Origin of the sequence: Pedococcus cremeus (genome assembly GCF_900111375.1) — a bacterium.
Lineage (GTDB): Bacteria > Actinomycetota > Actinomycetes > Actinomycetales > Dermatophilaceae > Pedococcus_A > Pedococcus_A cremeus.
Map to the genome: position 1 here is coordinate 568,326 of NZ_FOHB01000001.1, position 54,785 is coordinate 623,110.

Genomic DNA, 54,785 nt, shown 5'->3' on the forward strand with positions numbered 1-54,785 from the left:
AGGCGGTGGCGGCACCGGATACCGTCCCGGCCGCGACTCAACCTTCCGGACGACGGCGCCGTTGAGGTGGGTGGCGCCATGACAACGGGTGCCGGACGAGGGGGAGGCATGAGCAGGCAACGGGATCTCGACGAGGAGTTCGCCGAGTTCGCCCGGGGCGCGGCACCACGGCTGCTGAAAGCCGCGTGGCTGATCTGTGGCGACCCCCACCAGGCCGAGGACCTCGTGCAGTCGGTGATGGTCAAGGTCTACCTGAAGTGGTCGCGACTGCGGGAGGGCAGCCCGTTGGCGTACGCCCGCCGGTGCCTGGTCACCACCCACATCGACACCCACCGTCGCACTGGCCGCGAGACCGCGGTTGCCGAGACCCCCGAGCTCGGCAGCTGGGACCGCAGCTGGGACGACACCGATGAGGTGGTGCGGCTGCTCGCCACGCTGCCCCTGAGGGAGCGGCAGGTCGTCGTCATGCGCCACTACGCGGGCCTCCCCGAGGCCCATGTCGCCGAGCTGCTCGGGATCAGCGTCGGCACCGTCAAGAGCAGCGCCTCGCGCGGCCTCACCAGGCTGCGCCAGGCACTCCACCCGACCGTCGACGTCCCTGAGGACGCCAGGTCGGCCGAGGTCCGGGAGGGCAACCATGTCTGACACGCACGAGCTCGACGAGCTGCTGCAGCGGGCCACCGCCCCGCACATGCACTTCGACCCAGCTGCCGCCATCGCCACCGGCCGGCGAGTGCGCCGCCGGCGCAGGATCGCGACGGCCGGCGGGGCGCTGGCCGCCGTCACCGCCGTCGGCATCGCGGTCACCGCTGCCGTACCGGGTTCGGCCCCCCTGCTGCCGGCGGGACCGTCCAAGACGTCGACCGCCTCACCGAAGCCGACCGGGTCAGCCGGCCCGTCGGCCACCCAGCGCTGCTTCCCCTCCGACGCCGAGCGCGGCACCGCATGGGCCGGCGGGAGCGCCAAGGGCAGCCAGCGTGGCGGCAAGGTCGTCGTGGAGGCGACCGTGCGTGAGGGCTGCGGTGAGGACGTCGTCGGAGTGGGTGACCTGGGCGGCGACGCCCAGGTCACGGTCATGTTCAAGGCAGCGCCGACGTCCGCTCAGTGGGTGGTGGCGGATGCTGCGGTGCTGTTCCTGCCTAAGGGCCAGCGTCCGTGCGGGTACTCCTTCGGCACCGACCTGCCTGCGCCCACCACGCTTCCTCAGGCCAACGGCTGGGACCTCGTCATCCAGCCGGTGCCGAGCAAGCTGCTCAGGAAGGCTGCCGCGACGGGCACCGTCGACCTCTGCGAAGGCTCGACCCCGGTCACTCGGGGGCTGAAGCAGATCGGCTGGAACGGGCCGGGAACGCAGTGGTACGAGGACCACAAGCGCAACGCCGCGACCCAGGGCTCGGGCACGGCGACGACCGGCTGCGATCTCGACACCCTGGTCGGTTCCACCGTGCCCGGCGCGGTGCAGTGGGTCGACGAGACGCTGACCATTCCCGGCGCCGGACGCCTCACGGTCGACGCCCAGACGCACCCCGGCTGCACCGGTGACGGGCACACGAGCTCGTGGGACCCGACGCAGCGCGCCGCCCGCCTCGAGGTGGACGTGCCGGCCGTGCCGACCAAGGGTTTCTGGGACACGGTCTGGATGGGCGGCGACGCCCCCACCGGTGTCTTCCTCGTCCCGCCGGGTCAGTCGCTGTGCGACATCGACTTCTCGCGCTCGGGGCTGAAGGCAACGCCGAAGCTGTCTGCACCACAACGGGTCTCGCTGCGCGATGGGTGGACCCTGGTCGCGCAGCCGCTGCCCCGGGTGGACAACATGCAGACGCTCAGTGCGAGCTTCTGCACCGGCAAGGAGGTCACGACGACCGGAGTGACCCCCTCCTCCTGACGTCGACGGTGTCGGCTACGACGTCGACGGCGCCCGGTCCCCCGGCCAGTTCTTGTCCGGCTGGGGGGCCGGGCGTCCGGGCTGCTCGCCGCCGCGAGCGTCGAGATAGCTCTGCTTCGGCACCATGACCTTGCGCCGGAAGATGCAGACGACCTTGCCGTCCTGGTTGTAGCCGACGGTCTCGACGTGGACGACGCCCCGGTCGTCCTTGCTCGTCGACTCCCGCTTGTCGAGCACGGTCGTCTCGCCGTAGATGGTGTCGCCGTGGAAGGTCGGGGCGACGTGGCGCAGTGACTCGACCTCGAGGTTGGCGATGGCCTTGCCGGACACGTCCGGGACGCTCATGCCGAGCAGCAGCGAGTAGACGTAGTTCCCGACGACCACGTTCTTCCCGAACTGCGTGGCCTCCTCGGCGTAGTGGGAGTCGAGGTGCAGCGGGTGGTGGTTCATGGTGATGAGGCAGAAGAGGTGGTCGTCGTACTCCGTGACCGTCTTCCCGGGCCAGTGCTTGTAGACCGCACCGACCTCGAACTCCTCGTACGTACGCCCGAACTGCATTCCGACTCCTTTGTGCGGGACCGCTCACCCAAGCGGGGTGGCTAGTGCGGCTGGCTGGGCCCATCCTGCCGACTGGCCCCGCGGAGCGGCACCCGCACCGGCCGTGCGCTCCCTCACACTGGCGCGCAGGCGGCCTCTCCCAGCGAGGGTGAGGCGACGTCACCGGCTGCGCCCACGCGGCATGCGGCTCGTGCGAACATGGGCCCGTGACCAGCGAAGAGCAGAAGCAGGCAGAGAACCGGGCCCGTCCCACCACCGACGAGTTCCGCGCCTTCGTGGCGGAGGACTGGGCTCCGCGACAGCCGGGCGCCACCGCCCTGTCCGAGGCCGCGCCGTATGCCGCCGAGCGCCGGGCCCGCGTCAGCGAGGCCTTCCCGGGCGAACGGCTCATCGTGCCCGCCGGCGGGCTGAAGGTGCGCAGCAACGACACCGACTACGTCTTCCGGCCGCACAGCGCGTTCGCCCACCTCACCGGCCTGGGCGGCGACCGCGAGCCCGACGCCGTGCTGGTCCTCGAGCCGCGCGACGCCGAGCACGGCGGCGGCCACGAGGCGGTCCTGTACTTCCGTCCGCTCGCCGGCCGCGACTCCGACGAGTTCTTCGCCGACACCCGCTACGGCGAGTTCTGGGTCGGCGCCCGTCCGACCGTCGAGGACGTCGAGACCGAGCTCGGGCTGACCGCCCGCCACATCGGCGAGTTCGCCGACGCCGCAGCCAAGGACGCCGGTGAGGTCACCGTGCGCCTGGTCCGCGACGCCGACCGCGACCTGACCCGCCAGCTCGACGCGGCCCGCACCACCGAGGGCGCCGAGGCCGCGACGCTGGAGGAGGCCGACGACGAGCTCGCGCAGTTCCTCTCCACGCTGCGCCTGACCAAGGACGAGTGGGAGGTCGGCGAGATGCGCAAGGCCGTCGCTGCCACCCACGTCGGCTTCGAGGCGGTCATCGCCGACCTGCCCGAGGCCGTCGCCCGCGGCCGCGGTGAGCGCTGGGTCGAGGGCATCTTCGGGCTGCACGCCCGCCACCAGGGCAACGGCGTCGGCTATGACTCGATCTGCGCGGCCGGCGACCACGCCACGACGCTGCACTGGATCAAGAACACCGGCGACCTCAAGGACGGCGACCTCATCCTGCTCGACGCGGGTGTCGAGGTCGACTCGCTCTTCACCGCCGACATCACCCGCACGCTTCCGGCGAACGGCACCTTCTCCGACGCCCAGCGCGAGATCTACGACGCCGTGTATGCCGCGCAGGAGGCCGGCATGGCGGCGGTCAAGCCGGGCAACAAGTTCTCCGACGTGCACGCCGCCGCCATCCGGGTCATCGCCGAGTACCTCCACCGGTGGGGCCTGCTGCCCGAGGGCGTCGACGTCGAGGGCACCCTCGACAAGGACCACGGCCAGTACCACCGCCGCTGGATGGTGCACGGCACCTCGCACCACCTCGGCATCGACGTGCACGACTGCGCGCTCGCCACCCGTGAGCAGTACATGGACGCCGAGCTGCGGCCCGGCATGATCCTCACCGTGGAGCCCGGGCTCTACTTCAAGGCCGACGACCTGAAGGCCCCGGAGCGGTTCCGCGGCATCGGGGTGCGCATCGAGGACGACGTGCTCGTCACCGATGACGGCTTCGACAACCTCTCGGCCGCGATGCCGCGCACCTCCACCGACGTCGAGGCGTGGATCGCCCGCATCTGGAACCGCTGACCGTTACGCCGAGGTGGACCTCAGCCCCGCTCACGCACGGCGTGCCGCGGGGCTGAGGTTCACCTCCGCGAAGGGACAGGGCGAAGGGAAATCCTGAGGCTCAGCGGCGCTGGACCACGTCGAGCAGCAGCGCGTGCTCGACCCCGGCCGCCTCGCCACCTCCGCCGAGCACCATCTGGATGATGTCGCGAGGCGCGGGGAAGTCGGGCCCGAGCGCGGCGTTGTACTCCCGGTGCGCCTCCAGCGAGGCGACCGCGGCCTCGAAGTGACCCGCCAGGTCGACGTAGTGCGTCGGCTGCGGTGAGCCGGCGAAGCCCACGAGCTTGACCCCCGCCCACGGCTCGAACCCCTCGGCGGAGAGCTCGGGGAAGATCCACCGGTTGCCGGCATCGGCGCAGGCGTCGAGCGTCGCCAGCCCCACCGCGCGGTGGTCGGCCTGGTTGGGCGCCCCACCGCCGAAGCGGTCGTGGTAGTCGCCGGTGACGACCAGCTCCGGCCGGCGCCGGCGGATCTCCCGCGCGATGTCCCTGCGCAGGCCCAAGCCGTACTCGACGTGGCCGTCGCGGTAGTCCGCGAAGTCGACCTCGGTCACCCCGACCGTGGCCGCGCCGTCACGCTCCTCCTGCTCGCGCAGCGGCCCCGCCGTCGCCGGCTGCATCGTGTCGATGCCGGCCTCCCCGCGGGTCAGGAGGAAGTAGGTCACTGTCTTCCCGGCCTTGGTCCAGCGGTCCACCGCTGCCGACGTGCCGTACTCGAGGTCGTCCGGGTGGGCGACCACGCACAGGACCCGCGTGAAGTCGTCGGGGAGCTCGTCGAGCTCAGGTCGCTCGGTCATCCATCCACGGTATGCCGCGGGGCCGGCCGCACGGGCCGGTTCGGTCAGCCCGAGGTCAGCCAGATGAGCAGGCTGGGTACGCCAGTCCCGATGAAGCCCACGAGGGCACAGAGAGCTGCGATCGAGCGCCACGCGACGCGTTGGTCGCGTACGAGGCCGACCGTTCCCGTCACCATGCCAGCCAGGCACAGCAACACCCACGTGACCCCGGGCAGTGGCCCCAGATCTCCGCGCCAGAGGCCAACTGACACGGCCACGGCGATGAGCAGCGCAGCGGATGGCCAGACACTTGGGCACCCTTGGGGAGCCCCAGCCGAAGGCGGACGACCCGATGACAGCAGGCCAGTGTCCGGCACGGCAGCCTCCGAGAGCATGAGAGGGGCACTTCGTCGTGCCCATCGTGGTCCAGTCCGAGCGGTTCGGTGTCGGCTTCTCGGTAATCCAGTACGTGGACGCCAGCGCATCTCCCCCACCCGTCGGATTACAGCGGTACGACGGCTGACCAGGCGCCATGAGTGCCGGGTGCCAATGACAACTACTTCCAGCGGAAATGGACGAATATCCGACCGAAGTTGTCCGAGTCCTTCTCGACTCGGTGGTAGAGCGCCTTGATGTCTTTGCGATCGAGGAAGCGCAGGACACGTTTCTTCAGCTGCCCCGAGCCCTTGCCGGGGATGATTTCGACCAGCGGAGCCTTCTTGGCCACGGCTTCGTCGATGATGGCGCGAAGAGCACGCTCGATCTCATCCCCGCGGTTGTAGATGTCGTGCAGATCGAGCTTCAGCTTCACCAGGTCAGCCTGCGGCACGGTCACGAAGGATGCAGGGTGAATCGAGGAGGAGCAGGAATCTGCTGTGCGATGCGAATCGCGGTGTGGCAGGCCCAAGCGTTGTGTCTGTGACCGTCATGGGGCTGGCAAGCATCGCCGCAAGGTGGGTCTCTGTCTGCGGCACGCAGCGGACACCTATCCGTGCTCACGACCGGGTAGGACCTCACCGCGCAAGAAGGCTTCGTAGGCGCCACGGGCTTCATCGTCGAGGGTTGGCTGCACGTTGCTGTACCGGGTGTCGCGCCGATCGCGATGCGGGCCCGAAAGCCAGTACTCCTCATCGGTCTCGACGTCGAAGAAGTTGGCGTCGAACATGCCGCTGGCGCGCCGCAGAGTCTTGCCGTGCCACCGTGCGGACTTCCATGTTCGGTTGAAGCGCACGACGCTGATCCAGGCGGGGCCCTGGTCAATGTCGTGTCCGGTCTTCAGCTGGACGAACATCACGCGATCAGGCATGAGCCCAAGACTGACTGATGGTCCACGGCGACGAGGAGCATTTCCTCACCAACACGATCACTCCGTCCGCGGCATGTGCGGTCGTGCCCTCACGGCATGGTCGTTGTGCCAGCGTTGCGGGCTGAACCGGGGATAGGGTCCGCGTGCATGGACATGCTGAGGGGGAAACAGATCGCGGAGGCCAACCTGCCTGACTGGCGCAAGCTGGCCCAGGGACTGCATGCGCGTTACCTGGTCGACGACTTCGGCGCCGCCGTGCGGTTCGTCGCCGCGGTGGGCGAGGCGGGCGACGCGCTGGGACACCACCCGCGCGTTTCGATCGGCAAGGGGTACGTCGACCTCGAGCTGGTCACCGACGACGCCATCTACCGCGACGACGACGGCGCCGAACACGTCGTCGAATGGGTGACCCAGCAGGACGTCGACCTCGCGCGACGGATCACTGAGATCGCCGCCGACCACAAGGTCGACGCCGACCCCTCCTCGGTCAGCGAGATCGAGCTCGGCCTCGACACGGCACGCTCCGCGACCATCGCACCCGTGTGGGCCGCACTGCTGACCGGGAGCGCCGAGTCCCAGGGCCGGGGGACCGCCAGCGACGAGATCCGGGACGCCACGGGACGGGTACCGAACCTGTGGTTCGCGGACGCCGACGAGGGCGGCGCATCCGGTCCGCGGTTCCACATCGAGGTCTACGTGGCTCCCGAGGTGGCCGGGCAACGGATCGCCGCCGCCGTCGCCGCAGGTGGGACCGTCGTCGATGACAGCGACGCGCCCTCGCTCACCGTGATCGCCGACCAGGACGGCAACAAGGGGGTCGTCTGCGTCGACATGTCCGCTGCGACGCAATGAATCGCCGAGTCCGTCATGAGAGGCCGTCTGGGTCGTAGGCAACTCGGCGGCGAGATGACGCACACACGAACCGCGGCATGAGCGGACATCGTTCGGGGGTTCTGTCTGCTCATTGCCTTCGAGCCCCAGCAGCCGTAGCCACACGTCGAACGGGGCGTCAGGGTCTGGTTCTGACGGACGGTGTTGATGCCCCCGTGCCCGGAGCAGACTTGCCTCTCGGAAGCGTCGGCATCCCGCCCGGCCCTCCCGGACGTCCCGAAGGAGACTCGCCGTGCCGAAGATGGTCATCACACACGCAGTCGTCGACATCGACCGCTGGCTCCAGGGCAAGGCCGAGCGGGCGGAGATCATCAGCAAGTACGCCACGAACGTGACGGACCACGTGGCAGCGGATGGCAGCAACCACGTCGCCATCACCGCCGACATCCACGACATGGAGGGCTTGCAGGAGCTGATGGCCTCGCCCTCGGCCGAAGACAGCGCCGCAGAGGAGCGCCACGGCGTCATCCAGCCCATAACGGCCTACATCGAGAAGTAGGTCCGGGAGGCCGGCCTTCGGTTCGTCCCAGGGCGCCGCATTGCGGCGGATCTGGAGCAGGCCCTCGTGGCCATCAAGACCCTGAACGGAGCCGCCACGAGCTCACCGACAGGGGCGTACACACCTGTCACGGTGGCCTGCTCGACGGCGGCCGCCTGTGCTTACGACTCTCCGCGGGCGCGGCGAGTTCCGAGCCTCCGCGGGCGTCCCCTAGGTTGGGGGACCGCTAAGGGGGTCAGCGTCGCCGTCGAGCTCGTCGCGGGCAGCGCGCGCCCCTGACCGATGTCGTTGATCGCTCGGACGGTGGGAGACCATGCCCACGACGGGGCGCACAGGGGGGTCTGAATGGTTAACGTCCTGCTGGCCGGCGGGATCTCGATGGTGTTGTCCTTGCTCGGGACGCCACTGTTCGTGCGGTTCCTGGTGCGACGCGGCTACGGCCAGTTCATCCGGGACGACCTCACCCAGCACCACTACAAGCGGGGAAAGCCCACCATGGGTGGCGCCGTCATCATCGGTGCCGCTCTCGCCGGCTACTTCGGCTCGCACCTGGCCCTGATGGCGGTGAGCGCCAGTGGCACTGTTGCGGTGGTGCCTGGCCGGGTCACCCTGAGCGCCCTCCTGGTTCTGCTCCTGCTGGTCGGGATGGGGCTCGTCGGTTTCCTGGACGACTACATCAAGGTCTCGAGGGCGCGCAGCTTGGGGCTCACCTCCAAGCAGAAGCTCATCGGCCAGACCCTGGTGACGGTGGTCTTTGCTGTGCCCGCGCTGCTGGCGGTCGACGCGAACGGGCGTGCACCGGCATCGGCGGCCATCTCGATCGTCAGGGACACGGCCATCGACCTCGCTGCCGCCGGTCCGGTCCTCGGTGTCCTCTTGTTCGTCCTGTGGGCGAACCTTCTGGTCGCAGGGGCATCGAACGGCGTCAACATTTCCGACGGCTTGGATGGCCTCGCCACCGGTGCGTCGGTGATGGTTCTCGGTGCGTACACCGGAATCAGCCTGTGGCAGTACAACCAGAGCTGCGCAGCGGCGCCTGGGTCCGGCTGCTACGAGGTGCGCGACGCGCTCGACCTGGCCGTCGTCGCCTGCGCCATAGCGGGCGCCTGCTTCGGGTTCCTGTGGTGGAACGCCTCCCCTGCGAGCATCATCATGGGCGACACCGGATCGCTCTCCCTCGGCGCCGCCTTGGCAGGCATGGCGATCCTGACTCGCACCGAGCTGCTGCTGGCCGTGCTTGGTGGTCTCTTCGTCCTGATCACCCTGTCCGTGGTCATCCAGGTCGCCAGCTTCAAGCTGACCGGTAGGCGAGTCTTCAGGATGGCGCCGCTGCACCACCACTTCGAGCTCGTTGGATGGGACGAGATCACCATCGTCATCCGGTTCTGGCTCATCGCCGGGATCAGCGCCATCGCCGGGCTGGGTCTCTTCTACGCCGAGTGGGTCACCGAGTTCTGACGACACGGTGTGCCCGGCGCGCAGCCGTCAAGGGCGACACCTGTCAACCGTCGGCTCACCTCAGTCGGCGGCGGAGCCTGCGCGGTCAGACGTCAGCCGGCGGCTGGTGCGGGGGCTGCGACGACGAGGGCTGCTGCGACGACGAGGGCTGCGGTGAGGTCGGCGGCTGGGGCATCTCGCCCGCAGGAGAGGCCGACGGTGCGGTGGTCTGCGCCCTCTGCGCAGCGGCAGCAGCCGCAGCGGCATCCGCCTCCCGGGCGGCCCTGACCTCGGCCTGCGCCGCCGCCATCGGGTCCATCTCGGTGAGCAGCTCGCGCGCCCGCTGCACGTGCCGGTGCTCGACGAGCACCTCGTACTGGGTCGCGACCACCTGCGTGACGCTGGTGAAGTCGCGCTGGCCACCGGTGAACTGGTAGCCGATGAGCGCCCACATGAGCCCGAAGCCCGCGCCGAAGAGCACGGTGACCAGGACGGTGCCGAGGCCCGAGGCCTGGGGGTCGAACAGCGCGAAGATGAGGCCCACGAAGAGTCCGAGCCACATGCCCGAGAGGATGCCGCCGGCCGCGACACGGCCGCGGGTCAGGCGACCGGTGACCCGCTCGAGCTGCTTGAGGTCGGTGCCGACGATCAGCACGTTCTGCACCGGGAACTCGTGGTCCGAGAGGTAGTCGACCGCCTTCTGCGCGTCCTCGTAGCGGTCGTACCGGCCCACGCTCATCGGGTACTCCAGCGTCAGGCTGGCCCGGGACCGTGACAGGGCATTCGGCTGCGTGCTCATGCCCTCAGTGTGTCAAAGCACGCTGGATGTTTCCTGCATGCCGCGACCAACATCACTTAGCACTGCGGCGCGTCTGTCTGCGCCGAGGAAGTGGGCCAGGCGGCGTGCTGAGCCACATCAGCCCCTGAGCTTGTAGTCCTCGAGGAGCCGGCGGCCGATGATCATCCGCTGGATGTCGGCGGTCCCCTCGCCGATCAGCAGCATCGGAGCCTCCCGGTAGAGCCGCTCGATCTCGTACTCCTTGGAGTACCCGTAGCCGCCATGGATCCGGAACGAGTCCTCGACGACCTGCGAGCAGTATTCGGACGCAAGGTATTTCGCCATACCGGCCTCGAGGTCGTTGCGCTCCCCCGAGTCCTTCTTGCGGGCGGCCTTCACCATCATCTCGTGGGCCGCCTCCACCTTCACGGCCATGTCGGCGAGGCGGAACAGCACGGCCTGGTGCTCGGCGATCTTCTTGCCGAACGTCTCGCGCTGCTGGGCGTACGAGACACCGAGCTCGAACGCCCGGCGGGCCACGCCACAGCCGCGGGCGGCGACGTTGACGCGGCCGACCTCGACCCCGTCCATCATCTGGTAGAAGCCCTTGCCCGGCTCACCGCCGAGGATCTGCGCCGACGTCGTCCGGTGGCCCTCGAAGACCAGCTCGGTGGTGTCGACGCCCTTGTAGCCCATCTTGTCGATCTTGCCCGGCACCGTGACGCCCTGGGCGGTCTCGCCGAAGCCCTCGGTCTTGTCGATGAGGAAGGTGGTCATGTTCTTGTAGACCGAGTCGGCGCCGGTGTCGGTCTTGACCAGCACCGCGACGAGGTTCGCCGAGCCGCCGTTGGTGAGCCACATCTTCTGGCCGTTGATGGTCCAGTTGTCGCTGTCGCCGTCGCGGACGGCCTTGGTCTTGATGGCCGACACGTCCGAGCCGCACCCGGGCTCGGACATCGAGAACGCGCCGCGGATCTCACCGGTGGCCATCTTCGGCAGGTAGTGCTGCTTCTGCTCGTCCGTGCCGTGCTGGAGGATCATGTAGGCCACGATGAAGTGGGTGTTGATGATGCCGCTGACCGACATCCAGCCGCGCGCGATCTCCTCCACGCACAGCGCATAGGTCAGCAGCGACTCCCCCAGGCCGCCGTACTCCTCGGGGATCATCAGGCCGAAGATCCCCATCTCCTTCATGCCCTCGACGATCTGCGTCGGGTACTCGTCCTTGTGCTCCAGCTCGGTGGCCACCGGGATGATCTGCTCGTCGACGAACTCCCGCACCAGCTTGATCAGCTCGTGCTGCTCCTCGGTCAGGCCTTCGGTCTGCTGCAGTCGGGACATGCGCGTTCGCCACCTTGCGTCGCGTGGATAAGGACCTGCCGCGAGTATGCCGAGTGGTCACCACAGCCGACAGCGCTGGGCCGTGTGAGTCCCACCACCCCGGTCGTTTATCGGGTCACCCGATAAACGACCGCTTCACCCGACGTGCCACGCCGGGTTGAGTGCACCTTTATCGGGTGACCCGACAAAGGTGCAGGGCGGAAAACGGGTGGCGGTGCGGCGCCGAGCCCTGCCACGCTGGGACCCAGCCGCACGGCATACCTGCTGTGCACCGACTCCATCTCGGACACCGGTCCGATTCGGAAGAAGGGAGGCGTGACATGTCCACGACTGTCTCGGGCCTCACCCGCGCCCACACCCTTCTCACCATGGAGTTCCGTCTTGCACGCATTCTCGGAGGACGCACAGTTCTCGTTCGACAGCCTTCCCGACGCGCCGCCTGAGGGCGAGCGCTGGTCGACCTGGGACGGCGCCACCCACGGGCCGAAACCGCGGCCCGACTGGGTCATCACCGCGCTCGGAGCCGTCGAGTCCGACCTCGGGATCCTCAAGACCGGCAAGGAGGCCGACGTCCACGTCGTCCGCCGGTGGGTCCCGGACGGCACCGACAGCCCTGAGCACGACACCCTGCTCGCCGCCAAGCGCTACCGCACCAGCGAGCACCGCATGTTCCACCGCGACGCCGGCTACCAGGAAGGTCGCCGGGTCCGCCGCAGCCGGGAGATGCGCGCCATGGCCCGCCGCACCGAGTTCGGCCGCGAGCTGCTCTCGGGGCAGTGGGCGTTCGCGGAGTTCGAGGCACTCGGCGCACTGTGGGAGATGGGCCTCCCGGTCCCCTACCCGGTGCAGCTGAACGACCGCGAGATGCTCATGGAGTTCATCGGCGACGACGGGCAGGCAGCCCCACGGCTGGCGCAGACCCGGCCGGCCCCGGACCTGCTCGCCCCTCTCTTCGAACAGCTCCGCGACGCCCTCACCGTGCTCGCCCAGCACGGCTGGGCGCACGGCGACCTCTCGCCCTACAACGTGCTCCTCGACGGCGACCGGTTGGTGCTCATCGACTGGCCGCAGATCGTCGACGTCATCGGCAACCCCCGCGGCTTCGAGTTCCTCGAACGCGACGTCGCGAACATGTGCCGATGGTTCCGCGGTCGCGGGCTCGAGGTCGACGAGGGCGAGCTGCTCGGAGACCTCGTCGCCGCCGCCACCTCGCGCTGGTGACAGTTCCCGGTGCCGGGGACCCGGTGTCCCTAGGGTGGCGGCATGGCTTCCGTGACCCGCCGCAGCGTCATCGGCGCTGCGCTGGGCGCGGGGGCCGTCGCCGCCCTCGCCGGCTGCGGTGACCCGGTGGTGTGGCGGTCGGGGCGCCTGGACAGCGACCACTGGCCCGGTCACCGGCCACGGTGGCGGCTCGCCCTGCCCAAGGGGTCGAAGGCACCGCCCCTCGTCGTGGTGTTGCACGGCCGGGGCGGCAACGCCGACGCGGCCTTCGACGACCTGCGCCTGCAGGACCACGTGACCCGCACCGGCCTGGCGGTCGCGTCCGTCGACGGCGGTGACCTCTACTGGCACGCGCGCCGTTCGGGTGCAGACCCGGGCGCCATGGTCACCGACGACCTCCTGCCGCTCCTGCGCGACGAGAGCGGGTATGCCGGTCCCCTCGCCTTCCTGGGGTGGTCGATGGGCGGCTACGGCTCGCTGCTGCTCGCGAGCGCTCTCGGGCCACGGGTGGTGGGCGCCGTGGTGGCCGAGTCGGCGGCACTGTGGACCGAGCCGGGAGCCAGCGCACCAGGCGCGTTCGACGACCGCGAGGACTTCCGGGCCCACGACGTCTTCGCGACCTCGCGCACCCGGGTGCTGGCGCGCATCCCGGTGCGGCTCGACTGCGGCGACACCGACCCCTTCGTCGCGGCCAACCGCGCCTTCGCCCGCCGGCTGCCGTCCGCCCACCTGACCGTCGACAAGGGCGGTCACAACACCGACTACTGGCGTGGTCACGCCGCAGCCCAGCTGGACTGGGTGGCCGCCAGGCTGCGGGACGGTCGGGGTCAGTAGACCGTGACGCGCCGGCCGATCGGCACCCTGCCCGAGCTCCACAGCATGTTCATCGCGCTGATGCTCAGCCGGACGCAACCGTGTGAGGCCGGATAGGCCGGCACCGAGCCGTACCCGTGCAGCGCGATGCCGCCGTTGAAGTAGGCCGGCCGCCACAGCGCCCCGAGCGGCCCGTCGTCCCAGCCGTTGACCTTGCGGTAGACGCGGAAGGAGCCCGACGGCGTGACCGCGACGTGCCAGGCACCGCGGCTGTAGTACCGCTGTCCCGAACCGGTGCTCGTGTTGAGCGTCATGGCGAGCCGGCCGTCCACGACGTGGATGCAGAGCTGGCGGGTCTTGTCGACCTCGAACCAGGTGCCCGTGCGGGTGCGCACGTTCGGCCGGACCCCGGCGCTGAGCCTGCTCCACGTCGCGGGGCCGACGACGCCGTCACGGCTGATGCCCGCGGTCTTCTGGAGGGCCAGGACCGCCTGCTCGGTGAGCCCGCCGAACGAACCGTCAACCGTCCCGCACCAGTACCGCAGGTAGCTCAGCCGCGACTGCAGCGTGCGGACCGCCGAACCGGTGCTCCCTCGCCGCAGCGTCGGGTATGCCGCGAGCGCAGGACCCGGGGTGGCCAAGGTCAGCGCGCCGGCACCTGCCGTGGCGACGGCCGCCTGGAGGGCGGTGCGTCTGGTGATGTCCATGGCTCCCCCTTGTCCGGCTCTCAGCCAGGCGGGCGGAGAGCCCCACCGTCATGCGCGACGGACCACGGGCCGCCCTCAGGCGGCTCACCTCCGATCGTGCGCCGCCGCGTCGGCCGGCGCCTCCGTCGATAGGACGACCTGCCCTGAAGCCGGGACGTGGCCGCCACGCCGGGAGGTGGCACCGGGGCCGGGAGTGGCATCGACGCCCGGAGGTGCGACACCTGCGGCTGGCGCGCTCCTCCGGTCCTAGTAGACGGTGACCCGGCTGCCCACCGGCATCAGGCCCCGCGCCCAGACCATGTCCATGGCGGGGTTGCTGACCCGGGCGCACCCGTGCGACGCGGGGTAGCCCGGCACCGAGGCCGCACCGTGGACCGCGATACCGCCGTTGAAGTACCGGGGACGCCACAGGTCGCCGAGCGGGCCCTTGTCGTTGCCGTCGACCACCCGGAACACCGAGTAGGTGCCGGGCGGCGTCACCGCGACGTGCTGCTGCCCGTAGGACTCGAACGGCTGACCGCTGCCCGTGCTGGTGTTGAGGATCGTGGTCACCGCACCACCACGGACGACGAGGAGCACCTGGCGCTGCAGGTCGATCTCCACACCGGTGCCACCGATGCGCGACTGCGGACGGGCGCCGGCCTCGAGGGCGCGGCGTGTCGCCGGCCCGAAGACCCCGTCGCGGCCAAGCCCGGCGGACTTCTGAAGGGCCATCACGGCCTGGCTCGTCAGGTAGCCGTAGGTGCCGTCGGGCGTGCCGAGCCAGTAGCCGAACGAGGAGAGCCGCTGCTGCACGGCGAGGACGTAGGCCCCGCTGTCACCCGGCTGGAGCGTGTCGCCGGCGGTGGGGGGGGGCTTCACGGGGGGGGTGGGCTTGGGGGCCGAGGTGGTGGGCGTGGGCGCCGAGGTCGTGGGCTTCGGTGTCGCCGACGTGGGCCTGAAAGCAGAGGTCGTGGTCGGAGCAGAGGTCGTGGTCGGCTTGGGCGCCGTGGTCGACGGCGTGGTGGTGCCCGGTGCCGTGGTGGGCGCGTCCGAGCCGGTGGTCGGACCGCTGGTTGCCGGTGGTTCGGGCGCAGCCGGCGGGTTGGGTGCCTCGACCGTGCTGCCGGACCGGGGCTGGGCAGCGCTCTCGAGCGAGACCATGCCGCACCCGCTCAGCCCCAGGGCCAGCGCAGCGGCCGCCGCGGCGCCCCCTGTCGCCCGCCGTACCCCTGCCCGTCGCTGGTTGCGCGTCATCGCTGTCCCCGTTCCGACGCCTGCGTGACGCCTGTGTCCTGGACCGGCACCCATCCTGTGGGGGGTGGTGGCCAGGTCTGCCGCTGCCGCGCCGGGGTCGGGCGATCGTGAGCAGATCGCAACCTTCGGCACCAAGTCTGGTCGACCGCCCCACCAGGGGGCGGCCGCACCCACTCAGACGCGCTGCTGGGCCGAAAGGTTGCGTCAGGTCGCGCTGGACTCCAGTGCGCGGATCGCCTCGTCGATGTCGAGCACCCGACGGGCCGTCTCGACGTGGAGGTTCTCGACCATCCGGCCGTTGTAGGTCACCACACCCGAGCCGGCGCCGTCCGCCCACGCCTGCAGGATCCCGCGCGCCTCCTCCACCTGCGCGTCGCTCGGGGCGAACGCGGCGTTGCAGGCCTCGACCTGTCCCGGGTGGATCAGCGTCTTGCCGTCGAAGCCCATCTGGCGGCCCTGCAGGCACTCGGCCTCGAAGCCCTCGGGGTCCTTGACGTTGTTGAAGACGCCGTCGAGGATCACCGTCCCCGTGGCCCGCGCCGCCAACAGGCACAGCCCGAGCCCCGCCATCAGCGGCTGCCGCCCGGGCACGTGCTCGGCGTGCAGCTCCTTGGCGAGGTCGTTGGTGCCCATCACCAGCACGGCCAGCCGGGCGGAGGCGCCCGCGATCTCCTCGCAGTGCAGCATCGCCTGCGGCGTCTCGACCATGGCCCAGAGCATCGTGTGCTCCGGAGCCCCGGCGGCCTCCATGGCTGCCACCAGCTGCCGCACCTCGTCGGCCGAGCCGACCTTCGGCACGACGATGCCGTCCGGACCGGCCGCACAGGCGGCCGCGAGGTCTTCCTCGTGCCACCGCGTGCCGATGCCGTTGACCCGGATCGTCAGCTCGCGCCGGCCGTAGTCGCCCGAACGCACTGCGGCACAGGCGTTCTCACGTGCCTGCTCCTTCATGTCGGGCGCGACGGCGTCCTCGAGGTCGAGGATCAGCGCATCGACGAGCAGGGTCTTCGCCTTCTCCAGGGCCCGCTCGTTCGAGGCGGGCATGTACAGAACCGACCGACGAGGCCGGTATGCCGCGTGCTCGCCGCTCACTGCGCGCTCCCCTCGTTGCCGGACGACACGGCGACGTCCGCGACGTCCGCGCCGCCGTCGGGCACGGCGGCATACAGCTGCGCCAGCTCGGGGTCGGTGCGCGAGAGGCGCTCGGCGAGCTCGACGATCACCAGGCACTGCTTGAGGCTGGCGTCGTCCTCCATCTTGCCGTCGAGCATCACGGCCCCGGTGCCGTCGCCCATCGCCTCGACGACACGGCGCGCGTGCGCGACGTCCTCGGCCGAGGGGCTGAAGACGCGCTTGGCGATCTCGATCTGCACCGGGTGCAGCGACCACGTGCCGACGCAGCCGAGGAGGAAGGCGTTGCGGAACTGGTCCTCGCAGGCGACGACGTCCTTGATGTCACCGAACGGACCGTAGTACGGGAGGATCCCGTGCATCGCGCAGGCGTCGACCATGCGGGCGATCGTGTAGTGCCACAGGTCCTGCTGGTAGGTCGCACGGTCGGCGTGCACGGCGTCGTCGACGCCGGCGGGCGGGTCCTGCCGCACGAGGTAGCCGGGGTGGCCGCCGCCGACTCGGGTGGTCTTCATCCGCCGGTCGGCCGCGAGGTCGGCCGGCCCGAGCGAGAGGCCCTGCATGCGCGGGCTGGCGCCGCAGATCTCCTCCACGTTGGCCATGCCACGGGCGGTCTCGAGGATCGCGTGCACGAGGATCGGACGCTGCAGCCCGGCGCGGGCCTCGAGCTGGGCCAGGAGCCGGTCGACGTAGTGGATGTCCTCCGGGCCCTCGACCTTGGGCACCATGATGACGTCGAGCTTGTCGCCGATCTCGGTGACGAGCGTGACCAGGTCGTCGAGCACCCACGGGCTGTCGAGGGCGTTGACCCGGGTCCACAGCTGGGTGTTCTCGCCGAAGTCGGTGGCCTTGGCGATCTTCACCAGGCCCTCGCGGGCGGCGACCTTCTTGTCGGCCTTGACGGCGTCCTCGAGGTTGCCGAGCAGCACGTCGACCGTGCCCACCATCGACGGGATCTTGGCGGCCATCTTCTCGTTGCTCGGGTCGAAGAAGTGGATGACCCGGGAGGGCCGGGCAGGCACCTCGGTGACCGGTCGCGGAGCCCCCACGGCGAGGGGCTTGAAGAAGTCCTTGGCGCTGCGCATGCGGCGGACGCTAGCGCAGACACCGCGAGGGCGGTTATGACACAGTTCACGGTGTGACCGAGCCCGCCGACACCACCGTCGAGCAGCCGCACGTCAACGTCACCGCGCTGTTCGCCGAGGCGGCCGGCAAGTCGGGGCTGCTGTGGGTCGACGTGCCCGGCGACCGGGCCTGGCCGGCGTGGCACGCCTGGGCCGACGACACCGTCTTCATCGTCTCGGGGCCGGGCGAGCAGACGCTGCCCTGGCTGCCCGACGAGGTCCCCCTGATCCTGCGCAGCAAGGACACCGGCGGCCGGCTGCTGACCGTGCACGCGACCGTGCGCACCGTGGGCCCCGACGACCCGCAGTGGGAGACCGCGACCGAGGCGCTCAAGGGCAGCCGGCTCAACGCCACCGACGACCTCCTCACCCGGTGGTCCACCGAGTGCACCGTGCGGGCGCTGCGTCCCTACGGCACCCCGCTGGAGGCACCCGGCCACTACCGCGACACCTCCGGCGCCGCACCCGTCCCGCCCAGCGAGGCGACCACCACCGGGTGGCGCCCGTGGCACCTGGGCGGACGACCGCTGCGCCGCCGCGGCACTCGCCTGCCCGACGACAGGGGCGGCGCCGGATAGCCTTGCTCGCGTGAGCACCCCGTCGCGCGTCTTCGTCGGCCGCCTGACCAGCCTGAGCGTGTTCGACCCGCTCGGCGACCAGGTCGGCCGCGTCCGCGACGTCGTCGTCACCTTCGGCGCCTCGCGTCGCCGGCCGCGCGCCATCGGCCTGGTGGTCGAGGTGCCCGGGCGCCGTCGGGTGTTCGTGCCGATGACCCGGGTCACCTCCGTCGACGGCGGCCAGGTCATCACCACGGGCCTGGTCAACATGCGCCGCTTCGAGCAGCGCACCAACGAGGTGCTCGTCATGGCCGAGCTGCTCGACCGGCAGGTCACCGTGCGCGACCCCGAGGGCGACTACACCGCCACCGTCGAGGACATCGCGATCGAGCGCGAGCGCACCCGCGACTGGGTCATCTCCAAGGTCTTCGTCCGCCAGGGACCGGCGCGCGGCCACCTCGGCCCGTTCCGCCGCCGCCGCGGTGCCACGGTGCTCGTGCCCATCGAGGACGTCACCGGCATACACCGCTCCAGCCCGGCGCAGAGCGCCGCCCGCCTGCTCGAGAACTACGACGACCTCAAGCCGGCCGACCTCGCCGAGGTGATCCACGACCTCCAACCCAAGCGACGCGCCGAGGTGGCGGCCGCCCTCGACGACGAGCGGCTCGCCGACGTGCTCGAGGAGCTGCCCGAGGACGACCAGGTGCAGATCCTCGCGACGCTGGAGCGCGAGCGCGCCGCCGACGTGCTCGAGGCGATGGAGCCCGACGACGCCACCGACCTGCTCAAGGAGCTCACCCCGGAGCAGCGGGAGGAGCTGCTCGGGCACATGGAGCCCGACGAGGCGGCCCCGCTGCGACGGCTGCTCACCTACGACGAGAACACCGCCGGCGGCATGATGACCACCGAGCCGGTCATCCTCGCCCCCGACGCCACGATCGCGCACGCCCTCGCGGTGGTCCGCAAGGCCGAGCTGTCACCGGCCCTGGCGTCGACCGTGTTCGTCTGCCGCCCGCCGCTCGAGACGCCGACGGGCCGGTTCCTCGGCATCGTGCACATCCAGCGGCTGCTGCGCGAGCCGCCGCACAACCCGATCGGCGGCATCCTCGACAAGGAGCTCGAGCCGCTGCGCCCGCACTCCCCCCTGGGCCAGGTGACCCGGGTGCTCGCGACCTACAACCTGACCGGTGTGCCGATCGTCGACGACGACGGACGGCTCGTCGGCGCGGTGACCGTCGACGACGTGCTCGACCACATCCTCCCCGAGGACTGGCGCGAGGAGCGACACGAGGTGACCCGTGACTGAGCGCGCCAGCCGCACCGTACCCGCCCGCCTCGACCAGCCCCGTGAGGCCCGGCGGGCGCTCCTGCCGCGCCCCGCCCTCTCGCAGGAGACCTTCGGGCGGTGGAGCGAGCGCTTCGCCCGCTTCATGGGCACGCCGCGCTTCCTCATCTACATGACGGCCTTCGTGGCCCTGTGGATCAGCTGGAACGCCTTCGGGCCGCGCGACCTGCGCTTCGACCCCTACGCCTTCATCTTCCTCACCCTGATGCTCAGCCTGCAGGCGTCGTACGCCGCGCCGCTCATCCTGCTCGCGCAGAACCGACAGGCCGACCGCGACCGGGTGGCCCTCGAGCAGGACCGCGCCCGCGACGAGCGGAACCTCGCCGACACCGAGTTCCTCACCCGCGAGGTCGCCGCTCTGCGACTCGCGCTGAGCGAGGCCGCCACCCGCGACTTCGTGCGCTCCGAGCTGCGCGGCCTGCTCGAGGAGCTCGAGGAGATGGAGGAGCGCCGCCTCGAGACGCGGCGGCGCGGCACCGGCCGTGACGGTGACGACAGCGAGCAGGAACCCACCGGTTCCTCGGCGGGGCAGCCCGCGACCTAGCATGGGGGCATGTCCGCCCCTACTGCCCCCGTGACCGACGACGCCCTCTACGAGGCTCTCTCGACGGTCATCGACCCCGAGATCCGCAAGCCCGTGACCGAGCTCGGCATGGTCGAGAGCGTCTCGGTCGACGAGGCGGGGCACGTGGCGGTGACGATCCTGCTGACCGTGTCCGGCTGTCCGATGAAGGACACCCTGACGAAGGACACCACCGTGGCGCTCGCCAAGGTGCCCGGCGTCAACGGCGTCAAGGTCACCCTCGGGGTCATGAGCGACGAGCAGCGCACCACGCTGCGCCAGCAGCTGCGCGGCGGTGCCCCCGAGCGCGAGATCCCCTTCGCCCAGCCCAACAGCCTCACCCGCGTGTATGCCGTGGCCTCCGGCAAGGGTGGCGTCGGCAAGTCCTCGGTCACCGTCAACCTCGCCGCCGCGCTCGCCGAGAGCGGGCTGCGGGTCGGCGTCGTCGACGCCGACGTCTACGGCTTCTCCGTGCCGCGCATGCTCGGCGTCGAGCACCGCCCGACGCAGGTCGACGACATGATCCTGCCGCCGGTCAGCCACGACGTGAAGGTCATCTCGATCGGCATGTTCGTGCCCGGCAACCAGCCGGTCGTCTGGCGCGGCCCCATGCTGCACCGCGCGCTGCAGCAGTTCCTCGGCGACGTCTTCTGGGGCGACCTCGACGTGCTGCTGCTCGACCTGCCACCCGGCACCGGCGACATCGCGATCTCGGTGGCACAGCTGATCCCCAGCGCCGAGATCCTTGTCGTGACCACCCCGCAGCAGGCCGCCGCCGAGGTGGCCGAGCGCGCCGGCTCGATCGCCATCCAGACGCACCAGCGGATCGTCGGCGTCATCGAGAACATGAGCTGGCTCGAGCTGCCCGACGGCACGCGCCAGGAGATCTTCGGCTCCGGCGGCGGCCGGGCCGTTGCCGAGTCGCTCACCCGTTCGGTCGGCGCCGAGGTGCCGCTGCTGGGTCAGGTGCCCCTCGACACCAACCTGCGCGAGTGCGGCGACCAGGGCACCCCGGTCGTGCTCCGCGACCCCGAGAGCCCCGCTGCGGTCTCGCTGCGCGCGATCGCCCGCGGGCTGGGCACCCGGGCGCGTGGCCTGGCCGGGCGCTCCCTCGGCCTCACCCCCTCGGGCCGCTGACGCGGCATACCGCACCTCGTCTGCGCAGAGCCGCTCACGCCGCCTGTTCAGGCGGGCATGGGCGGCTCTGCGTATACGGAGTCGGGGAGCGTGGTCAGGTGGCGTCGAGGTCGTAGGGGGTCGGTCGCGTGGGGTCGTAGCCCCGCGTGGTGCTGCCCTGCGTCCCCCCGGCGACCGGCCCGTCGGCGTCGATCGGGGAGTCGTCGAGGAGCGCCTCACGCACGATGCGCCGCGGGTCGTACTGGCGCGGGTCGTACTGGCGCCAGTCGATGTCGTCGAACTCCGGCCCCATCTGCTCGCGCAGCTGGCCCTTGGCCGCCTCGGCCATCCCCTTGGCCTGGCGCACCAGCCGGCCCAGCTTCGCGGCATACTCCGGCAGCCGCTCGGGGCCGAGGATGACCACGGCCAGCACGATCAGGAGGATGAACTCCCACCCGGTGATGTTCACGCGGTCAAACCTGCCCTTGTCACTGGTTGGTGGTGCCCTGCAGGGTCATCCTGACACTGATCTCCCGCGAACCGCGACGCACCTTCATGGTGACCTCGTCGCCGACGCTCTTCGCTCGGATCAGCACCACCAGGTCGTCGGGGTCGGTGACGCGGTGGCCGTCGAACTCGACGATGAGGTCGCCGGGCTTGATGCCCACCTTGCCGGCGGGGCCGGTGGGGCTCACCGGCTGGCGCTGCTGGGCCGACGGCTCCAGGATCTTCACGCCGTCGGCCTTGTTGTACTGCCGGTCGAGGACGACGCCGATGATCGGGTGCTCGGCCCTGCCGGTGCGGATGAGCTGCTCGGCGGTCTTGCGCACCTGGTCGCTAGGGATCGAGAAGCCCACGCCGATGTTGCCGGACTGCTCGCCCGAGCTGCCGGGGATCCGCGCGATCGCCGAGTTCACCCCGATGACACGGCCCTGCATGTCGAGCAGCGGGCCCCCCGAGTTGCCCGGGTTGATCGCGGCGTCGGTCTGGATGGCGTTGATGAACGACTGCTGGTCGCCGTCGCCGCCGGGGCTGACCGGGCGGTTGAGGGCGCTGACGATGCCGGAGGTCACCGTGTTCTCGAGGCCGAGCGGGGCACCGAGCGCGATGACCTCGTCGCCGACGACCACGTCGGACGAGGAGCCCATGACGAGCGGCTGGAGGTCACTGCGGCCGGTCTTGAGCACGGCGAGGTCGTAGGAGCCGTCACGGCCGGCGATGGTCGCGGAGACCTCGGTGCCGTTGGCCAGCTCGACCTTGATGGTGCCCGAGTCGGCGGCACCGGCCACGACGTGGTTGTTGGTGATGATGTGGCCCTGGTCGTCGGCGACGAAGCCCGAGCCGGTGCCGTTGCCGTCGGCGCCCTGCACCTTGATGGTCACCACGCTGGGCAGTGCCTTGGCCGCGATGTTGGCGATGGAGCCCTCGGGCCGCTGCGTCGCGCCACTGCCGACCGTCGGCAGGGGCGAGGAACCGCCGAGGCGGCCGAAGCCGAGCCGGTCGGTCGAGCCCAGCCAGCCGCCGGCGAGACCGCCGAGCAGCCCGGCGAGCAGCGCGGTGACCGCCGCCACCGCGACCAGGGCGGCCCACGAGGGGCCCCGTCGGCGGGTGGCGCCAGGGGTCGTCGCGTGGTGCGACTGGGTCCAGTCGTGCGGGTCAGCCGCCTGCCCGGCGTCTGCCGCGGCGGCATCCCGGCCCCAGCCCTGGTGCCACTCCTGCTGGTCCCACTGCTGTTGGTCCCACTGCTGGTCCGGCTGCGGCGGCGCGGACTCGTGCCCGGCCCCTCGGCGGGCCCACTGCTCCTGCTGCTGTCCCCACTGGCCCTGCTGGTGGGCGGGGTGCCCCGCCGGCGGCGGGTCGTAGGTCCACGCGGGCTGCGGAGGGGTCTCACCCACCCCGGGCGGGGGCGGTGGCGGGATCATCTGGGTGTGGTTCAGGTCGACCGGCTGGGTCTGGTCGACCGGCTGGGTCTGGCCGACCGGCTGGGTCTGGCCGACCGGTCGCTCCGGGGCCTGGTCCGCGGCCGGTGCGGGCTCGTGCGCGGGGGCCGGCGGCGTCCAGGCGCCGTGGCCGTCCTCCGGCTGGTCGGGCCAGCGGTCGCGGGGCTCACTCATGGCAGTGATTCTGCCGAAGCCCGGTGAGCGGCGCTCACGACGGGTCGGCCACCGCCGCCGAAGACCACGGTGGCTCCCGTGACCGTCAGCGGGGTGCGGGCGCGCAGCGAGGCACCCAGGGAGGCGCTCGAGAAGGAGGCCGTCGTGAAGGACGGCGTGGCAGGGCGGCTGCGCTGCACCGCGGTGCCGGGCGCAGGGGTGGTCGGCGCCGTCACCGATGGGCTGCCGACGACGACGAAGCTCCACGCGGCCGCGGCGGAGGCACCGGCCGCCAGCCCGGCGAAGACGGTGGCCCGCATGGCCGAGCGGTGCTGAGCCGGGGCACACGTGTCGACCACCGGCAGCGGGGGCGGCGGGATGCGCAGCGGGCGCGGCTCGAAGGAGTAGACCGGAAGGGCGTGGGCTGCGCCTGGGTCGCCCGCGTGCGAGCCGCCCACCCCCGCGTGCGACTCAGCAGCCGGGTCGGCGAACCCCGTTCGCTCGGTCCGCTCCCCCGCGGCCATCGACAGCAGCATCGCGCGCAGGTCGCCGGGCACCGCGGGCTGAACCGCCCCGCGCAGGGAGGCCAGCACGCGCCGCTCCTCCTCGACCGCCTGCCGGCAGGCCGCGCACGCCACGAGGTGGAGGTCCCAGGCGTGCAGCTCGCCCAGGCACAGGGCCCGGTCGACGTAGGCGGTCAGCTCGGGGCCGAGGCACCGCTGGGTGCGGCTCCGCCCGAGAGGGGTCCTGCTCACCGCGCCCCCGGCACCGGACGGCGCAGCACCGGCAGCCGACGGCGAGCGCTCGACTTCGCCTCGGCCGGCGACGTGGGCTCGACGGGGCGCACACCGGGTGCGCGGTGGGCGAGGGCCTCGCGCAGGAGGGCGCGCCCCCGGTGGATGCGCGAGCGCACGGTGCCGAGCTTGATGCCGAGCGTGGTGGCGATCTCCTCGTAGGACAGGCCCTCGATGTCGCACAGCACGACGGCGGCGCGGAAGTCCGGCGGCAGGGCGTCGAGGGCCCGCTGCACGTCGTCGTCGAAGTGGGTGGCGTCGAACGCCTGCTCCGGCCCGGCCTCACGGGTGGGGAGCCGGGCGGCCGACTCCTCCGACAGGGCGTCGAACCGGATCCGCTGCTTGCGGCGCATCCGGTCGAGGAAGACGTTGGTGGTGATGCGGTGCAGCCAGCCCTCGAAGGTGCCGGGCTGGTAGGAGTGCAGCGAGCGGAAGACGCGGATGAACACGTCGTGCGTGAGGTCCTCGGCGTCGTGGACGTTGCCGGTGAGGCGGTAGGCCAGCCGGTAGACGCGAGCGGAGTGCTGCTCGACGATCTCCTCCCAGGTCGGGGGGACCCACGGCTGCTCGGGCGAGTCAGCCTGGGCAGCCCGGTCCGGCGCGCCGATCTGGTCGGTCGCGGTCACGTCGCTCACCTCCGCCTCGCGCGCTGGTGCGCGCTGTGGTTGCCGGTCTGGACGACCGAGCACGTCCAATGGTTCCCCAACAACCTGAGCGTTGCCTGTGTGCCGGGGCGCCCTCCTGCTCGGCCTCCACCTGGTGTTCGTACAGCGCGACCTGCGCGGATGGGTGCACGAATCGGGACACCTCCGGCGCTAGGGTTGCCCGCATGACCGCACAGAAGCCTGCCAGCTGGGCGTACGCCGAGGAGTTCGTCACCGAGACGCCGGTGGTGGAGCAGGCTCGCCGTCGCGGCGAGGAGCTCGGAGCCTCCCCGGTGGGCACGGGTGCCGGCGTGGTGCTGCGCCTCCTGGCGGCGGCGTCCAAGGCGAAGTCGGTCATCGAGATCGGCACCGGCGCGGGCACCTCGGGCCTCTGGCTGCTCCAGGGCATGCCGTCCGACGGCATCCTGACGACCATCGACGTCGAGCCCGAGCACCAGGCCGCCGCCCGGCAGGCCTACCGCGAGGCCGGCATCGCTCCGCAGCGCACCCGGGTCATCAGCGGTCGTGCCCTCGACGTGCTGCCGCGCATGACCGACGCGGCCTACGACATGGTGGTCGTCGACGCCGAGAAGTCGGAGTACCCGAGCTATGTCGAGCACGCCATCCGGCTGCTCCGCTCGGGCGGGGTGCTCGTGCTCGACAACATGCTCTGGCACGACCGGGTGGCCGACCCCGCCGCCCGTGACGAGCAGACGCGCGTGCTGCGCGACCTCGGCAAGCAGCTGCGCGACGACGAGCGCCTCGTGCCGGCCCTGCTGCCGGTCGGCGACGGCGTCCTCGCCGCCGTCAAGCGCTAGGAGCGCGCTCCCCTCCCCACAGGGGGCCACAAGACAAGAGGTGAGGTATGCCGCGCGCCTCACGCCGCGGCATACCTCACCTTTCGTGTCGGGGTGCCCGACCCTGGGGCGAGACGTCAGGCGGTGCCGGGGCCGGGGCCGCGACGGAAGCCCGCCGGGCCCTCGGCGATGGCCACGACCTCGAACGGCTCGATGGTGACCGGGGCGGAGCCGATGATCTTGCTGCCCGCAGCCTCGGCCGCGTCCTTCTCGAAGTCGCTCTGGAAGTCGTCGCGGTAGACGGCCTCGTCGAAGATGTAGGTGCCCTCGAACCAGCGGCCCTGGCTCATGCGCCAGGTCTTGAAGGCCAGCCCGTCGAGGAACATGAACTTCGCCATCGACGTGCCGATCACGTAGTCGCGCAGCTTCTGTTCCACGCCCGTGGGCGCGTCCTCCAGGGACCAGCGCACGGTCAGTCCGTATCCGGCGTTCATCTCATGTCCTCCAGCCAGGTCAGCAGCAGCCGAGCACCGAAGCCGGTGGCCCCCTTGCTCAGCAGTCCGCGGTCGACATCGCTGCGGCCTGTGCCCGCGATGTCGAGGTGCGCCCACCGGCGGTCGCCGGCGAACTCGCGCAGGAACAAGGCTGCCGTGATCGAGCCCGCGCCGCCTTTCGATCCCGCTATGTGGTTGATGTCGGCGACCTCGCTGTCGAGCAGCGCCCGGTAGTCGTCGACCAGCGGGAACGGCCAGAGCACCTCGCCGGTGCGCTGACCTGCGGCGACGAGGCCCTCGCGGAGGGCGTCGTCGGTGGCGTAGACGGGGGCCATGCTGCGGCCGAAGGCCACCCGGGCGGCGCCGGTGAGGGTCGCGATGTCGAGCAGCACGTCGGGGTCGAGGTGCCGGTCGGCGTAGGCGAGCGCGTCGGCCATGACGATGCGGCCCTCGGCGTCGGTGTTGCCGATCTCGACCGTGCGACCGCCGTACTGGGTCACCACGTCGCCCGGTCGGTAGGAGGCGCCCCCGACGGCGTTCTCGGCCAGGGCGAGCAGGCCGGTGACCCGCACGGGCACGTCGAGCTCACGGCAGGCGGCCAGCACGGCGAGCACGATCGCCGACCCCGACATGTCGGTCTTCATGGCGAGCATGCCCTCGGCCGGCTTGATGTCGAGGCCGCCGGTGTCGAAGGTGATCCCCTTGCCCACGAGCACGATCCGCGGGGTCCGGCGGTTCGCCCCGCTCGGGGTGTGGTCGAGCTGCACCAGCCGGGGCGGGGTGGCCGAGCCGCCACCGACGGCGAGCAGGCCGCCGAAGCCCTCGCGGCGCAGGTCGTCGTCGGACCAGACGCGGACGTCGAGGCCCGACGCACCGGCGACGGCCTCGGCCTGGGCGGCCAGCCAGGCCGGGTTCTTCAGGTTGGAGGGGGTGACGGCGAGGTTGCGGGCCAGCATCGTCGCGCGGGCACGCACCCCGGCGCGGCGCACGACCTCGGCGTCGCCGGCACCCGGCAGGCCGGTCAGCGTGACCGCACCGGCCGGCGCGCTCTTGGTGTCGGCGGGCTTGCCACTCCACCGCGGCGGCGTGTAGCCCCCCAGGCAGATCCCCTCGACGAGCGCAGCGAGCGCGACGGCGTCGCTCCCCTCGGCGAGCGAGGTGACGACGTGCTGGCGCCCGCGAGCGGCGCGGCCCAGTGCGGCGCCGGCGGTGCGCAGGTCGTCGGCCGTGCCGGCACCGGTGCCGACGAGCAGCACGGTGCGCACCGGCGCGTCCGCGGGCATCGGCACGGTGGTGACCGACCCGGGCTTCGACGTGGGCTCCCAGGTCTGCGTCACGCCGGCCGCGTCGAGACCGAACTGCGCCAGCGTGTCGGCGCTCTCGCCCTCGGTCGGCACCCCGCCCTCGGGCACCGGCAGCGCCAGCACGAGGCCGGAGCGGTCGCCGAGGTCGGCACCGATCAGCAGGTCGGCGCCGACGAGCACGTCGGTCGCCGTCCGGTCCGTCGACGAGAGCTGGCTGGCGACGGGGTTCAGCAGGTCAGGAGTGGTGGCGGTCTTGTGGGCTGGCACGCTGCGAGCCTACCCAGCGCAGACGGCGAAGCCCCCGCCGGCGTGGGGCCGGCGGGGGCTTCGTCAGTGGTTCGTCAGGCCTTCGTCAGGCCTGCTCGCCTGCACGTGGAGGCGGGCTCAGGCGAGGCCCTCGCAGTTGTCGATCGCCGCGCCGAGCTCCTTGGCCTCGTCGGGGGTCATCTCGACGACAAGGCGGCCACCGCCCTCGAGCGGCATGCGCAGAACGATTCCGCGACCTTCCTTGGTGACCTCGAGCGGGCCATCTCCGGTCCTCGGCTTCATTGCCGCCATCGGGGCTCCCCTTCCGTGGGCGTGGATCTGTTTCGGCACGCGGGTCCACGCCAGCAAGTTGTCGTCCCAGTCGCGCCAGATGTCAGTTCATTATCCCGTGAACTGGGCCGATGGTGAAATCCGCCACCCGGGATGCGCTTGACTGTCGACCGTGCACGCGCGTTCAGCCCTCTTCGACCTCTACGGCGACCACCTGCTCGCACGGAGCGGCTGGGCGCCCATCTCGGCCGTCGTCGGGCTGCTCGGCAGCCTCGACATCACCGCCCCGGCCGTGCGGACGGCCGTCTCGCGCATGGTCCGCGAGGGCTGGCTCGAGCCGGAGGAGCGGGAGGTGCGCGGGTATGCCGCGTCCGCTCGGGCCCGCGCCCGTCTCGAGGAGGCGCACGGACGCATCTATCGCACCACCGCCACCCCGTGGGACGGGCACTGGCACGTGGTGACCGTCGAGCACCAGGCCGACCGCAACACGCGGGCCCGGGTGGCACAGTCGCTGCGCTACCTCGGCTACGGCTCGCTCGCCGCCGACACCTGGGTGGCCCCGCGCGAGAGCCCCGAGCTGGCCGAGGTGCTGCGGCGCGAGGGCGTCGACCACGACGGCTTCCGCTCCCGCTTCCAGGGAGAAGCCGCCTCCCTCGTCAGCCGGGTGTGGGACCTCCAGGCGCTCGGCGCGGCATACCGGCGGTTCGCCGAGGCGGCCGGTGAGGCCGGCGTCCCCGACGACCCGGAGCAGGCCTTCGCCTCCCGCTCCGGGCTGGTGCACGCATGGCGGCTGTTCCTCTTCACCGACCCCGGGCTGCCGGAGGAGGTGCTGCCCGAGCACTGGCCCGGCCGCGAGGCCGCTGCCCTGTTCGACCGCCAGGCGCAGGCCCTGATGCCCCGGGCCAGCACGTGGGTCGACACCTGGCTGGCGGGTGGACCGGGCGCCGTCGGCACGGGCCAGCGCCGCTCAGGCGCCTGACGGGCAGCGCGCCGCCCAGGCCCGACCAGCAGCCCTCGCTCAGGTGCCCGACAGGCTGGCCGGCGGCAGCTCGAACCAGCGCAGCTGGTCGAAGTCGGAGTTGACCGAGCCGTCGCCGTCGCACGGGGTCGCGGCCCGCAGCACCTCCTCGGCCTCGCGCAGGTAGCCCTCCAGTGCCGACTCGTCGGCGGTGTCGTGCTCGCGCGGGTAGGTCATCCGGCCCTCGGCGTCGTAGCCGACCTGGTGCAGCCGCAGCGGCGGCTCGACCGGGCCCCGGCGGTGGTGCCAGCGGCCGGTCGCGGGGTCGAACCGGTAGTCACCGAGCAGGCGCCAGCCCTCGCGGGCGACGAGCCGCACCGCCTCGACGACGTACTCGAAGACCGTCTCGGAGATGAAGTAGTTGAAGTTGACCCGCACCCAGCCGGGCTTGATGCCCTCGCAGCCGTGGCCGATCTCGCGCTCGAACTCGTGGCTGCGGTCGATGTCGATGCCGAGCAGGTAGTGGCCGTAGGGGCCGGCGCACGAGCACCCGCCGCGCGACTGGATGCCGAAGAGGTCGTTGAGCACCGCGACGACGAAGTTGTGGTGTAGGAACCGGCCCCGCTCCCCCGGCGCGTGCACGACGAAGGAGACGATCGAGAGGCGGTCGGCGTCGAGGTTGCCGAGGATCTCGATGGCCGGCTCCGCCTGCCAGGCCTCCACGGCCCGGCGCAGGAAGTGGCTCTCCCGCTCGCGGATGGTGGCCACGCCGACGGCCTGCTTCAGCTGGAAGACCAGGCCCGCCCGGATCGACTCGATGATCGCGGGGGTGCCGCCCTCCTCCCGGTGCGCGGGGTCGTCGAGGTAGCGGTGGTCGTCGGCGTTGACGAAGGCGACGGTCCCGCCACCGGGCACGTCCGGCACCCGGTTGGTCGTCAGCTCGCGCCGCACGACGAGCACCCCCGGGGTGGCCGGCCCGCCGATGAACTTGTGCGGGCTGAGGAAGACGGCGTCCTTGTAGGCCGCGGGGCCGGCTCCCGGGGAGCCGTACATCTCGATGTCGACGTAGGGGGCCGCGGCGGCGAAGTCCCAGAACGAGAGTGCACCGTGCTGGTGCAGCAGGGCGCCGATGGCGTCGGCGTCGCTCACGATGCCGGTGACGTTGCTGGCGGCCGAGAACGAGCCGATCTTCAGCGGACGCTCCGCGTGGTGCTCGAGCTCGTGCGCCAGCCGCTGCCGGTCGATGTGGCCGTCGCGGTCCTGCGGGATGACGACGACGTCGGCGATCGACTCGCGCCAGATGAGCTCGTTGCTGTGATGCTCGTAGGGCCCGATGAAGACGACCGGCCGCTGGTGCGGCGCGATCGACTCGGCGAAGTGGAAGCGGTCCTCGAGGTTCGAGGGGATGCGCAGCCCGAGCATCCCCACCAGCTTGTCGATGGCGCCGGTGCAGCCGGAGCCGGCGAACAGCACGATGGTGTCGTCGTCGCCGCCGACGGCGTCGCGGATGATGCGGCGGGCGTCCTCGCGCAGCCGGGTGGTCTGCAGCCCGGTGCCGGAGCTCTCGGTGTGCGTGTTGGCGTACCGCGGCAGCACCTCGTCGCGGATGAAGTCCTCGATGAAGGTGAGGGCTCGCCCGGATGCCGTGTAGTCGGCATACGTGACCCGTCGCGGCCCGTAGGGCCCGACCATCACCTGGTCGTCGCCGATCACCGACTCCCGGATGCGTTGCAGGAGCGGAGGATCGGCAACCACGCGGTCGGCGCCGCCACCGCGTGGCTCGCCGCCTGCGTTGCCCTCGCTGCTGAAGACATGGTCGGCCCAGTGCTGTCCCACGCCTTCACTATAGGAATGATGGGCCCCATGACAGGCCAGACCCCGCAGACCCAGCCGCCCGTCGTGCTCGAGACCTCTCCCGACGGGGTGGCCACGGTGCGGCTCAACCGACCCGAGGCGATGAACGCGCTCGACGTCGCGACCAAGGAGCAGCTGCTCCAGACCCTGCGGCAGGTGGCCGAGGACCCCGCGGTGCGGGTCGTCGTGCTGACCGGCAGCGGCCGGGCCTTCTGCGTCGGGCAGGACCTGCGCGAGCACGTCGAGCTGCTGCAGTCGGCCGACGAGGCGCTGTTCGCGACGGTGGCCGAGCACTACAACCCGATCGTCGAGCTGCTCGTCACCATGGACAAGCCGGTCGTCGCCGCCGTCAACGGCGTCGCGGCCGGCGCGGGCGCGTCGTTCGCCTTCGCTGCCGACTTCCGGGTCATGGTCGACACGGCGGGCATCAACCTGGCCTTCGCCGGCATCGCGCTCTCCTGCGACAGCGGCTCGTCGTGGACGCTGCCGCGCCTCGTCGGCCCGGCCAAGGCCAAGGAGCTGCTCCTCCTGCCGCGCACCATCCCGGCGCATGAGTGCCTCGACCTCGGGCTGGTGACGTCGGTGGTGCCGGCCGACGGGTTCGACGCGGCGGTCGAGGAGCTGACCTCGAAGCTGGCCGCCGGCCCGACCCTGGCCTACGGCTGCATCCGCAACGCCGTCGCCTACAGCGCCGGCCACCCGCTCACCGAGTCGCTCGCGCGCGAGGGCGAGTACATGGACCGCACCGGCAAGAGCACCGACCACAAGGCTGCGGTCGACGCCTTCCTCGCCAAGGAGAAGCCCGCCTTCACCGGCGCCTGACGCCGGACGGGTGTCAGGGGGGTGTCAGGGGTGCGTCACGGAGGCGTGGCGTCCCAAGGGGTGAAGGTGAGCAGGCTCGCCGTGAACCAGAAGACCCCGGCGACCAGCGCCCCCACCACCACGGCCACCCGGCGGCGCCAGTGCGGCACCACGGAGGCGCCGGTGGAGGTCCGCATGGCGACGCTCGCGACGAGGGCGGCCACCGGGAAGTCGAGGAGCAGGAAGCGCCACATGCTCGTGATGGGGCGCACGACGGCCATGAGGAAGAGCGGGTAGGCCAGCGCCCAGGCCCGCAGCTCGATGGCCAGCCAGCGTCCGTGCCGGCCGAGCACCAGGGCGACGTAGGTCGCCACCAGGGCGAGCAGCACCACGACGCCGAAGATGCCGCGCTCGTCCCAGGCCCAGGCGAGCCACAGCACGAAGGGCCCCTTGTCGGGCTGCTGGCCCCAGGCGGCCTGCACGTCGAAGAAGGCGGTCGGCAGACCGCTGGCCAGCCCGACGTACGCCGGCCAGGCCAGCGCCGAGACGGCGGTGGCCACGAGCATCACGACTGCGCTGGCCCGGTGCCCGCGCAGCGGAACCATGCCTGCCGCCCGCTCCTCGCGCCAGCGGATCACGAGGTGGGCCAGCGCCGCACACGCCAGGGCCGGGGCCACGCCACGGGTGAAGCCGAGGGCGAGCGCGACCACACCGACCCAGAGGTACCGGCGCTGCATGAGCAGCAGCAGCGCCGCAGGCAGCAGGACGCAGGCCAGCGCCTCGGTGTAGGGCATGACGAGGATGCCGGTCGCCGGGTAGAGGCACCAGAGCGCCGCGGCGACGAGGGCGAGCCGTTCTCGGGCCGGCAGCGGCGCGGCGTGGAGGGCGAAGCGGAACGCCTGCCAGACGAGCAGGACCGCCACCGCGCCGAGCACGAGGTTCAGGCCGACCGCGGCGGCGGTGAACGGCAGGCCCGTCAGCATCAGCACCCGCACCAGCAAGGGGAAGGCCGGGTAGAAGGCCCACGCGCTGTAGGTGAGCCGGCCGGTGTCGGGGTCGGCGGGCAGCGGGAGGGGGTAGCCGCCCTCGGCGATCCGCCGGTACCAGACGCTGTCCCACGACCCGAGGATGTCGCTGACGGTCGGGTGCAGGTGCCCCACCCCGGCCGGGGTCTGGAACCACGTGGCCGCCACCGCCATGGCGACGACGGCCAGCACCCGGGTCAGGAGGTAGCACACCAGCAGCGTGACCACGGGGCGCCGCAGCGCCCGGCCCGCGATCTCGCTGCGCCGTTCGGGGGTGAGCAGCGCCGTCATCACGGCGGGTAGTCCGAGGGCGGCACGAAGACGAGCAGCTCGGTGATCCAGAACGCCTGCCCGACGACCCCGAGCACCACGAGCGTGCCGGTGCGCCACGACAGCCAGCGCGGCGAGCGCCCGGCCCAGCCCCCGCCCAGCATGACGACGAGGAGCGGGAAGAGCGGGAGGAGGTAGCGGAAGATGCTGGTGAACGGGTCGAGCACCAGGGCGAGGTATGCCGGGTAGGCCAGGCACCACGTCCGCAGCTCCGGTCCCAGCCCGCGGGCCCACGGGCCCAGCACCATGACGACGACGACGGTCGCCACCAGGGCGAGGGCGACCGGGCCGTAGGTCGAAGCCAGGTCGAAGTCGCGGAACACCCACTCCGACATCCACAGCCACGGCTTCAGCGGGACGATCTCACCGCCGGCCCGCCAGGCGGCCATGGTGTCGGTGTACGCCGTCGGCGACCCGGTGACGGCCCACGCGATGGTCGGCCAGATCAGCCCTGAGACCCCGCACGCCACGAGCGCGCCCGCACCGGCGACGTACTCGCCCGAGGTGATGCGGCGGGTCCGGCGCGCGCGCCAGCGCAGGACCAGCGCCACGACGACGACCGCCGCCGCCGGCAGGGCGATCGGCCGGGTGACGCCCAGCACCAGCACGAGGGCGGCCGCCACCGACCACCGGCCGCGCATCACCGCCCACAGGAAGCCGCAGAGCACGAGCATCGCGAGCGACTCGGTGTAGGCGAGCTGCAGCGACACCGACGCCGGGAAGGCGGCCCACACCGCCACGGCCGCCAGCGCGACCTTGGCCGGCACCCGGTCGGCGAGCAGACCGGCCATGAGCACGGCTGCACCGAGCCCGCAGAGCAGCGCGAGGGTCGAGGCCACCACCGGGAAGGACAGGCCGGTCAGGCCCATGAGCCCCCGGGACAGCATCGGGAACAGCGGGTAGAACGCCCAGGCGTTCTGCGACGGGGTCCCGCTCACCGGGTCGAGCGGAAGCTGGTGGGGGTAGCCGTGCTCCGCGATCGTGCGGTACCAGCTGCCGTCCCAGAGCACCGTCATGTCGAAGTAGTCGACGGTCGGCCCCGTCCACGACTCCACCGGCACCTGCCTGCCAACCGCCATCAGCAGCATCACGGTGGTGACCGCGCGCAGCACGAGGTAGACGCCGGCCGCACGCAGGGCGAGCGCGCGGCTCACCGCACACCAGCCCGGTGGCACCCCTCGACGTGGTCGTCGACGACGCCGCAGGCCTGCATCGCGGCATACATGGTGGTGGGGCCGACGAAGACGAAACCGGTGCGCTTGAGCGCCTTGGCGAGGGCCTTGGACTCCGCCGAGACGGCCCGGAAGTCCTCGGGCCCCGTCGGGCGGACGTGGTCCGTCGGCGCGAACGACCAGAACAGCTCGTCGAGCCCGCCGTCGTCGCGCAGCGCGACCACGGCCCGCGCGTTGGTGATGGCGGCGTCGATCTTGAGCCGGTTGCGCACGATCGACGCGTCGGCCATCAGGCGCGAGCGGTCGGTCTCGTCGAAGGCGGCCACCTTCTCGGGGTCGAACCGGGCGAAGGCGTTCCGGAAGGCCTCACGCTTGCGCAGGATCGTCAGCCACGACAGGCCCGACTGGAACGCCTCGAGCGTGAGCCGCTCGTACAGCGGCTGCTCGCCCCGGACGGGCACGCCCCACTCGGTGTCGTGGTAGGTGAGGTAGTCGGGCGTGCTGCCGGCCCACGAGCACCGGGCGAGGCCGTCCTCCCCGACGAGCAGGGCGGTCATGCGGCGGTCCCGGCGGTGCGGCGCGCGGCCTCCTCGAGCATCGCGTCGAGGGCCGAGGCGAACATGGCGCGGGCGGCGCGGTCGACCGCAGGCTGGCTGACCCGTCGCAGCGGGCGGGGCCGCAGGGAGATGTCCTCGGTCCAGGTGACGGCAGCGCCGCCCCCGGGTGCGGGCTCGACCCGGACGTCGGCCCACCCGTCGAGCAGCCGCCCGACCTTCAGCATGGCGAAGCGGCCGCCGGCCGCCCCCTCCCCTTCCGCGGTCGGCGGTTCCCAGCGGGTGAGCACCATGGCGTCGGCGAAGCCGAGCGGGCCGATGCCGCTCACGCCGGCCCAGCCCCAGCCGACGCGAGGCTCGCCGGGGTCGACGCGCATGGTGGTCAACGGGATCCACCGCTCGTGGCCCGCGAAGTCGGTGAGCACGTCCCAGACCTCGGCCGGGCTGGCCGGGCTGGTCCGGTGGAGGCTGAAGGCGGTCATGGTCAGGCGTCGTGCTCCCGGTGCGGCACGTCCTCGCGCTGGGAGGCGTCCCGGTGTGCCGCGTCCCCGCCGCGCAGGGTGGCGATCTCACGCTCCTGCTCGGCGATGCGGTCCTGGAGCGCGTCGAGCACGTGGTCGACCTGGTCCATCCGGTAGCCGCGCAGCGCCGTGTCGAAGTGGACGTCGGAGATCGACCGAGCCGTGAAGTCGTCCGCCAGGCCGGTGTCCGGCTGGGAGGTGACCACCTCCGACAACGGGTCGTAGCCGATGCGTCCGGCCAGCAGGCCAGCGAACACGCCGACGAGCAGCACCGCAACGACGGTGAACAGGACCCAGATCACGAACGAGATCGTCGCACGTCACGGCGCCGGCGACACATCCACCCGCCGGGTCGGGGCGCCCGGTCGTCGTCCGCGACCGCGGCGAGCGTCACTCGGGCCGCTTGGGCGCCACGTTCCGCTCGGACTCGATGATGATGCGCACGGCCTCGTCGACGTCGTCGGTGAGCTGCAGCAGCCTCAGGTCCTCGACGTTGATCATGCCGTGGTCGGCGAGGGTGCCCTCGAGCCAGCCGAGGAGGCCGCCCCAGTAGTCGCTGCCCAGCAGCACCAGCGGGAACGACGTCACCTTCTGGGTCTGCACGAGCGTGAGCGCCTCGAAGAGCTCGTCGAGCGTGCCGAACCCGCCGGGCAGCACGATGAACCCCTGCGCGTACTTGACGAACATCGTCTTGCGGGCGAAGAAGTAGCGGAAGTTCACGCCGAGGTCGACGTAGGGGTTGAGGCCGGCCTCGAACGGCAGCTCGATGCCGAGGCCGACCGAGGCTCCCCCGGCCTCGAGCGCGCCCCGGTTCGCCGCCTCCATGGCGCCCGGACCGCCACCGGTGATCACGGCATACCCGGCCTTGGCCAGGGCCCGACCGACCTCCACGCCGAGCCGGTAGTGGGGGCTGTCGACCTTGGTGCGGGCGGAGCCGAAGACGCTCACTGCCGGGCCGAGCTCGGCGAGCGCGCCGAAGCCCTCGACGAACTCGCTCTGGATGCGCATGACCCGCCACGGGTCGGTGTGCACCCAGTCGGCCCGGCCCTTGTTGTCGAGGAGCCGCTGGTCGGTGGTGGTGCCGGGCAGCCGCGAGCGGCGCAGCGTGACCGGCCCGGTGTGGTACTCCCACTCCTCGTCGTGGCTGCTGCCCCGCGAGCGTGCCGGGCGCGCCCCGTCGGTGGGCTCGATCTCCTGCTCCGTCATGCAGCGAACCTATGCCAGCCAGCGCAGCAGCGCTGCCTCGGCGGCAACCAGCTGGTCGACGGGGCAGCGCTCGTCGTCGTGGTGGGCCAGGTTCGGGTCGCCGGGGCCGAAGTTGACCGCCGGCACGCCGAGGGCGGCGAAGCGGGCGACGTCGGTCCAGCCCTCCTTGGCGGTCACCGTCGCCCCCAGCGCGTCGACGAAGGCCTTGGCGGCGGGAAGGTCGAGGCCGGGTCGGGCACCGGCGGCGTTGTCGACAACCTCGACCTCGAAGCCGTCGAACACCTCACGCACGTGCTCGGCCGCCTGCTCCTCCGACAGGTCGGGCGCGTAGCGGTAGTTGACCGTCACGACGCACCGGTCCGGGATGACGTTGCCGGCGATGCCGCCGGTGATGCCGGTCGCGTTGAGGGCCTCGCGGTACTCGAGCCCGTCCACGGTGACCGTGCGGGTCTCGTATGCCGTGAGGCGGACGAGCACCTCGCCCGCGTCGTGGATGGCGTTGTGGCCCTTCCACGGCCGGGCCGAGTGGGCGGCGACGCCGCGTGTGGTGACCAGCGCGCGGAGGGTGCCCTTGCAGCCGCCCTCGACCTCCGCGGCGGTCGGCTCGAGCAGCACGGCGAAGTCGGCCTCGAGCAGCTCGGGCCGTGCCTCCTGGATCAGGCGCAGGCCGTTGTACTGGCTGTCGACCTCCTCGCCCTCGTAGAAGACGAAGGTCAGGTCGCGCGACGGCTCGGTCACCTCGGCCGCGACCTTGAGCTGGACGGCCACGCCGCCCTTCATGTCGACGGTGCCCCGGCCGACGAGCTCGTCACCCTCGAGGCGGGTCGGCAGGTTCACCGGGTCGGTGGTCAGCGGCACGGTGTCAATGTGGCCCGCGAGGACGACGCGCTCGGGTCGTCCGAGTGACGTGCGGGCGACGAGCGAGTTGCCGATCCGGGTGACCTCGAGGTGGGCCAGCGGGCGCAGCGCGGCCTCGATCGCGTCGCAGATCCGGGCCTCGTCGTGGCTCACGGACTCGATGTCGCACACGGCGGCCGTCAGGGTGGTGATGTCTGCCGACAGGTCGAGCACGGGCACGGTCGAGGGCGCTGAGGTCATGGGCGCCAGCCTAGCCAGCGACGTGCTCGGGCCGGGGCGCCGGTGCACCGACCTGCCGGCCGGCTCGCCTACGCTGTCCCGCATGAACGACGAGCGCAGCGCATGGGGATTCGGACTGGCGACCATCACCGACGACGGTGCGACGCTGGACACCTGGTACCCCGAGCCCTCGCTGGGTGAGGTCCCTGCCGACGCCTCGGCCCCCGAGGAGCTGCAGGCCCTGGCCGGCAAGGACGAGGTGCGCCGGGTCCGCCGCGAGCTCGTCCAGACCAGCATCAACCTCGACGCCGCCCCGGCCGACGCGTCGGACGCCTACCTGCGCCTCCACCTGCTCTCGCACTGCCTGGTCGAGCCCAACAGCATCAACCTCGACGGCATGTTCGGCGTGCTGACCAACGTCGTCTGGACCAGCCAGGGCCCGTGTGCCGTCGAGGGCTTCGAGATGACCCGCGCCCGGATGCGCGCCCGCGGACCGGTGCAGGTCTTCGGCATCGACAAGTTCCCCCGCATGACCGACTACGTCGTGCCCGCGGGCGTGCGCATCGGCGACGCGGACCGGGTCCGACTCGGCGCGCACCTGGCCCCGGGCACCACGGTCATGCACGAGGGGTTCGTGAACTTCAACGCCGGCACGCTCGGCACCTCCATGGTCGAGGGCCGCATCAGCCAGGGCGTGGTCGTGGGCGACGGCTCCGACATCGGGGGCGGCGCCTCCACCATGGGCACCCTCTCCGGTGGTGGCACCGAGCGGGTCCGCATCGGCGAGCGCTGCCTCCTCGGTGCCGAGTCCGGTCTGGGCATCGCGCTCGGCGACGACTGCGTCGTGGAGGCGGGCCTGTACCTCACGGCCGGCACCAAGGTCACCCTGCCCGACGCCCAGGTGGTCAAGGCCCGCGAGCTCTCCGGCCAGGACAGCCTGCTCTTCCTGCGCAACTCGGTCACCGGCACGGTCGAGGCCCGCGCCCGCGACGGCCACGGCATCGTCCTGAACTCGGCCCTGCATGCCAACGACTAGGCGTGGAGGCAGCCGCCGCGGCGGGGTCGTCCTCTCGGAGCAGAGGCCCCGTTCGCGTCGTCGGCGTGCCCTGACGCGCATCGTCCTGGCCCTCTTCGCCCTCAGCATCGTCGTCGCGGGGTACCTCGGCTACCAGGGAGTCCTGCGCAACTTCGGCGGCCCCCGCTGCCAGGCGACCGCGCTCGGCAACAGCGTCGACTTCGACCCGTCGCAGACCGGGTACGCCGCGACCATCACCGGCCTGGCCGTCAAGCGGGGCCTGCCCCCGCGGGCGGCCACCATCGCCATCGCCACCGCGATCCAGGAGTCCAAGCTGCGCAACCTGCGCTACGGCGACCGCGACTCCCTCGGCCTGTTCCAGCAGCGGCCGTCGCAGGGCTGGGGCACCGAGCAGCAGATCCTCGACCCGGTGCACGCCACCAACGCCTTCTACGACGCGCTGGTGAAGGTCAAGGGCTACGAGCAGATGGAGATCACCAAGGTCGCGCAGGAGGTGCAGAAGAGCGGCTATCCCGAGGCCTACGCCGACCACGAGAAGGAGGGGCGCATCCTCGCCTCGACGATCAGCGGCCACTCCCCCGGCGGCCTCGGGTGCCGCCTCGACGACGCGAAGGGCAGCGACCCGAAGGCGCTCGCCACCTCGCTCAAGACCGAGCTGGGCGTGGCCGCCACGCCTCGCGGACGCACCCTCACGGTGAAGGCCGGCTCCGACCTGCAGGCGTGGAACATCGGCGCCTGGTCGGTCGCCAAGGCGAACCAGCACGGGGTGACCGCGGTGCGCGTCGGCGACCACCAGTGGACCCGCACGCGGGACAAGGACGGCTGGACGTGGAAGAAGGTGTCCGGCGCCGCTGCCGGACGCACCGTGACCATCACGTTCGCCCCCGCCGCCCAGTCCTGACGCCCCGCACCGGCGCCACACGGCACACCCCCTCTCCTTGCGTGTGGTCCGCCGGGTGTCACGCCGCCCGTCTCGTGCAATCGGCGGAACCGCGCGGCTGCCGCGGCTGGCACGATCGGCGCGGGAGGACGCGGAGGGGTCATGGGGCGAGTGCGCTGGCGCGCGGTGGTGGCCACGTCGGTCGTGGGCCTGGGCGTCGCCACGCTCGGGGCCTGCAGCGGGAGTGGGTCTCCCGGGGCCGCCACCGTGACCGTCACGGCGGCCGGCCGCAGCAGCGCCGCCGCGACACCCAGCAGGTCACCCAGCACGTCACCCGGTGCGTCATCCAGTCCTACGTCCGGGCCGACCGCCTCCCCGACGGCACGGTCCACCTCGCAGCCGACGACCTCGACCTCGAACCCGAGGTCGGGGCCCCGCCTGCGCATCTCCCACCGCGTGGTCTCCGACAGCCGCGGTCGGGGGCTGAAGCTGCCTGAGTTCACCGTCGAGGCGCTGACCGACGACGCGACGACCGTCCGGGCCGCCCGAGCCCTCCAGCGGGCGCTCGAGGGCCAGGAGTCCGGGGTCGTCGCCGGCTGGGAGGCAGCCGCTGAGGCGGGCAGCGAGCCGCAGGGCAGCGTCACCACCGAGCGGGTCTCGGTGCCCGTCAACGAGGCGGAGCTCGCCGTCGTGGTGTGGCGCGCCTCCGTCTACACCGGGGGCGCCCACCCCCTGGCCGTGCTCCGGTCCGTCACCGTCGACGTGGCCCACGGCCGCACGGTCACCGACGCCGGGTTGCTCGGCCAGCTCCAGCAGGCAGGCGGACCGGCGTGGGACTTCGAGCGCGAGCTGCGCCGGGCCGTCAGCCGACAGGTCCCCGACGCGCCCGAGGTGGCGACGCTCACCCGCGACGAGCTGCACGTCTACCCGACGCGGGCCGGGCTCCACGTCACCGGTGACCAGTGCGTGCTCGCCTGCGCTCTGCCACCCCTCGAGGTGACCATCCCGTGGGACCGGCTCGTGGGCCCGCGTGACGACATCGAGGCCCTGCCGGACGCCTGGGGGCTGTGACTGCCGGCGAGCAGAGACGGCACACCGGCCCCACCGGGCCTCCTGGGCGGCATCGCGGCCACCCGGGCAGGGTGCTGAGGACAGAACGAGGCCCGCACCGTGTCCCACGGTGCGGGCCTCGTGTTCGGTCTGGAGCGACCGGTACGTCAGCGCTGCTCGAGCGAGACGTAGTCCCGCTCGGTGGCGCCGACGTAGATCTGGCGGGGGCGGCCGATCTTGGTCTGCGGGTCCTGGATCATCTCGCGCCACTGGGCGATCCAGCCGGGCAGGCGCCCGAGCGCGAAGAGCACGGTGAACATGCGGGTCGGGAAGCCCATCGACTTGTAGATCAGGCCCGTGTAGAAGTCGACGTTCGGGTAGAGCTTGCGCTCGACGAAGTAGTCGTCCTCGAGCGCGTGCTGCTCGAGCTTCATGGCGATGTCGAGCAGCGGGTCGGAGACGCCGCCCTTGTTGAGGACCGTGTGCGCGGTCTCCTTCACGATGGCCGCGCGCGGGTCGTAGTTCTTGTAGACCCGGTGCCCGAAGCCCATGAGCTTCACGCCGTCTTCCTTGTTCTTCACCTTGCGCACGAAGGCGTCGACGTCACCGCCGTCCTTCTGGATGCCCTCGAGCATCTCGAGCACCGACTGGTTGGCGCCACCGTGCAGCGGGCCGAACAGGGCGTTGATGCCGGCGGAGATGGAGGCGAAGAGGTTGGCCTGCGAGGAGCCGACGAGGCGCACCGTGGAGGTGGAGCAGTTCTGCTCGTGGTCGGCGTGCAGGATCAGCAGCAGGTCGAGCGCCTTGACCAGCTCCGGGTCGAGGTCGTAGGGCTCGGCCGGGAAGCCGAACGTCATGCGCAGGAAGTTCTCGGTCAGCGACAGCGAGTTGTCCGGGTAGAGGAACGGCTGGCCGACGCTCTTCTTGTAGGCGTACGCCGCGATGGTCGGCAGCTTGGCCATGAGGCGGACGGTCGAGATCTCGACCTGCTCCTCGTCGAACGGGTCGAGGCTGTCCTGGTAGAAGGTCGACAGCGCCGAGACCGCGGAGGACAGCACCGGCATCGGGTGGGCGTCACGGGGGAAACCGGTGAAGAACGCCTTGAGGTCCTCGTGCAGCAGGGTGTGACGGCGGATGCGCTGGTCGAAGTCGGCCAGCTGCTCCGGGGTGGGGAGCTCGCCGTAGATCAGCAGGTAGGACGTCTCGAGGAAGCTCGACTTCTCGGCCAGCTGCTCGATCGGGTAGCCCCGGTAGCGCAGGATGCCGGCGTCACCGTCGATGTAGGTGATCGCGCTGGTGCACGACGCGGTGTTGACGAAACCGATGTCGAGGGTGACGTTGCCGGTCTCCTTCAGCAGCTTGGAGACGTCGTACCCGTCGTTGCCCTCGGCGGCCTGGACCACCGGAAGGGACAGCTCTTTGTCCCCGGTCTTCAGAGTGGCTCCGGCTACGTCGTTGCTCATCAAACCCATCCTCGAAAGTGTGTTTGGGGGCACCCTGGCTTGGCGCGCCCACCGCAACAGCGACGGTACCCCAGGTCCTCCCAGGCGGAAAAAGCGGGCAGTCCGGGCAGACTCGTCAGGCGAGGCGCGCGGCCGCCGCCTCGATGCTGTCGTCGCTGGCAGTCAAGGCGATCCGCACGTGCTGGGCACCGGCTGCGCCGTAGAAGGTGCCGGGGGCGACGAGGATGCCGCGGTCGGCCAGCCAGCCGACGGTGGCCCAGGCGTCCTCGCCGCGGGTGCACCACAGGTAGAGGCCGGCCTCGGAGTCGTCGACGCGCAGCCCGGCACCCTCGACGGCGGCCCGAAGACGGCTGCGCCGCGCGGCATACCGGGCCTTCTGCTCCGCCACGTGGGCGTCGTCGCCGAGCGCCGCCGCCATGGCGTGCTGCACGGGCGCCGGCATGATCATGCCGGCGTGCTTGCGCACCTCCAGCAGCTGCTTGACCAGCACCGGGTCGCCGGCCACGAAGGCCGCGCGGTAGCCGGCGAGGTTCGACTGCTTGCTTAGCGAGTAGACGGCGAGCAGGCCCTCGTGGCTGCCACCGGTCACGCGGGGGTCGAGGATGCTCGGGGTGGTCGGCGGCTCCGCGCTCGAGGGGTCGCGCTCGCGCCAGTCGAGCTCGGCGTAGCACTCGTCGCTGGCGACCACGACGCCGTGACGGCGCGCCCAGTCGACCACCTTCGCGAGGTGCTCGACGCCGAGCACCTTCCCGGTCGGGTTGCCGGGACTGTTGAGCCACAACAGCTTCGGCGTGGTGGACGGCGTCAGCGGACCGAGGGCGGCGAGGCCGTCGACGACCACGGGGTCGGCGCCGGCCAGCCGGGCCCCGACGTCGTAGGTCGGGTAGGCGATGCGTGGGAAACCGACGATGTCACCGGCCCCCAGCTCGAGGAGGCTGGGCAGCCAGGCCACCAGCTCCTTGCTGCCGATGGTCGGCAGCACGCCGTCGGGGTCGAGGCCGGGCACCCCGCGGCGCCGCTCGAACCAGCGCGCCACGGCCTCCCGCAGCGGAGAGGTGCCCCACGTCTGCGGGTAGCCCGGCGCGTCGGCCGCGGCCCGCAGTGCGTCCTGCACCACGACGGGCGTGGGGTCCACCGGGGTGCCCACCGAGAGGTCGACGAGGGCCCCGCCCGGCAGGTCGGCGGACACGGCACTCGCCCGCTCCTTGTAGGGAGCGAGCGAGTCCCAGGGAAAGTCAGGAAGACGCACAGGTCACTCGTCGTGCTCCTGCGGCGGCAGGGCGGCGATGAGCGGGTGGTCCTTGTTGATCAGGCCCAGCTTCGCGGCGCCACCCGGGCTGCCGAGGTCGTCGAAGAACTCGACGTTGGCCTTGTAGTAGTCGGCCCACTGCTCGGGCACGTCGTCCTCGTAGTAGATCGCCTCGACGGGGCAGACCGGCTCACAGGCGCCGCAGTCGACGCACTCGTCGGGGTGGATGTACAGGGACCGCTCGCCCTCGTAGATGCAGTCGACGGGGCATTCCTCGATGCACGCCTTGTCCTTCAGGTCGACGCAAGGCTGGGCGATCACGTAGGTCATAACGCACATACTATGCACGCGTGCCCGACCACGCCGCAGCGCTCCCCCTCGGTTCCCGTGTCGTGGTCAGGTGGCGCCTCGAGCAGGCCGACGCGGCCACCGGAGCGAGCCTCACCGACGCGGTCGGCACCCTCTCGGCGGCCGACGAGCGCACCCTGACGGTGCAGACCTCCCGCGGCACCGTGGTGGTCGACCGCGACCGGGTCGTCGCCGCCAAGGAGGTGCCGCCGAAGCCAACGCGCCGGGGTGCCCCGCACCGGGCCATCGGCATCGAGGAGCTGCAGCGGGTCATGGCTCCGTCGTGGGGTGCCGTCGAGCGCGAACAGCTCGGCGACTGGCTGCTGCGGGCGTCGTCGGGATTCACCCAGCGGGGCAACTCCGTGGTGCCGCTGGGCGACCCGGGGCTGCCCCTCGCCGACGCCGTCGACCGGGTCGAGCAGTGGTATGCCGCACGCGGCCTCCCGGCCAAGTTCGCCGTCGCCGGGCCCCAGGGCTTCGACCCGGCCGACGACGCCCTCGGTGCCCTGCTCGTCGGCCGCGGCTACTCGGTGGGCAGCCTCACGCTCAACCTCACCGCCGCCACGGCGGCGGTCGCGGCAGCGGACCCGGGCGGACCCACCGTGCACATCGGCCCGGACCCCGACGGGGTGTGGCTGGAGGCCTACCACCGCACCAGGACCACGGTCCCGGGGGCCACCGAGCTCGTCATCACGGGCAGCCCCCGGCACCTGTTCGGCCACGTGCTGCCCGGCGGCGGGCTCTCGCAGCAGCTCGGGCTGCGGCCGGCCGACGCCGCGGGCACGGCACCGATCGCGTTGGGACGCTTGGGGATCGCCCACGGCTGGGCGGGACTCGGCGCGGTCTGGACGGACCCGGCATACCGGGGCCGCGGCCTCGCCGCGCACCTCACCGCTCGGCTGTGCGCGCAGGCGCGCGAGGAGGGGGTGCACCTGGTGCACCTGCAGGTCGAGCACGACAACCACACGGCGCAGCGGCTCTACGAGCGCCTCGGGTTCGACGTGCACTCCTCGTACGCCTACCTCACCGCGCCGTAAACCCGTGGCGCGGCGAGCGGCTCTTCGCGAGGGTTGGGTCCATGACCTCACGCATCTCGCACACCTCCGTCGACTCCCGTGACGCCCACGCCCAGTCGGTCTGGTGGGCGCAGGTCCTGGGCTTCTCCGAGGACCCGCGCGACCCCAACGAGCCCGGCCACGAGGAGTGCATGATCTTCTCCCCCGACGGCCGGCAGCGCGTGCTGTTCATCGAGGTGCCGGAGGGCAAGACGGTCAAGAACCGCCTGCACTTCGACCTCTGGCCGACCGACCGCACGATGAACGAGGAGGTCGACCGGCTGCTCTCCCTCGGAGCCACGATGGTGCACGACCTGCGCGACCACCGCGGCCCCGGCACCGGCTGGGCGACGCTGGCCGACCCCGAGGGCAACGAGTTCTGCGTCCTGCGCAGCGAGGCCGAGCGCCCCGACCCGTACGCCCACCTCGTGCGCTAGGGGGTCCGGCTAGCTCGCCTTCGGGTGGGTGCAGGTGACGTCGTCCTCGGGGATGTAGTGCGTGTCGAAGGTCGAGCGCTTCACCTCTTTCCCGGCCCTGGTGAAGATCCGGGTCACGGTCACGTCGAAGCCGGGCGTCGGGCTCTGCGGCACGCAGGTGGGCCGGTCGTCGACGATCTTCTTGGGCTTGACGACGTTGCGCCGAGGACCCTTGTCGGCCTTGATGTCCCACGTCTTGATGCCGTGGAACGTCACCGTGACGCTGCTCCCGGAGACGTAGGACTCGATGAGGATGCCGCCGGCGGTGTCGTTGGTGAACCGGTTGTCGACGTCGGGCCAGGAGATGGTGGCCTCGCGGCCCTCGGGGTAGCGCGCGATGTAGAAGCTGTGCGGGTGGTGCTCCTCGATCCGCGCGCCGGAGAAGAAGACCGCGTTGAACAGCGTGGTCGACAGCTGCGAGATGCCCCCGCCGAAGTCCTTGGTGAGCCGGCCGTTGACGATGACCGGTGCCTCGTTGTAGCCCTTGCCGCCGGTGCGCTGCCCGAGGAGGTCGTTGAGGCTGAAGGTCTTGCCCGGGGCGACGAACGTGCCGTTGAGCGTCCGCGCGGCGAGGGTGATGTTCTCGGTGCGCGGCGGGTTGAAGGGGAACTGCGTCGTGAAGGTCGAGATGACCTCCTTCGGCGCGATCTTCCTGGCCTCCTCCGTCGTGAGGTCCGGCTGCACGACGGTCGTCTTCGGCTTGACCGTGCGGCTGCTCGAGGTCAGCGCCGGGCCGAACCCGTCGACGAGCGACTTCTCGTCGATCTGCAGGCCGGTCTTGGCCGGCACGAGCACGGCCTTGCCGCCCTGGAGGCGGAACGAGGCGTCCTCCGCCTTGGGCTCCAGCCCCTTCTCGGCCGCGGCGGCGCGCACCGCCGCCAGCAGCTTCCTGCTGTCGTATGCCGGCGTGAGGCTCCCGTCGCCGCCCGCCTTCATCGTGACGGCGGGGGCGAACTCCGCGGGCTCGAGAGCGACGGTGGTGGAGCCGACCGACACCTTCACCGGCCCTGCCATGGCCTTGTCGGCGAACTCGGTGCGGGCACGCTGGACCTCGTCGGCGGAGGTCTTGGGCGGCACGGTGTTCACGACCGCCTTGACGGGGGTCGTGGTGGGCCACGCAGCGGCGACGACGTCGGCGGTCTTCTCGACGTCGAGGGACATCCCGATGACGGGGTTGACGACCTTGACCGCGCCGCCGGGGAAGGCGATGGCTCCCTCCTGGGCGCCCTTGTCGACTCCCTTGGCGGTCTCGGCGAGCACGGCACGCAGGCGGTCGCGGTCGACGTCGGTGCGCAGCGGCTCGTCGTCGCCGCCGTTGAGGTGGTTCCACACGTCGGCCGGCTTGAGGGAGAAGCCGCTCAGGCCCTGGAGGGTCTCCTCGAGGTCGAGGGACAGCCCGGCCGCCGAGGGGTCGACGTCGACGGTGCGGCCGGCGACCCGGAGCCGCACGGGCGCCGAGGCCTGTGAGGCCAGCTGCCGCTTGAGGGTGGCCTCGGCGTCGGCGGGCGACTTGCCGCCGATCGGGATGCCGGCGACCGACGCGTTGGCGGGGACGTGTCGTCCGAGGAAGGCGGCCAGGCCGATGTAGGCCGCAGCCAGCACGGCCAGGGCGATGACCAGGCGCAGGGCCGCACCGCCCCGTTCACCACGTCGCACCACGTCACACTCTTCTCTCACGCCAGGGAGCTCACGACGGGGAGCTCACGACAGGGATGTCAGGCCAGCGACCCGTAGCGGCTGCGGTAGTACGTCAGTGCCGCGCCGGGGTGCTCAGCAACTCCGAGGGACACTACTTCGCCCACCACGATGCTGTGGTCACCGGCGGGGTGCATGTCCGTGGTCCGACACTCAATCGTTGCCAAAGCGCCGTCGAGCAGCGCCACCCCGGTGCTCCCCCGGTGGTGCGGCACCCGGTCGAGCTGCCCGTGCAGCGGCCGGCCCTGGGTGGCCAGCCAGTCCGCGGTGGGGCGCTGCTGCGCGTCGAGCACGCTGATGCCCCACAGCCCCGCCTCGGCGACGGCGTCGTGGAAACGGGCGTCGACCTCGACGCACGCGAGCACCAGCATGGGCTCCATCGACACCGAGGCCACGGCGTTCGCGGTCATCGCGTGGTCGTGGCCACCCGTGACCGTCGTGAGGACGGTGACGCCGGTGGCGAAGCGACCCATGGCCAGGCGGAAGCGGTCCCTCGTCGGCTCCTCCCTCATGCGCCCGCACCGGGGAGCAGCGGGGTGCGGCGCGAGGCGCCGCTGGGTGGGGGCACGAGGGCCCCGGTCTCCGGGTCGAGGTTGGCGAAGCCCTCCCGCCCGGACAGCCGGGCGGCGATGTCGTTGGACAGGGCGTAGCACCGCTCCCCCACGCTGACCTGGGTGCGGTGGGCCCGCAGCGCGGCCTCCTGGGCCGGCACGGCGTCGGGGTCGATCACCTCGTGGGTCACCACCACATCGTCGACGACGGAGGGAGGGAACGCGTCACCGGGGGCCGGCACCTGCCACCCGGCGGACGCCGGCACGTGCTCGGCCAGCCACCCACGGTCCTCGAGCGCCCACGACCGCGGCGTCAGCACGGCATACAGGGCGGGGCGCTCCGCCTCGGGCAGCGACGCGACCGCCGCGCAGGTGACCCGGTGGGTCTGGATGTGGTCGGGGTGGCCGTAGCCCCCGTGCTCGTCATAGGTGACCACGACCGAGGGGCGCAGCTCGGTGACGACGTCGGCGACCAGGGCGGCCACCTCGTCGACGTCGGCGTTGACGAAGGCCGCCGGGTTGGCGGCCGTCGGGGTGCCTGCCATGCCGGAGTCGCGCCACCGCGACAGCACGCCCCGGTCCGGGTCCTCACCGAGGACCCGGTGCCGCACACCGAGGGCTGCCGTGGCTCGGCGCAGCTCCTCGCGACGCCACGGGCCCAGGGTGTCGTCACGGTCGGAGGCGAGATGGGCCAGCTCCGCCGGGATCACCTCGCCCTCCTCGCCCAGGGTGCAGGTCAGCACGTGCACCTCGTGCCCCTGCCGGGCGTGGTGAGCCAGCGCCACACCGGTGGCGAGGCTCTCGTCGTCGGGATGGGCGTGGACGAAGAGCAGGACCTGACCGGTCACCGCACACCGACCCTGGCGAGGTCCACCCAGCCGCCGAGCGCCTCGTTGGCCGCCAGCCCGGTGACGGCCGAGCCGGCCGTGAACACCCCGCGGTACTGCGCCAGCGGGACGTAGACGCCGCGCTGCAGCAGGCCCCGGTCGAGCTCGCCCCAGGCCTTCTCCCGCGCGGCCGGGTCGGCCATCGCGGAGATCTCGCTCATCCGGGCGTTGACCCTGGCGTCGGAGAACCGGCCGAGGTCACGCCCCGAGCCGGAGCTCGTCAGGTTGAGGCGGCTGTCGAACAGCGGGGGCAGCACCGTGGAGGCCGAGGGCCAGTCGGCGGCCCAGTTCGCCCAGATCACGTCGCTCTGGCGCGTCCGCTCCGCCGACGACACGGCCGCGAAGTAGTCCTTCTCGACCGGCTGGAGCAGGACCTGGAACCCACCGGCCTCCCAGCCGTTCTTCAGCGCCGCCATCGCCTTGTCGGCCGTGGGCGTCGACCGGTAGGCGACCCGCACCGTGACGGGCAGGGTCAGCCCGCTCTCCGCCAGCAGCGAACGAGCCGCGGCGGCGTCACCGCGCAGGCCCGAGCGCAGCACGTCGACCTCCTCGTGCCCGGGCACCGACCTGCCGACCACCGAGAGCGCGGGCGACGCGGCGGTCGACCCGCCGAGCGCCGCGACGTAGCCCTCGCGGTTGGTCGCCACCGCCAGCGCCTGACGTGCCTTCTCCTTGGCCATCGGACCGCTGCCGACGTTCAGCGCCAGGTAGTCGACGAGCCCGAGGTGGGGGTTCACCGACCGGGCGCGCAGCGTGTCGCTGCCGGTGATGCTGTGCTGCATCGCCGGTGGGGCCGAGTCGAGCGCCACGGCTCGCTGGTTGTCCTTCTCGTCGGCCATGATCCGCTGCGCAGCGGTCTGCGACTCGACACCCTCCTGGTAGCGGATCCGCTCCGCGGCCGGCCGGCGCACCGGGTCGGAGGCCTGCTGCCAGCGAGGGTTGCGCTCGAAGGTGCCGCCGGTGCCCTGGTCCCAGGGGCCCTTGAGCAGGTAGGGACCGTTGGAGAAGACGGTGTACGTGCCGTCACCCCGCTTGTCGGCGCTCTTCTTGAACGGCGCGAAGGGCGCCAGCGACACCATCTGGTTGAAGTCGCCGCGCGGCTCGGTGAGGCGGAAGGTGATGGTCCTGTCCTTGCAGGACACCGCCGTGTCGAAGGCCTTCGCGCCGGCGCCGGCCGCCCCGCTCGTGCCGGCCCACGGCCCACGGTAGGTCGAGGTGCCATCGGCCTTCTTCGGGATGTCCAGGGCCGCGAGCGGGTAGTTGAGCCCCTCGGTGGCGAACGGGTCGCCGAACGAGCGAGCCACGCCGTAGCGCACGTCCTCGCAGGTGACGGCCGAGCCGTCCTGCCAGGAGACGCCGTCGCGCAGCGTGAACGACCAGGTCTTGAGGTCCTTGCTCGGCCGCCCGGTGTCGGTGGCGAGGTCGCCGACGAGGCGGCCCTGCGCGGCCGCGTCGGGGCCGGCCGGGAAGGTGGTCAGCGTGCGCATGAAGACCCGGCCGGCGAAGGCCATGTCCTTGGTCGACGTCATGCGCTGGGGGTCCCACGTCGCGACCGGCCCCAGCGACATCGCGGTGACGGTCGAGTCACCGCCGTCCGTGGTGCTGGCCGTGCGCTCGAACGAGACGGCCGAGCAGCCGGCGACGACGACCGGGGCCACGAGGGCCCCGGCCACGGCTGCGAGGGCAGGGAGTCGTCGGGTGCTGTCCGTCATGCCGGCTGGGCGTCTCCCTACTTGGCGTTGCGAGCGCGCGCCGCCGTCCTGGCCCGCACCGTCGCGTCGAGCTCCACCTTGCGGATGCGCACGGCCTCCGGGGTGACCTCCACGCACTCGTCCTCGCGGCAGAACTCGAGCGACTGCTCGAGGCTCAGCTTGCGCGGCGGCACGATCTTCTCGAAGTTGTCCGAGGAGGACGCCCGCACGTTGGTGAGCTTCTTCTCCTTGGTGATGTTGACGTCCATGTCGTCGGCGCGCGAGTTCTCGCCGACGATCATGCCCTCGTAGACCTCGGTGGTCGGCTCGACGAACAGCGTGCCGCGCTCCTGGAGGTTGACCATCGCGTAGGCCGTCACGACGCCGGTGCGGTCGGACACGAGCGAACCGCTGGTGCGGGTGGTGATGGTGCCGAACCACGGCTCGTAGTCCTCGAACACGTGGTGCGCGATGCCGGTGCCGCGGGTCTCGGTGAGGAACTCGGTGCGGAAGCCGATGAGGCCACGCGACGGCACCAGGAACTCCATGCGGATCCAGCCGGTGCCGTGGTTGGTCATCTGCTCCATGCGCCCCTTGCGGGCAGCCAGGATCTGGGTGATCGCGCCGAGGAACTCCTCGGGGGTGTCGATCGTGAGGCGCTCGACCGGCTCGTGGGTCTTGCCGTCGACCTCACGGGTGACGACCTGCGGCTTGCCAACGGTGAGCTCGTAGCCCTCGCGCCGCATCTGCTCGACGAGGATGGCCAGCGCCAGCTCGCCGCGGCCCTGCACCTCCCAGGCGTCGGGGCGCTCGGTGGGCAGCACGCGCAGCGACACGTTGCCGACGAGCTCCTTGTCGAGGCGGTCCTTGACCATGCGCGCGGTGACCTTGGACCCGCGGACGCGGCCCACCATGGGGCTGGTGTTGGTGCCGATGGTCATCGAGATGGCCGGCTCGTCGACGGTGATGACCGGCAGCGGCACGGGGTTCTCGGCGTCGGCGAGGGTCTCACCGATCATGATCTCGGGGATGCCCGCGATGGCGATGATGTCGCCGGGCCCGGCCTGCTCGGCCGGCTTGCGCTCCAGCGCCTCCGTCATGAGCAGCTCGGTGATCTTGACGCGCTCGACGGAGCCGTCGGTCTTGCACCAGGCGACCTGCTGGCCCTTGCGGATCGTGCCGTTGTGCACCCGCAGCAGGGCGAGGCGGCCGAGGAAGTTCGACGCGTCGAGGTTGGTGACGTGCGCCTGCAGGGGCGCCTCGTCGTCGAACGTCGGCGCCGGGATGGTGTCGAGGATCGTCGCGAACAGCGCCTCGAGGTCCTCACCGTCCGGCAGCCCGCCGTTCTCGGGGCGGTTCAGGGAGGCGCGGCCGGCCTTGGCGGAGGCGTAGACGATCGGGAAGTCGATCTGCTCCTCGGTGGCGTCGAGGTCCATGAAGAGCTCGTAGGCCTCGTCGACGACCTCGGCGATGCGCGAGTCGGGGCGGTCGACCTTGTTGATGCAGAGGATCACCGGCATCTTCGCGGCGAGCGCCTTGCGCAGCACGAAGCGGGTCTGCGGCAGCGGGCCCTCGCTGGCGTCGACGAGCAGCACGACGCCGTCCACCATGGACAGGCCGCGCTCGACCTCGCCGCCGAAGTCGGCGTGGCCGGGGGTGTCGATGATGTTGATGGTGACGCCGTCGGTCAGCCCGGCATCCGCCGCGGCCTTGCCGGCGTAGTGGATCGCCGTGTTCTTGGCGAGGATGGTGATGCCCTTCTCGCGCTCGAGGTCGCCGGAGTCCATCGCGCGCTCGTCGACGTGCTGGTGCTCACCGAACGCGCCGGCCTGCCAGAGCATCTTGTCGACCAGCGTGGTCTTTCCGTGGTCGACGTGGGCAACGATGGCGACATTGCGGATGTCACCGCGGGTCTTCATGGGCATGTGCTCCATTGTCTCAGGGTTTCAGGGTGCTCCGAACCACGCACGGAGCCGTGCGTGAGCACCCCCACAACCCCGACGCACGGGTATGCCGCGTGGAGCCGCGTCGGTTGCCCGCCGGACGGTGCGCCGGGGGTCAGGCCCGGAGGCGCTCCTCGGCCGCGCGCACGATGGGGAGGTCGGCCGGGAGCCACGGCACGGCATACAGGTCCTCGCGCGCGAGCCAGCGCAGCGCGTCGTGGTCCTCGAGGGGCTGCGGCTCCCCGTCGGTCACGGCCGCCCACCAGACCCAGATGACGAAGTCGTCGCCGAGGGGCCAGCCGCCGCGGTCGAGCGGCCCCACCAGGAGGTCGCCGAGCTCGACCTCGACACCGAGCTCCTCGCGCAGCTCGCGGCGCAGCGCCTCGGCGTGCTGCTCCCCCGGGTCGACCTTCCCGCCCGGGAACTCCCACCCGCCGGCGAGCGCGGAGGGCTCCGTCCGCCGCGCCGAGAGCAGCACCGAGGGCCGCCCGAGGTCGTCGACGATGGCCGCGCCCACGACCTCGCGGCGTGCTCCGTGCTCCGATGACGTCATCGTGTTTCGCTCCGGTAAATATCTGCGGCGCACCGTCGCTTATGCCGCATATCTCGCTATGGTCTGCCACCAACCGTAGAAGACGTGCTGTCGCACGCCCTGCGGCACACATCACATCGCACACCCGGATGCCCGGCCGGGCCTCTCGGGAGTACGCACACCAAGCGAGGTATTCGATGAAGTACACGCGGAAGGCGACTCCGGTCGTCCTGGCGGCGGCCGTGGCACTCACGCTCACGGCCTGCGCCCAGTCGGAGCGCGCCTCTGGCCAAGGCGGAGCCTCGAGCGGCGGTGACACCAAGGACACCTTCACCTTCGGTGCCGCCGGCGCCCCCGAGGTCTTCGACCCCTTCTACGCCACCGACGGAGAGACCTTCCGGGTCACCCGGCAGATCATGGAGGGCCTGGTCGGCATCAAGGCGGGCACCGCCGAGGTCGAGCCCGAGCTGGCCGAGAAGTGGGAACCGTCGGCCGACGGCAAGGAGTGGACGTTCACCCTCCGCAAGGGCGTGAAGTTCACCGACGGCACGCCGTTCAACGCCGACGCCGTCTGCTACAACTTCGAGCGCATGTTCGACCAGAACGAGGCGGCGGCCGCGGGCCCTGCCGAGTACTGGAGCACGACGATGGGCGCCTTCAAGAGCAAGGCGAAGGACTCGCTGTACCAGGGCTGCGAGGCCAAGGACGAGTCGACCGTGGTGCTCAAGGTCGCCCGCGCCACCTCGAAGTTCCCGACGATGCTCTCGCTGGACTCCTTCTCGATGCAGTCGCCGAAGGCGATGAAGGAGGGCGACGCCAACAACGTCAAGACGCAGGGTGAGGGCTTCGCCTACCCGAAGTACTCCTTCAACCCGGTGGCAACCGGCCCCTACAAGCTCGAGAAGTACGACGAGGCCAACAAGACCGTCACCCTCGTCCGCAACGACGACTACTGGGGCGAGAAGGCGAAGACCAAGAAGATCGTCTTCAAGATCATCCCCGACGAGAGCACCCGTCGCCAGGAGCTCAAGGCCGGCAGCATCGACGCCTACGACCTGCCGAACCCGGTGGACTGGAACGGCCTGAAGTCCGACGGCAACAAGGTCATGGTCCGACCCGCGTTCAACATCCTCTACATGGGTCTGAACCCGCAGAAGAACCCGAAGCTGAAGGACCTCAAGGTCCGCCAGGCCCTCCTGTACGCCCTGAACCGCGACCAGCTGGTCAAGACCCAGTTGCCCGACGGCGCCACCGTGGCCACCCAGTTCATGCCGGAGACGGTCAGCGGCTACAACAAGGAGCTCAAGGCCTACCCGTACGACCCGGAGAAGGCCAAGAGCCTGCTCAAGGAGGCCGGCGCCGAGGGCATGAGCCTGACGTTCGCCTACCCGTCCGAGGTCTCGCGTCCGTACATGCCGAACCCGCAGAAGATCCACGACGCCCTGCGCTCGGACCTCGAGAAGGTCGGCATCAAGGTCAACGTCGTCACCAAGCCGTGGAACGGCGGTTACCTCGACGGTGTCGACAACGGCCAGTTCGACGCCTGGCTGCTCGGCTGGACCGGTGACTACGACTCGGCCGACAACTTCGTCGGCACGTTCTTCGGCAACTACGACGTGAACGACTTCCACACCAAGGCGACGAGCTACGGCAAGCAGCTCGCCGACGACCTGGCCAAGGCCGACTCCATCGTCGACAAGGGCCAGCGCGACGCGGCCTACGAGAAGCTGAACCAGCAGATCATGGAGGAGTACCTCCCGGGCCTGCCCATCAGCCACTCCCCGCCGGCGCTCGTCGTGAGCCCGAAGGTCCAGGGCGTCGTTCCCTCGCCGCTCACCGCCGAGGAGTTCTCGGGCGTGACCGTCGGCAAGTAGGGTGGCCGCCGCCTCGACGGCTAGCACCCGATCCGTGTAGTACCGGTGGCCGTCCCAGCACCCACGCTGGGGCGGCCACCGTCACGAAGAAGTGAGGAGACCACCGCGTGCTGAGGTTCATTGTGCGGCGACTGTTGCAGATGGTGGGGGTGGTCATCGTCCTGTCGCTGCTCGTCTTCATCTGGCTCAGATCGCTACCGGGGGGAACGGTGTCGGCCATGCTCGGAGACCGGGCGACGCCCGAGTCGACGGCGCGGCTGACCAAGCAGCTCGGGCTCGACCAGCCCCTCTGGGTGCAGTACGGCCGCTTCGTGAAGCGGGTGCTGAGCGGCGACTTCGGGCTCTCGACGGGCGTGCTCCCCGGCCGTGACGCCCTCGACCTCTTCCTGAGCCGGATGCCGGCGACCATCGAGCTCTCGATCCTCGCCCTCATCATCGCCGTGGCGGCCGGGATCCCGCTCGGCTACCTGGCGGCCCGCCGTCGGGCCTCGACGCTCGACAACCTCTCGATCGTCGGCTCCCTGGTCGGTGTCGCGGTGCCGGTGTTCTTCCTCGCCTTCGTGCTCAAGTACATCTTCGCGATCCAGCTCGGCGTCCTGCCGGTGTCCGGACGCCAGAGCACCGGCCTCGACGCCACGCGGGTGACCGGCTTCTTCGTCCTCGACGGCATCCTCACGCGGGAGTGGGACGCCTCGTGGGACGCCTTCAAGCACCTGATCCTCCCCGCCCTCGCCCTGTCGAGCATTCCCTTCGCGGTGATCTTCCGGATCACCCGCGCCTCGGTGCTCGAGGTGATGGACGAGGACTACGTGCGCACCGCCGAGTCCAAGGGCCTGGCCACCAGCACCATCCGCAGCCGGCACA

Annotated in this window: 59 protein-coding genes (2 of these 59 cut by a window edge); 24 read left to right on the plus strand and 35 right to left on the minus strand. The window is 71.5% G+C overall.

Annotated elements, in window-relative coordinates; translation table 11 throughout:
• The 3 genes from BMW78_RS02650 to BMW78_RS02660 form a co-directional block, all read left to right on the plus strand.
• A protein-coding gene (locus BMW78_RS02650; RefSeq protein WP_091756071.1) for a hypothetical protein crosses the window boundary here: on the plus strand, positions 1-2 show a 2-nt sliver of it. 1,108 nt of this gene lie to the left of the window's left edge; just 2 of its 1,110 coding nucleotides fall inside the window; the start codon falls outside the window, past its left edge; only part of the stop codon is in view: it crosses the left edge, with 2 bases visible at positions 1-2.
• Positions 3-108: 106 nt separating this feature from the next.
• A complete protein-coding gene (locus BMW78_RS02655; protein ID WP_091756073.1) occupies positions 109-645 on the plus strand; it encodes a SigE family RNA polymerase sigma factor in 537 nt (178 codons plus the stop codon).
• On the plus strand, positions 638-1,885 hold the full coding sequence (locus BMW78_RS02660) for a hypothetical protein (RefSeq protein ID WP_091756075.1): 1,248 nt from the start codon (positions 638-640) through the stop codon (positions 1,883-1,885). The genes BMW78_RS02655 and BMW78_RS02660 overlap by 8 nt, the downstream gene beginning before the upstream one ends.
• Positions 1,886-1,900: 15 nt before the next feature.
• Here BMW78_RS02660 and BMW78_RS02665 read toward each other — a convergent pair whose 3' ends face one another.
• On the minus strand, positions 1,901-2,443 hold the full coding sequence (locus BMW78_RS02665; protein ID WP_091756077.1) for a MaoC family dehydratase: 543 nt from the start codon (positions 2,441-2,443) through the stop codon (positions 1,901-1,903).
• 206 nt (positions 2,444-2,649) lie between these two features.
• On the opposite strand from BMW78_RS02665, the gene BMW78_RS02670 reads away from it, so the two are divergent.
• Positions 2,650-4,152 carry an aminopeptidase P family protein gene (locus BMW78_RS02670; RefSeq protein WP_091756078.1) on the plus strand — a complete coding sequence of 501 codons (1,503 nt, stop codon included), beginning with the start codon at positions 2,650-2,652 and terminating at the stop codon, positions 4,150-4,152.
• A gap of 100 nt (positions 4,153-4,252) precedes the next feature.
• On the opposite strand, the gene BMW78_RS02675 is transcribed toward BMW78_RS02670, so the two are convergent.
• The 4 genes from BMW78_RS02675 to BMW78_RS02685 all read right to left on the minus strand — a co-directional run bounded on the left by BMW78_RS02675 (position 4,253) and on the right by BMW78_RS02685 (position 6,272).
• On the minus strand, positions 4,253-4,987 hold the full coding sequence (locus tag BMW78_RS02675; protein WP_091756088.1) for a PIG-L deacetylase family protein: 735 nt from the start codon (positions 4,985-4,987) through the stop codon (positions 4,253-4,255).
• Positions 4,988-5,031: 44 nt separating this feature from the next.
• Positions 5,032-5,163, minus strand: a complete 132-nt coding sequence (locus BMW78_RS21305; protein WP_281247053.1) for a hypothetical protein — start codon at positions 5,161-5,163, stop codon at positions 5,032-5,034.
• A 359-nt stretch (positions 5,164-5,522) separates the two neighbouring features.
• A complete protein-coding gene (locus BMW78_RS02680; protein WP_218144198.1) occupies positions 5,523-5,801 on the minus strand; it encodes a Smr/MutS family protein in 279 nt (92 codons plus the stop codon).
• Between the two features lie 150 nt (positions 5,802-5,951).
• Entirely contained in the window at positions 5,952-6,272 is a 321-nt protein-coding gene (locus BMW78_RS02685; RefSeq protein WP_091756090.1) for a hypothetical protein, read from the minus strand.
• Between the two features lie 147 nt (positions 6,273-6,419).
• Here BMW78_RS02685 and BMW78_RS02690 point away from each other — a divergent pair, with 147 nt between their 5' ends.
• The 3 genes from BMW78_RS02690 to mraY all read left to right on the plus strand — a co-directional run bounded on the left by BMW78_RS02690 (position 6,420) and on the right by mraY (position 9,120).
• A complete protein-coding gene (locus BMW78_RS02690) occupies positions 6,420-7,124 on the plus strand; it encodes a 4a-hydroxytetrahydrobiopterin dehydratase (RefSeq protein ID WP_091756092.1) in 705 nt (234 codons plus the stop codon).
• A gap of 271 nt (positions 7,125-7,395) precedes the next feature.
• Positions 7,396-7,662 (plus strand): hypothetical protein, encoded by a 267-nt coding sequence (locus BMW78_RS02695; RefSeq protein ID WP_091756094.1) that lies wholly within the window; start codon positions 7,396-7,398, stop codon positions 7,660-7,662.
• Positions 7,663-8,007: 345 nt separating this feature from the next.
• Positions 8,008-9,120, plus strand: coding sequence for a phospho-N-acetylmuramoyl-pentapeptide-transferase (gene mraY / locus BMW78_RS02700; RefSeq protein WP_091756096.1), 1,113 nt, complete (start codon positions 8,008-8,010; stop codon positions 9,118-9,120).
• An 85-nt stretch (positions 9,121-9,205) separates the two neighbouring features.
• On the opposite strand, the gene BMW78_RS02705 is transcribed toward mraY, so the two are convergent.
• Both BMW78_RS02705 and BMW78_RS02710 read right to left on the minus strand, forming a co-directional pair.
• Entirely contained in the window at positions 9,206-9,898 is a 693-nt protein-coding gene (locus tag BMW78_RS02705; protein WP_091756098.1) for a YflT domain-containing protein, read from the minus strand.
• A gap of 117 nt (positions 9,899-10,015) precedes the next feature.
• Complete coding sequence (locus tag BMW78_RS02710) at positions 10,016-11,218, minus strand: acyl-CoA dehydrogenase family protein (RefSeq protein WP_091756099.1); 1,203 nt, start codon at positions 11,216-11,218, stop codon at positions 10,016-10,018.
• Positions 11,219-11,599: 381 nt separating this feature from the next.
• On the opposite strand from BMW78_RS02710, the gene BMW78_RS02715 reads away from it, so the two are divergent.
• Both BMW78_RS02715 and BMW78_RS02720 read left to right on the plus strand, forming a co-directional pair.
• A complete protein-coding gene (locus tag BMW78_RS02715) occupies positions 11,600-12,439 on the plus strand; it encodes a serine protein kinase RIO (protein WP_218144199.1) in 840 nt (279 codons plus the stop codon).
• 42 nt (positions 12,440-12,481) lie between these two features.
• A complete protein-coding gene (locus tag BMW78_RS02720) occupies positions 12,482-13,273 on the plus strand; it encodes an alpha/beta hydrolase (RefSeq protein ID WP_091756101.1) in 792 nt (263 codons plus the stop codon).
• Here BMW78_RS02720 and BMW78_RS02725 read toward each other — a convergent pair.
• Positions 13,267-13,959: a L,D-transpeptidase family protein gene (locus tag BMW78_RS02725; RefSeq protein WP_091756103.1), complete on the minus strand. Its 693-nt coding sequence runs from the start codon at positions 13,957-13,959 to the stop codon at positions 13,267-13,269. The two genes, BMW78_RS02720 and BMW78_RS02725, sit on opposite strands and share 7 nt — an antisense overlap.
• A 246-nt stretch (positions 13,960-14,205) precedes the next feature.
• Positions 14,206-14,820 carry a L,D-transpeptidase family protein gene (locus BMW78_RS02730; RefSeq protein WP_245735618.1) on the minus strand — a complete coding sequence of 205 codons (615 nt, stop codon included), beginning with the start codon at positions 14,818-14,820 and terminating at the stop codon, positions 14,206-14,208.
• Between the two features lie 34 nt (positions 14,821-14,854).
• Here BMW78_RS02730 and BMW78_RS21135 point away from each other — a divergent pair, with 34 nt between their 5' ends.
• Complete coding sequence (locus tag BMW78_RS21135) at positions 14,855-15,223, plus strand: hypothetical protein (RefSeq protein ID WP_245735619.1); 369 nt, start codon at positions 14,855-14,857, stop codon at positions 15,221-15,223.
• Between the two features lie 176 nt (positions 15,224-15,399).
• Here the strand turns inward: BMW78_RS21135 and BMW78_RS02735 are convergent, their stop codons facing one another.
• On the minus strand, positions 15,400-16,287 hold the full coding sequence (locus BMW78_RS02735; RefSeq protein WP_281247055.1) for an HpcH/HpaI aldolase/citrate lyase family protein: 888 nt from the start codon (positions 16,285-16,287) through the stop codon (positions 15,400-15,402).
• Positions 16,284-17,411 (minus strand): HpcH/HpaI aldolase/citrate lyase family protein, encoded by a 1,128-nt coding sequence (locus tag BMW78_RS02740; protein ID WP_091756106.1) that lies wholly within the window; start codon positions 17,409-17,411, stop codon positions 16,284-16,286. The genes BMW78_RS02735 and BMW78_RS02740 overlap by 4 nt, the downstream gene beginning before the upstream one ends.
• 53 nt (positions 17,412-17,464) lie before the next feature.
• Here BMW78_RS02740 and BMW78_RS02745 point away from each other — a divergent pair, with 53 nt between their 5' ends.
• From BMW78_RS02745 to BMW78_RS02760, 4 genes are read left to right on the plus strand one after another with little or no spacing between them, the layout of a single operon-like run.
• Positions 17,465-18,028 (plus strand): hypothetical protein, encoded by a 564-nt coding sequence (locus BMW78_RS02745; protein ID WP_091756108.1) that lies wholly within the window; start codon positions 17,465-17,467, stop codon positions 18,026-18,028.
• Between the two features lie 10 nt (positions 18,029-18,038).
• On the plus strand, positions 18,039-19,313 hold the full coding sequence (locus BMW78_RS02750; RefSeq protein ID WP_091756110.1) for a magnesium transporter MgtE N-terminal domain-containing protein: 1,275 nt from the start codon (positions 18,039-18,041) through the stop codon (positions 19,311-19,313).
• Positions 19,306-19,896, plus strand: coding sequence for a DUF1003 domain-containing protein (locus BMW78_RS02755; RefSeq protein WP_091756112.1), 591 nt, complete (start codon positions 19,306-19,308; stop codon positions 19,894-19,896). The genes BMW78_RS02750 and BMW78_RS02755 overlap by 8 nt, the downstream gene beginning before the upstream one ends.
• 9 nt (positions 19,897-19,905) lie before the next feature.
• Positions 19,906-21,051 carry an Mrp/NBP35 family ATP-binding protein gene (locus tag BMW78_RS02760; protein WP_091756114.1) on the plus strand — a complete coding sequence of 382 codons (1,146 nt, stop codon included), beginning with the start codon at positions 19,906-19,908 and terminating at the stop codon, positions 21,049-21,051.
• A gap of 94 nt (positions 21,052-21,145) precedes the next feature.
• Here BMW78_RS02760 and BMW78_RS02765 read toward each other — a convergent pair whose 3' ends face one another.
• The 4 genes from BMW78_RS02765 to sigE are packed head-to-tail and all read right to left on the minus strand — an operon-like array spanning position 21,146 to position 24,525.
• Complete coding sequence (locus BMW78_RS02765; RefSeq protein ID WP_091756116.1) at positions 21,146-21,499, minus strand: twin-arginine translocase TatA/TatE family subunit; 354 nt, start codon at positions 21,497-21,499, stop codon at positions 21,146-21,148.
• Positions 21,500-21,518: 19 nt separating this feature from the next.
• Positions 21,519-23,144 (minus strand): S1C family serine protease, encoded by a 1,626-nt coding sequence (locus BMW78_RS02770; protein ID WP_091756118.1) that lies wholly within the window; start codon positions 23,142-23,144, stop codon positions 21,519-21,521.
• The gene (locus BMW78_RS02775) at positions 23,141-23,878 is read right to left on the minus strand and encodes an anti-sigma factor family protein (protein WP_091756120.1); all 738 of its coding nucleotides are present in this window, start codon (positions 23,876-23,878) and stop codon (positions 23,141-23,143) included. Before BMW78_RS02775 ends, BMW78_RS02770 begins: the two co-directional genes overlap by 4 nt.
• Positions 23,875-24,525 carry an RNA polymerase sigma factor SigE gene (gene sigE, locus BMW78_RS02780; protein ID WP_245735642.1) on the minus strand — a complete coding sequence of 217 codons (651 nt, stop codon included), beginning with the start codon at positions 24,523-24,525 and terminating at the stop codon, positions 23,875-23,877. The genes BMW78_RS02775 and sigE overlap by 4 nt, the downstream gene beginning before the upstream one ends.
• A 221-nt stretch (positions 24,526-24,746) precedes the next feature.
• Here sigE and BMW78_RS02785 point away from each other — a divergent pair, with 221 nt between their 5' ends.
• Positions 24,747-25,379 carry an O-methyltransferase gene (locus tag BMW78_RS02785; RefSeq protein ID WP_091756124.1) on the plus strand — a complete coding sequence of 211 codons (633 nt, stop codon included), beginning with the start codon at positions 24,747-24,749 and terminating at the stop codon, positions 25,377-25,379.
• Positions 25,380-25,495: 116 nt separating this feature from the next.
• On the opposite strand, the gene BMW78_RS02790 is transcribed toward BMW78_RS02785, so the two are convergent.
• From BMW78_RS02790 to BMW78_RS02800, 3 genes are all read right to left on the minus strand, one after another.
• Positions 25,496-25,852: a hypothetical protein gene (locus tag BMW78_RS02790; RefSeq protein WP_091756126.1), complete on the minus strand. Its 357-nt coding sequence runs from the start codon at positions 25,850-25,852 to the stop codon at positions 25,496-25,498.
• Entirely contained in the window at positions 25,849-27,423 is a 1,575-nt protein-coding gene (locus BMW78_RS02795) for a leucyl aminopeptidase family protein (protein ID WP_091756128.1), read from the minus strand. The genes BMW78_RS02790 and BMW78_RS02795 overlap by 4 nt, the downstream gene beginning before the upstream one ends.
• Before the next feature lie 117 nt (positions 27,424-27,540).
• Positions 27,541-27,714: a DUF3117 domain-containing protein gene (locus BMW78_RS02800; protein WP_091756129.1), complete on the minus strand. Its 174-nt coding sequence runs from the start codon at positions 27,712-27,714 to the stop codon at positions 27,541-27,543.
• Between the two features lie 151 nt (positions 27,715-27,865).
• Between BMW78_RS02800 and BMW78_RS02805 the strand changes: the two genes are divergently transcribed.
• Complete coding sequence (locus tag BMW78_RS02805) at positions 27,866-28,672, plus strand: PaaX family transcriptional regulator (protein WP_091756131.1); 807 nt, start codon at positions 27,866-27,868, stop codon at positions 28,670-28,672.
• Between the two features lie 39 nt (positions 28,673-28,711).
• Here BMW78_RS02805 and BMW78_RS02810 read toward each other — a convergent pair whose 3' ends face one another.
• Entirely contained in the window at positions 28,712-30,487 is a 1,776-nt protein-coding gene (locus tag BMW78_RS02810) for an aminotransferase class V-fold PLP-dependent enzyme (protein WP_245735620.1), read from the minus strand.
• Between the two features lie 27 nt (positions 30,488-30,514).
• Here BMW78_RS02810 and BMW78_RS02815 point away from each other — a divergent pair, with 27 nt between their 5' ends.
• Positions 30,515-31,327, plus strand: a complete 813-nt coding sequence (locus tag BMW78_RS02815; RefSeq protein ID WP_091756133.1) for an enoyl-CoA hydratase-related protein — start codon at positions 30,515-30,517, stop codon at positions 31,325-31,327.
• Between the two features lie 35 nt (positions 31,328-31,362).
• Here BMW78_RS02815 and BMW78_RS02820 read toward each other — a convergent pair whose 3' ends face one another.
• The 7 genes from BMW78_RS02820 to dapE form a co-directional block, all read right to left on the minus strand.
• Positions 31,363-32,622, minus strand: a complete 1,260-nt coding sequence (locus tag BMW78_RS02820) for a mannosyltransferase family protein (protein ID WP_091756134.1) — start codon at positions 32,620-32,622, stop codon at positions 31,363-31,365.
• Positions 32,622-33,815 (minus strand): hypothetical protein, encoded by a 1,194-nt coding sequence (locus BMW78_RS02825; protein WP_177180241.1) that lies wholly within the window; start codon positions 33,813-33,815, stop codon positions 32,622-32,624. The genes BMW78_RS02820 and BMW78_RS02825 overlap by 1 nt, the downstream gene beginning before the upstream one ends.
• The gene (locus BMW78_RS02830) at positions 33,812-34,390 is read right to left on the minus strand and encodes a DNA-3-methyladenine glycosylase I (RefSeq protein ID WP_091756137.1); all 579 of its coding nucleotides are present in this window, start codon (positions 34,388-34,390) and stop codon (positions 33,812-33,814) included. The genes BMW78_RS02825 and BMW78_RS02830 overlap by 4 nt, the downstream gene beginning before the upstream one ends.
• On the minus strand, positions 34,387-34,869 hold the full coding sequence (locus BMW78_RS02835) for an SRPBCC family protein (RefSeq protein WP_091756139.1): 483 nt from the start codon (positions 34,867-34,869) through the stop codon (positions 34,387-34,389). The genes BMW78_RS02830 and BMW78_RS02835 overlap by 4 nt, the downstream gene beginning before the upstream one ends.
• A gap of 2 nt (positions 34,870-34,871) precedes the next feature.
• Positions 34,872-35,210: a DivIVA domain-containing protein gene (locus BMW78_RS02840; RefSeq protein ID WP_245735621.1), complete on the minus strand. Its 339-nt coding sequence runs from the start codon at positions 35,208-35,210 to the stop codon at positions 34,872-34,874.
• Positions 35,211-35,298: 88 nt separating this feature from the next.
• Entirely contained in the window at positions 35,299-36,114 is an 816-nt protein-coding gene (locus tag BMW78_RS02845) for an LOG family protein (protein ID WP_091756143.1), read from the minus strand.
• Between the two features lie 9 nt (positions 36,115-36,123).
• A complete protein-coding gene (gene dapE, locus BMW78_RS02850) occupies positions 36,124-37,212 on the minus strand; it encodes a succinyl-diaminopimelate desuccinylase (protein ID WP_091756145.1) in 1,089 nt (362 codons plus the stop codon).
• Positions 37,213-37,294: 82 nt separating this feature from the next.
• On the opposite strand from dapE, the gene dapD reads away from it, so the two are divergent.
• The 3 genes from dapD to BMW78_RS02865 all read left to right on the plus strand — a co-directional run bounded on the left by dapD (position 37,295) and on the right by BMW78_RS02865 (position 40,178).
• The gene (gene dapD, locus BMW78_RS02855) at positions 37,295-38,227 is read left to right on the plus strand and encodes a 2,3,4,5-tetrahydropyridine-2,6-dicarboxylate N-succinyltransferase (protein ID WP_091756558.1); all 933 of its coding nucleotides are present in this window, start codon (positions 37,295-37,297) and stop codon (positions 38,225-38,227) included.
• Positions 38,214-39,128 carry a hypothetical protein gene (locus BMW78_RS02860; protein WP_245735622.1) on the plus strand — a complete coding sequence of 305 codons (915 nt, stop codon included), beginning with the start codon at positions 38,214-38,216 and terminating at the stop codon, positions 39,126-39,128. The genes dapD and BMW78_RS02860 overlap by 14 nt, the downstream gene beginning before the upstream one ends.
• A 141-nt stretch (positions 39,129-39,269) precedes the next feature.
• Positions 39,270-40,178 carry a hypothetical protein gene (locus BMW78_RS02865; protein ID WP_143056122.1) on the plus strand — a complete coding sequence of 303 codons (909 nt, stop codon included), beginning with the start codon at positions 39,270-39,272 and terminating at the stop codon, positions 40,176-40,178.
• A gap of 146 nt (positions 40,179-40,324) precedes the next feature.
• On the opposite strand, the gene BMW78_RS02870 is transcribed toward BMW78_RS02865, so the two are convergent.
• From BMW78_RS02870 to fdxA, 3 genes are all read right to left on the minus strand, one after another.
• A complete protein-coding gene (locus BMW78_RS02870; RefSeq protein ID WP_091756149.1) occupies positions 40,325-41,620 on the minus strand; it encodes a citrate synthase in 1,296 nt (431 codons plus the stop codon).
• Positions 41,621-41,735: 115 nt separating this feature from the next.
• Positions 41,736-42,869 carry a succinyldiaminopimelate transaminase gene (dapC, locus tag BMW78_RS02875; RefSeq protein ID WP_091756151.1) on the minus strand — a complete coding sequence of 378 codons (1,134 nt, stop codon included), beginning with the start codon at positions 42,867-42,869 and terminating at the stop codon, positions 41,736-41,738.
• 3 nt (positions 42,870-42,872) lie between these two features.
• A complete protein-coding gene (fdxA, locus tag BMW78_RS02880) occupies positions 42,873-43,199 on the minus strand; it encodes a ferredoxin (protein ID WP_091756153.1) in 327 nt (108 codons plus the stop codon).
• Positions 43,200-43,219: 20 nt separating this feature from the next.
• Here fdxA and BMW78_RS02885 point away from each other — a divergent pair, with 20 nt between their 5' ends.
• Positions 43,220-44,254: a GNAT family N-acetyltransferase gene (locus tag BMW78_RS02885; protein WP_091756155.1), complete on the plus strand. Its 1,035-nt coding sequence runs from the start codon at positions 43,220-43,222 to the stop codon at positions 44,252-44,254.
• 41 nt (positions 44,255-44,295) lie between these two features.
• The gene (locus tag BMW78_RS02890) at positions 44,296-44,709 is read left to right on the plus strand and encodes a VOC family protein (RefSeq protein ID WP_091756156.1); all 414 of its coding nucleotides are present in this window, start codon (positions 44,296-44,298) and stop codon (positions 44,707-44,709) included.
• A gap of 9 nt (positions 44,710-44,718) precedes the next feature.
• Here BMW78_RS02890 and BMW78_RS02895 read toward each other — a convergent pair whose 3' ends face one another.
• From BMW78_RS02895 to BMW78_RS02920, 6 genes are all read right to left on the minus strand, one after another.
• On the minus strand, positions 44,719-46,407 hold the full coding sequence (locus tag BMW78_RS02895) for a VanW family protein (RefSeq protein ID WP_177180242.1): 1,689 nt from the start codon (positions 46,405-46,407) through the stop codon (positions 44,719-44,721).
• A 56-nt stretch (positions 46,408-46,463) separates the two neighbouring features.
• Positions 46,464-46,955 (minus strand): flavin reductase family protein, encoded by a 492-nt coding sequence (locus BMW78_RS02900; RefSeq protein WP_245735623.1) that lies wholly within the window; start codon positions 46,953-46,955, stop codon positions 46,464-46,466.
• Positions 46,952-47,842 carry an N-acetyl-1-D-myo-inositol-2-amino-2-deoxy-alpha-D-glucopyranoside deacetylase gene (gene mshB / locus BMW78_RS02905; RefSeq protein WP_177180243.1) on the minus strand — a complete coding sequence of 297 codons (891 nt, stop codon included), beginning with the start codon at positions 47,840-47,842 and terminating at the stop codon, positions 46,952-46,954. Before mshB ends, BMW78_RS02900 begins: the two co-directional genes overlap by 4 nt.
• Positions 47,839-49,593 carry an ABC transporter substrate-binding protein gene (locus BMW78_RS02910; protein ID WP_091756162.1) on the minus strand — a complete coding sequence of 585 codons (1,755 nt, stop codon included), beginning with the start codon at positions 49,591-49,593 and terminating at the stop codon, positions 47,839-47,841. Before BMW78_RS02910 ends, mshB begins: the two co-directional genes overlap by 4 nt.
• Positions 49,594-49,610: 17 nt before the next feature.
• Complete coding sequence (gene typA, locus BMW78_RS02915; protein WP_091756563.1) at positions 49,611-51,497, minus strand: translational GTPase TypA; 1,887 nt, start codon at positions 51,495-51,497, stop codon at positions 49,611-49,613.
• Positions 51,498-51,630: 133 nt separating this feature from the next.
• Positions 51,631-52,068, minus strand: coding sequence for a (deoxy)nucleoside triphosphate pyrophosphohydrolase (locus BMW78_RS02920; RefSeq protein ID WP_091756164.1), 438 nt, complete (start codon positions 52,066-52,068; stop codon positions 51,631-51,633).
• Positions 52,069-52,244: 176 nt separating this feature from the next.
• Between BMW78_RS02920 and BMW78_RS02925 the strand changes: the two genes are divergently transcribed.
• Complete coding sequence (locus BMW78_RS02925; RefSeq protein WP_091756166.1) at positions 52,245-53,921, plus strand: ABC transporter substrate-binding protein; 1,677 nt, start codon at positions 52,245-52,247, stop codon at positions 53,919-53,921.
• Between the two features lie 107 nt (positions 53,922-54,028).
• On the plus strand, positions 54,029-54,785 hold the 5' portion of the coding sequence (locus BMW78_RS02930) for an ABC transporter permease (protein WP_091756168.1). Its footprint extends 254 nt past the window's final position; the window shows 757 of its 1,011 coding nt (coding positions 1-757); it begins with the start codon at positions 54,029-54,031; its stop codon lies beyond the right edge, outside the window.

What these genes read in the sequence shown, in the direction of transcription:
- BMW78_RS02865 (WP_143056122.1), top strand. Translation starts at nt 39,270, where the DNA reads ATGGGGCGAGTGCGCTGGCGCGCGGTGGTGGCCACGTCGGTCGTGGGC.
- typA (WP_091756563.1), bottom strand. Translation starts at nt 51,497, where the DNA reads ATGCCCATGAAGACCCGCGGTGACATCCGCAATGTCGCCATCGTTGCC.
- BMW78_RS02870 (WP_091756149.1), bottom strand. Translation starts at nt 41,620, where the DNA reads ATGAGCAACGACGTAGCCGGAGCCACTCTGAAGACCGGGGACAAAGAG.
- BMW78_RS02710 (WP_091756099.1), bottom strand. Translation starts at nt 11,218, where the DNA reads ATGTCCCGACTGCAGCAGACCGAAGGCCTGACCGAGGAGCAGCACGAG.
- BMW78_RS02835 (WP_091756139.1), bottom strand. Translation starts at nt 34,869, where the DNA reads ATGACCGCCTTCAGCCTCCACCGGACCAGCCCGGCCAGCCCGGCCGAG.
- BMW78_RS02720 (WP_091756101.1), top strand. Translation starts at nt 12,482, where the DNA reads ATGGCTTCCGTGACCCGCCGCAGCGTCATCGGCGCTGCGCTGGGCGCG.
- BMW78_RS02800 (WP_091756129.1), bottom strand. Translation starts at nt 27,714, where the DNA reads ATGGCGGCAATGAAGCCGAGGACCGGAGATGGCCCGCTCGAGGTCACC.
- mraY (WP_091756096.1), top strand. Translation starts at nt 8,008, where the DNA reads ATGGTTAACGTCCTGCTGGCCGGCGGGATCTCGATGGTGTTGTCCTTG.
- BMW78_RS02660 (WP_091756075.1), top strand. Translation starts at nt 638, where the DNA reads ATGTCTGACACGCACGAGCTCGACGAGCTGCTGCAGCGGGCCACCGCC.
- BMW78_RS02920 (WP_091756164.1), bottom strand. Translation starts at nt 52,068, where the DNA reads ATGACGTCATCGGAGCACGGAGCACGCCGCGAGGTCGTGGGCGCGGCC.
- BMW78_RS02690 (WP_091756092.1), top strand. Translation starts at nt 6,420, where the DNA reads ATGGACATGCTGAGGGGGAAACAGATCGCGGAGGCCAACCTGCCTGAC.
- BMW78_RS02705 (WP_091756098.1), bottom strand. Translation starts at nt 9,898, where the DNA reads ATGAGCACGCAGCCGAATGCCCTGTCACGGTCCCGGGCCAGCCTGACG.
- BMW78_RS02770 (WP_091756118.1), bottom strand. Translation starts at nt 23,144, where the DNA reads ATGAGTGAGCCCCGCGACCGCTGGCCCGACCAGCCGGAGGACGGCCAC.
- fdxA (WP_091756153.1), bottom strand. Translation starts at nt 43,199, where the DNA reads ATGACCTACGTGATCGCCCAGCCTTGCGTCGACCTGAAGGACAAGGCG.
- dapD (WP_091756558.1), top strand. Translation starts at nt 37,295, where the DNA reads ATGAACGACGAGCGCAGCGCATGGGGATTCGGACTGGCGACCATCACC.
- BMW78_RS02925 (WP_091756166.1), top strand. Translation starts at nt 52,245, where the DNA reads ATGAAGTACACGCGGAAGGCGACTCCGGTCGTCCTGGCGGCGGCCGTG.
- BMW78_RS02785 (WP_091756124.1), top strand. Translation starts at nt 24,747, where the DNA reads ATGACCGCACAGAAGCCTGCCAGCTGGGCGTACGCCGAGGAGTTCGTC.
- BMW78_RS02845 (WP_091756143.1), bottom strand. Translation starts at nt 36,114, where the DNA reads ATGACGGAGCAGGAGATCGAGCCCACCGACGGGGCGCGCCCGGCACGC.
- BMW78_RS02685 (WP_091756090.1), bottom strand. Translation starts at nt 6,272, where the DNA reads ATGCCTGATCGCGTGATGTTCGTCCAGCTGAAGACCGGACACGACATT.
- BMW78_RS02910 (WP_091756162.1), bottom strand. Translation starts at nt 49,593, where the DNA reads ATGACGGACAGCACCCGACGACTCCCTGCCCTCGCAGCCGTGGCCGGG.
- BMW78_RS02675 (WP_091756088.1), bottom strand. Translation starts at nt 4,987, where the DNA reads ATGACCGAGCGACCTGAGCTCGACGAGCTCCCCGACGACTTCACGCGG.
- BMW78_RS02760 (WP_091756114.1), top strand. Translation starts at nt 19,906, where the DNA reads ATGTCCGCCCCTACTGCCCCCGTGACCGACGACGCCCTCTACGAGGCT.
- BMW78_RS02820 (WP_091756134.1), bottom strand. Translation starts at nt 32,622, where the DNA reads ATGACGGCGCTGCTCACCCCCGAACGGCGCAGCGAGATCGCGGGCCGG.
- dapE (WP_091756145.1), bottom strand. Translation starts at nt 37,212, where the DNA reads ATGACCTCAGCGCCCTCGACCGTGCCCGTGCTCGACCTGTCGGCAGAC.
- BMW78_RS02655 (WP_091756073.1), top strand. Translation starts at nt 109, where the DNA reads ATGAGCAGGCAACGGGATCTCGACGAGGAGTTCGCCGAGTTCGCCCGG.
- BMW78_RS02740 (WP_091756106.1), bottom strand. Translation starts at nt 17,411, where the DNA reads ATGCGCAGCGCCAAGGACTTCTTCAAGCCCCTCGCCGTGGGGGCTCCG.
- BMW78_RS02790 (WP_091756126.1), bottom strand. Translation starts at nt 25,852, where the DNA reads ATGAACGCCGGATACGGACTGACCGTGCGCTGGTCCCTGGAGGACGCG.
- BMW78_RS02725 (WP_091756103.1), bottom strand. Translation starts at nt 13,959, where the DNA reads ATGGACATCACCAGACGCACCGCCCTCCAGGCGGCCGTCGCCACGGCA.
- BMW78_RS02890 (WP_091756156.1), top strand. Translation starts at nt 44,296, where the DNA reads ATGACCTCACGCATCTCGCACACCTCCGTCGACTCCCGTGACGCCCAC.
- BMW78_RS02665 (WP_091756077.1), bottom strand. Translation starts at nt 2,443, where the DNA reads ATGCAGTTCGGGCGTACGTACGAGGAGTTCGAGGTCGGTGCGGTCTAC.
- BMW78_RS02830 (WP_091756137.1), bottom strand. Translation starts at nt 34,390, where the DNA reads ATGACCGCCCTGCTCGTCGGGGAGGACGGCCTCGCCCGGTGCTCGTGG.
- BMW78_RS02900 (WP_245735623.1), bottom strand. Translation starts at nt 46,955, where the DNA reads ATGAGGGAGGAGCCGACGAGGGACCGCTTCCGCCTGGCCATGGGTCGC.
- BMW78_RS02860 (WP_245735622.1), top strand. Translation starts at nt 38,214, where the DNA reads ATGCCAACGACTAGGCGTGGAGGCAGCCGCCGCGGCGGGGTCGTCCTC.
- BMW78_RS02815 (WP_091756133.1), top strand. Translation starts at nt 30,515, where the DNA reads ATGACAGGCCAGACCCCGCAGACCCAGCCGCCCGTCGTGCTCGAGACC.
- BMW78_RS21305 (WP_281247053.1), bottom strand. Translation starts at nt 5,163, where the DNA reads ATGGTGACGGGAACGGTCGGCCTCGTACGCGACCAACGCGTCGCGTGG.